Raw genomic sequence first — 54740 nt, 5'->3', positions numbered from 1 at the left:
TCGACCCCTGCGGCCACCGCCACACCTCACCGGCCCCGCCCCTCCTCGCCGTCACCCCGGCCGCCCCCCTCAGGGGCTGAGGAAGCGCGAAGATCCTCGCTATGCTCGGCCGCGGTGGAACCGACCACCGCAGCCTGCCGGAGGACGTGACGTGGCCTGATGCCCATACCTGTTGTGCTGGTCGTCGTCGTCGCGGTCGCCGTGCTCGTCACCGCGTGGCTGCTCCGGAGATCCTCGCGAAGCACCACCACCACCTCGGCAGAGGCCGAAGCCCGGCCCGACTTCCCTCCCGCAGGGCTTCTGGTCCCCGAGGACGTCCTCCGGTCCGCCGGCTCGTCGTCCGCCGCGATCTGGGACGCGCTCGAAGCCGCAGTGGCGCCGGTCGCCGTCGAGTACCACCCGGTCAGCGAGTCGGAGGTCGCGAAGTTCCGGACCGTGCCCGTGAACGCGGCGGCCCAGCAGGCGATGGTCGGGATCGTCGAGGCCCTCGACCCGAAGAGCCCGACGCTGTTCCGGGTGGTACTGCCCAAGGGCGCGGAGCTCGTCAAGGCCGTCGGAACTTCCGGGTTCAGAGGGTTCTCCCGCAGCGGCGGCACGACAGCACACGCCGTTCTGAAGCCCGTCGCAGCCGGAGGAGCGGTCGTGGCGGGCTGGCCGGCGCTGGCCGTCGCCGGAACCGTCCTGGCCATCGACATGGTGACCCAACGCGAACAGCGAGCACACCAGCGCCGGATCGAAGCCGCCCTGGACCGCCAGGAGGAGCGTCACTACGTCGAACGGATCAAGGACCAGCGGTCGGCCGATACCCAGTTGTCCCGCGCGATCAGCCTGATGCTCGACGGCCACAAGCCGGATCTCGAACTCGCGATGAAGAGTGCGTACGACGAGTTCCACCGCTCCCAGCAGTTCCTGGAGAAGCACCGCGGCGTCATCGACGGGTTGGTGGAAGACGACGGCAAGGTCGATTACCGCCGTCTGGAGGAGGCCCTCGGCGGCCGGACGAAGGAGACGGACCACTTCGTCCGGGAGCTCCACCTGGCGCGAGCGGCGATCGCGATACGACGCAAGGCGATGCTCGCCGACGCGGCGGCGGTAGCGCTCGCGGACCCCGCCAATCCCTACGCCGCACTGCGGAAGTTCCTGGAGTCGCAGGTCCATCAGCTGGAGGACGCCGATGCGGCCGCGACCGAACTGACCGAACGCCTCACCCAGATCGAGCTCAAGGGGCGCTGGCACGACTTCGACAACTCGGTGGCGGCGAAACAGGAGCAGCTCCGCGCCCGTATCTCCCCGCCCGAAATCGACGGCGACACCGAGATCCGCTACGTCGTGACGTCTTCCCGCGAGATCCTCCAGATCCTTCCGCCCGACGAGGACGAGCCCGCGCAGGACGACCAGGACGACCAGGACACGCAGGACAACGAGGACCCGCAGGACGAGCAGACGCCCGGCGGGCCGTAGGCGGCCGCCCCTGCCGGGGACCTGTGCCGGGCGAGCCGTCGCCACCTCGTATCTTGTACCTGAGCTCAGTCTTTGAGCCGCACCGACGAGCCGCGACGTGCCAGGCGCCCGCGCGGCGGGAGAGGGAGAACCCTGATGGACGTCCAGCACTTCGAGCGGATCACCGCGTTCATCGAGGCCCGGCTCACCCCGCTGTTCGAGGCGGAGAGCGGCAGCGAGAGCGGCTTCGCGATGGACGACACCTCCCGCGCGCTGCGCGCCCTGCGCAACAGCGTCCTGGAGGCCTCCGCCGTCAAGGGACTCCTCGAACAGCGCGCGACCGCCGAGGCGCGCACCCGCAGCATCATCGACCAGTCCGTCGAGCACCACTGGGACGTGCTGCGGGGGATCGCCCGCCAGTGGGAGGACCACGCCGACTTCCGCCGCGAGTTCAAGCGCCACGCCTGGGAGCTCGACGCAGCGCCCGCCACCGTCTGACGGCCCGGGTCCCCGGGCGGACGTCCGGGGACCCGCGCCCGCTCACCGGCTGGGTGCCCCGCCGATCAGGTAGTCCACGCGGCGGCGCAGCCCGCTCCAGCGCCGGTCGTGCCGGTACGCCCGCTTGATGGTGCGGGCCCGAGTCCTGGGCCGGCCCCGGTAGAACTTCCGCGCCCAGGGCGACACCGGCCGGGCCAGGCGCACCGCCGCGACCAGGGCGATCAGCGGAACGATCGCCCCGAGGACCGCCATCCGGGGTTTGCCCTTGTAGAGCGCCACGACGGCCAGCAGCAGGTTGAACACCACCGTCCCGACGGCCGTCAGCCGGTTCTGCTCCTGATCCGGGGTCAGGCCGTCCACCCCGAGCGGCAGGAACCCGCACAGCAGCAGCGACGCCAGCGCCGAGGTCATGATCACGACCTCCACGCTGAGGGTGCCCTCCTTGCTCCAGTAGACGTCGCTCAGGTGCAGGATCAGCGCGAACTCGTCCAGTACGAGCCCGGTCCCCATCCCGAACAGCACGGCCGCCACCGCGGCCCCCCACCCCGTGCGGCCGCCCGCGATGGCCGTGAACCCGCCTACGGTCATCAGGATCACCCCGGGTACGGCGTGGTGGACGTGCAGACCGCCCGGGGTGACATTGCGGAAGGGGCCCTTCCCGGCCCGGATCATCCGTGTGATCATCCGGGTCACGGCGAAGGTCACGACGAACGCGGACAGTGCCAGCAGCAGCGGGAGTTTGCCCGGCTCCAGGATGTTGCGGTACCACCATGAGCCCATGGCGTCACCCTCCCGGCCGGGGCCCCCGCGCGCACCGTGGAATCCGCCGTTCGGGCGCGCCACGGCGCCCGCCGCCAGGCCGCCGCTCAGCCCGCCGCGACGCCCGCCGTCCGCTCCTCCCGGGCGGCCCGCCGCAGCAGCGCGTCCTCGTCGGTGTCGGAGTCGTACGAGATCAGCTTCGGCAGCAGCGCCGCCAGCAGTGCCACGGACGCCACGCAGGCGAGGCCCCCGCTCCAGAAGGCCGGCCGGGTACCCGTCCAGCCCGCCATGGTGCCCGCCCGGACCTGTCCGAGCTGCGGGCCCACGCTGTACGAGAGCACCTCGATCCCCGCGAGCCGCCCGCGCAGCTGCTCGGGGATCGTCTGGTTCCAGATCGTGGCCCGGCCCAGCCCGCTCAGCATGTCGCCCGCGCCCGCCACCGCCAGGCACAACAGGACCGGCCAGATCCCCGAGAACCAGCCGGCGGCCGCGATCGCCAGCCCCCACACCGCCGCCCCGCACACCACCAGCAGCCCGTGCCTGCGTACGCGCGACACCCATCCGCTGGTCAGGCCCAGCAGCAGCGAACCGACCGCGCCCGCCCCGTACATCAGCCCCAGTGCCCACACGGCGTCCAGCTCGTCGGCGAGGAAGGGGAAGATCGCGTTCGGGAACGCGAAGAACATCGCCGCCAGGTCGACGGCGTACGTGCCCAGCAGCACCGGCCGGCTCCATGCGTACCGCGCGCCCTCGGCTATCGCCCGCAACGAGGGCCGCTCCCCGCCCTTGACCGGCGGCGCCGGGCTGAGCCGCGTGCACAGGGCCACCGAGACGAGGAACCCGACGACGGTGACGCCGTACGCCGGGGCGTAACCGGCGTACGCCACGACCACACCGGCCACCGACGGGCCGGCGATCGCGCCGAACTGGTAGCGCAGCCCGTTGAGCGCGGCGGCCGCGCTCAGCTGGTCGTGCGGCACGATCCGCGCCATCAGGGAGTCCAGGGCCGGCCGCTGGAGCCCGGTCAGCGCCGACACCCCGGCCGCCACCACGTACAGCGGCCACAGCAGCGGAACCGGGAGCAGCGCGTTCACCAGCAGGACCAGCGCGAGTACCCCGAGCCCGGCCTCGGTCAGCAGGATCAGCCGCCGCCGGTCGACGGCGTCCGCGAGGGCGCCCCCGTACAGCCCGCAGACCACCAGCGGGACCAGCTCCACCGCGCCCATGGCTCCGACCGCCAGCGGCGAGCCGGTCAGGTGCTTGATCTGGAGCGGCAGCGCGATCATGGCCATGAACGAGCCGAAGAAGGTGACCGTCCCCTGGAAGAACAGCAGCCGGAAGTCCCGGCTGGAGCGCCAGGGCGCGAGGTCGGGCAGGACGGAGGCGAAACGGGAGGTGCTCACGACCGGCCATCGTGCGTCGGCGGGGCCGTCGTCGGCAAAGGATTTTCTCCCCGGACGGACGAATGCGGGGCCCGGCACGTGGCAGCGGGAGCCGGGCGTGGCACCCATGGGTCATGCCGCCGGTGTCCCCGTTCCTGCGTACGGCAGCCGCCTACGCCTGGCGGCTGCTGGTCGTCGGCGCCGCCGTCTACGCCGTCTTCGCCGTGCTGGGCCGCTTCCACGAGATCGGTGTGGCCCTCTTCCTGGGACTCGTCGTCACCGCCCTGCTCTCGCGGCCCACCCGGCGCCTCGCCCGCGTCGTGCCCCGCTCCCTCGCGGTCGCCGTCAGCCTGGTCACCAGCGTGCTGCTGGTGCTCGGTGTGCTGGCCCTGGTCGGCGAGGCGGTGGCGGGGGAGAGCACCACCTTGGTCCGGGAGTTCCGCGAAGGCCTCGCCAGCATCGAGAGGTGGCTGGCCCGCCCGCCTTTCCGGCTGGACCCCAAGGCGCTGTCCGACATCCAGTCCCGGATCGGCGACTACCTGTCGAGCCACCGCTCCACCCTGCTGAACACGGCCGTCAGCGGGGCCGGGCACGTCGTGCAGGTGCTGACGGTGCTGGCCCTGGCGGTGTTCTCCTCGGTGTTCTTCCTGCACGGCGGCGAACGGCAATGGACGTGGTTCCGCGCGCAGCTGCCCGGGCCGGCCCGCGAGCGGGTGGACGTCGCCGGGCGGGCGGCCTGGCGCACCTTCACCGGCTACACCCACGGGATCGTGATCGTCGCGGCGACCAACGCGGTCCTGGTCGGGGTGGCCCTCTACTTCCTCGGGGTGCCGCTCGCCGTGCCGCTGGCCCTGCTGGAGTTCTTCGCGGCCTTCATCCCGCTCGTCGGCTCGCCCGTCGCGCTCGCCATCGCCGCCGTGGTCGCGCTCGCCGCGAAGGGGCCGGTGATCGCGGGCGTGGTGGTCGCGCTGATCGTGGTGATCGGGCAGATCGAGGGACACCTGCTGCATCCGCTGGTGATGAGCCGGGCGGTCCGGCTGCACCCCCTGGTGGTGGCCGTCTCGGTGATCGCGGGAGCCATCGCCGCCGGGGTGGTGGGCGCGGTGGTCGCCGTCCCCCTCGTCTCGGTGGCCTGGTCGGTCCGCTCGGCGCTGCGCGCCCACGCGGCCGCCGGGCCGGGGGAGGACTGACACCGGGTCGTCGTCCCACCCCGACCCGGTTACCGTGAGACGTGGGGCGCAGCGGTCCCCGGACGCGGAGGTGGTACCCATGGCGGAGCACACGGGCGGACCGGCGGCGAGCGAGCTGGAGGACGGCCGGTTGCTCAAGGAGCTGGAGACCATCCACCGCACCCGCCACGAGACCCTGCTGCACGGCTCGGACGAGGCCCTGGCCACCCACACGCAGCGCCTGCGGGAGCTGGAGGACGAGTACGTACGCCGCCACCCGCAGCGGGCCCAGGCCACCGCCCGGACCCGCTCGGGCGCCCGCGCCCGCACGGCGGGCGAGGACTGACGGCGCGGCTCAGCAGTTCAGCGGTTCAGCGCGAGGCGTACGGCAGCAGGGCCATCTCCCGGGCGTTCTTCACGGCGGCGGCCAGCAGCCGCTGCTGCCGGGCCGAGACCCGGGTGACCCGGCGGGCGCGGATCTTGCCCCGGTCGGAGAGGAACCTCCGCAGCAGCTCGGTGTCCTTGTAGTCGATGTGCGTGATCCCCGCGGCGTCCAGGGGATTGGGACGGTGCCGGTCGGGCTTCACGCGGAGCGGGGTACGGGGGCGGGGCACGAGAACTCCTCGATGGATGTACGGGTCTTGTGGTTCACGGCTGTACGCCGGTCTACGCGACGGGGGACTACGCGACGGGGTCGAGCAGGGCGTCGAAGGCGGCCGGCAGCCGCTTCCACCCCTTGCGCCCCTGCCCGAACTCGGCGTCCGTCAGCAGGCAGGACTCCAGGAGCCCCCGCAGCCCGTCGGCGTCGAGCCCGGGCGAGGTGAACACGAGGTGCTGGCAGCAGTCGCCGTGCTCGGGGTGCCACCCCAGGGCGGCGGCGGCCCGGCGCACCGGGGGCACCAGCTCCCAGGCGGCGTCGGGGAGCGAGGCCAGCCACGGGCCGTTGTCCTCCACCAGCAGCGCGCCGCCCGCCGCCTCCCAGGAGAGCAGGGTGTCGGGCCGGTCGGCGAGCCAGAACCGGCCCCGGCTGCGGGCCGCCGCGCAGGCCAGGTCCTCCAGCGCGGCGTACAGCCGCTCCGGGTGGAAGGGCCGGCACCGGTGCCAGACGAGGGTGGCCACCCCGGCCTCGTCCGCCTCCTGCGGCAGCAGCGCGCACGCCGGATGCTGGGCGGCGGCCGCGGCCTCGGTGTCGAAGCCGGCGAACGCGAGCCGCACCAGCTCCGGGGAGCCGGCGGCCACCCGGCGGGCCGTCGGGTGCAGCTGCGCCAGGAGCGCGAGATCGCTCTCGTCGGCTTCGGGGCTGTCGACCAGCGCGAGGACGGCCGCGTACTCCAGCTGGCGCGCCCAGGTGTCCCCGACGGTCCGCCGGTCGGTGGCGGCCGAGGCCAGTCCGGCCTCCGCGAGGTCGTCCCCGTTGGCGAGGGCGGCCAGCGCCAGCGCGGGGTCGACCGCCGTCACCACGTTGGACAGGTCGAGGAGCTCACCGCCGTGGGCGGCGATCACCTCGGCCATCGCCCGGGGCTCCACGGAGTCCCACAGTTCGACCACGGCCAGCGCGGCCGTCCCGTCGGCGGCCAGCCGCCGCAGCTCCGGGACCAGGTCCTCGCGCAGCGCGCAGCAGGCGCAGTCGTTGACGAGCGGGGTTTCCCCCGACTCCAGGCGGCCCGACGCGTCGCGCACGGTGCGCCGTACCGTGCCGGTGTCCGCCGCCGTGGAGAGGTCGTGGTGGAGGGCGACACTGCCGGGGACGGCGGCGAGCAGCCCCTCCACCACGGTCGCGCGGGCGTCGGCGTGCAGTCCGCCGACGATCAGGACGGGCAGGCTCACGAGGCGCTCCCGTAGCGGCGCTGGAAGCGCTCGACGCGTCCGGCGGTGTCCAGGACCCGCGCCGTGCCCGTGTAGAAGGGGTGGCTCGCGGAGGAGATCTCGACGTCGACGACGGGGTAGGTCCGGCCGTCCTCCCAGACGACGGTCTTGTCGCTGGTGGCCGTCGAGCGGGTCAGGAAGGCGAAGTCGGCGGCCTTGTCGCGGAAGACGACGGGGCCGTAGGCGGGGTGGATTCCGGGCTGCATGGCAGGTCCTTCGGATCGGGGCGGGCGAGCGGGAGCGGGTACGGGCCGGGGGTCTTGCGGGGTCAGCGTTCCTCGCGGAAGTCGACGTGCCGGCGGACCACGGGGTCGTACTTGCGCAGGACCATCCGGTCCGGGTCGCTGCGGCGGTTCTTGCGGGTGACGTAGGTGTAGCCGCTTGCGGCCGTGGAGCGGAGCTTGACGACCGGGCGTACTTCGTTGCGAGCCATGGCCCTAGTATATGACAATGATTTCCATTACCAACAACACTCTCCGAGAGAGGCAGGTCACCCCGTGTCCGCCCACTGCCAGCTGACCGGCGCCAAGCCGGGATTCGGCAACAACATCTCCCACTCGCACCGGCGCACCTCGCGCCGCTTCGACCCCAACATCCAGCGCAAGCGGTACTGGCTGGCGGGCGAGGGGCGCTCCGTACGCCTCACGCTGAGCGCCAGGGCCGTCAAGACCGTGGACGCCATCGGCGTCGAGGCCGCCGTCGCCCGCATCCGGGCGCGCGGAGGGAAGGTCTGATGGCGAAGCGGAGCAAGATCGCCCGCAACGAACGGCGCAAGGAGGTCGTCGCGCGGTACGCCGCCCGGCGCGCGGAGCTCAAGGAAGTGCTCCGCCGGCCCTCCTCGACCCGGGCGGAGCGCGCCCTCGCCCTCGCCGGACTGCGCCGCCAGCCCCGCGACGCCAGCGCCACCCGGGTGCGCAACCGCGACGCTGTGGACGGGCGCCCGCGCGGCCACCTGCGCACGTTCGGGCTCTCCCGGATCCGCGTGCGCGAGCAGGCGCACGCCGGCCTGCTGCCGGGGGTGCGCAAGTCCTCCTGGTGATCGCCCCCTGAGCCCCCGCGCCCTGTCCCGGGTGCGGGGGCTCACCCCTGCGAGGGTGAGTCATCTTTGCGTCGAGTGAGACAGATCTGTATCATTCGAGGCGAAGGAGGCTCATCATGGTGCGCGAAGAAGAACTACTGGACGCCGCAGCACGCGTCCTCGCCGGCGACCACAGCGCCTCGATGGTGCAGATCGCGGCCGGCATCGGGACCAGCCGGGCCACCCTGAGCCGCCGCTACGCCACCCGCGAGGCACTGCTCAAGGCCGTCGCCGCCCGGGCCATCGAGGTGGTCGACGGCTGCCTGGCCCCCGTCGACCTGGACGGGGCGACCGCCGACGGCGCCGCCTTCGACGCCGCGCTCGAGGAGCTCGTCGTCGCCCTGCTGCCCGCCGCCCACCTCTACGGCTTCACCTCGCGCGACGCCACCGTCCTCGCCGACCCCGCGTTCCGCGCCGGGATCGACCGCCAGGACCAGCGGGCCCTCGCCTTCCTCGCCCTCGGCCAGCGGCTGGGGCGGTTGCGCGCCGACCTGCCGCCGTACTGGATCTGGTACTCGCTGTGGGGCCTGCTCGACGCCGCCGCCGAAGGCGTACGCGACGGCCACCTGGCCCCCCGCGAGATCGGCCGGCTCGTCCTCACGTCCTTCCTCGGGGGAGCGCGGCCCCCCTGGCCGCCGCCGGCTCCGGCCCCCGCAGCCTGACATGCCGCCCCGGGCGGCACCCCGTGCACACATCTGAACGGAACCCCATGCACACCCCCACGCTGGACCCGCGTCGCTGGATCGTCCTGGCGATCCTCTCCGGCAGCCTCCTGCTCATCTCGATGGACACCACGATCCTCAACGTGGCCTTCCCCTCGCTCGTCGCCGACCTCCAGCCGGGCGCCGTCCAGCAGCTGTGGATCATCGACGTCTACGCGCTCGCCCTGTCCGGGCTGCTGGTCACCGCCGGCGCCCTCGGCGACCGCTGGGGCCGCAAGCGGCTGCTCATGGCGGGCTTCGGCATCTTCTCCGCCGCGTCCCTGATCGCCGTGCTGTCCACCGAGGCCTGGCACGTCATCGCCGCCCGCGCCCTGCTCGGCATAGGCGGCGCGGCCATCATGCCGTCCACCCTGTCGATCCTGCGCAGCGTCTTCACCGACGCCAAGGAACGCGCCTTCGCCCTCGCCGTCTGGGCCGCCGTCTTCGGCGGCGGCATGGCCTTCGGCCCCGTCGTCGGCGGCCTCCTCGTCCAGGACTACGGCTGGCACTCCGCCTTCCTCCTCAACCTGCCCGTCGCGGCCCTCATCGTCGCCGCCGGACTGCGCTACCTGCCCGAATCGCGCAACCCGCGCAGCGCCGGAGGTCGTTGGGACTGGTGGGGCGTCGGCCAGTCGATCGTCGGCATGCTCGCCCTCGCCGGCGGCATCAAGCAGCTCGGCAAGAGCGGAGCCGCCGACCCGCTGCCCTGGGCCCTGCTCGTCCTGGCCGCCGTCGCGCTCACCGTGTTCGTCCGCCGCCAGCTGCGCGTGGACCACCCGCTGCTCCAGGTACGGCTGTTCGCCAAGCCCGCCTTCAGCGTCGCCGCCACCGCGATCTTCCTGCCGATGGTGGGCATGGGCGCCATCCTCTTCCTCGTCACCCAGTGGTTCCAGTACGGCCAGGGCTACACCCCTCTGGAAGCCGGGCTGCGCCTGCTGCCCGCACCGCTCGCACTGATCTGCGCCTCGATGGTCGCCCCCGCGCTGATGCACCGCTTCCCGATCCGGCACGTGCTGGGCGCCGGACTGGTGGTCCTCGCCGCCGGCATGGCACTGCCCTGGTCCTTCCAGCAGTTCACCGAACTCGGCTACCCGGCCTTCGCGGTGGCGCTGACCGTCATGGGGCTGGGCGTCGGCATCGCCACCACCGTGGCCTCCGTCACCCTGGTCTCCGCCGCGCCCGCCGACGAGGTCTCCAGCGCGGCCGCCATCGAGGAGACCTGCTACGAACTGGGCTCCGCCATGGGCGTCGCCATCCTCGGCAGCACCGCCGCCGCCCTCTACCGGGGCAACCTGCCGGTGCTCGACCTGGACGGCCCCACCGCCAGCTCCGTACAGGACTCCGTGGGCGAGGCGGCGCACGTCGCCGAGCGGCTCGGCGGCTCCGTCGGCCAGGCACTCCTGGACACCGCCTCGCAGGCCTACACCCTGGCGATCACCCCGGCCTTCCTGATGGCCGCCGCCCTGGCGGTCGCCGCCGCGGCCACCACCTGGGCACTGATCCCGCGCGACCTCCAGCCCACCGAGAACCACTGACCCCACACCGCAGGCGGGGCCACCTCAACCAGGCCATGGCCCCGCCTGCGGTGTCGTCGCGGGCAGCTGGAACGCCGGGGCCGTCGGGGCCGGGCCCAGGGTGGTCGTGCCCGGGGCCGAGCGGTGGCCGAGACCCGTGCGGTAGGCGTCGAGCGCCGCCTCGGTGCGGCCCTCGCGGCGCAGCAGGTCGCCCAGCAGCCGGCACAGGTCCGCGAGGTCCCCGCTCGCGCCGCTGCGCTCCAGCAGCGCCAACGCCCGTACGTAGTGCTCCTCGGCCGCCTCGGTCCGCCCGCGCTCCTGCGCGATCAGCCCGAGCAGCCGGTGCGCACCGCCCGCGTGCACCGCGCCCGGCCCGGACCCCGCCCCGGCGCCCGGCTCCAGCAGCCCCGAGACCAGCTCGGCCGCCTCCTCGTACCGGCCCAGCCGGCGCAGCACGTCCGCCAGCTCCACCTCCACCTGCGCCGTGTACAGCACCGCCCGGCGGGCCGCCAGCATCTCCCGCGCGAGCCGCAACTCCCGCTCCGCCGCCACCAGTTCCCCGTGCTGCGCCTGGACGTACCCGCGCATCCAGTGGCAGTGCGCCAGGTCGGTCCGCAGCCGCAGCTGCCGGTACACCGCCTGGGCCTTCGCGAGCGAGGCGTCGGCATCGGCGGCCCGCCCCTCGGCGAGGAAGGTCCGCGCCACCTGCCGGTGCATGCCCGCCACCAGTGCCGGATCCCCGACCTGCGGCGCCAGCGCCAGCGCCAGCTCGGCCGCGTGGGCGGCGCGGGCGTGCGCGCCCATGTCGATGTACGGGCCGATGACCGCCGAGTACAGCAGCACCAGCGCCTCCGGATCGCCGAGCCCGCCCGCGTTCAGGGCGTCGATCGCCGACTCCAGCAGGTAGCAGGCGTACCGCAGTTCCCCGGCGAGCAGGTGCGCGACGGCCCTGCCGCGGATCGGGCGGGCCCGGCGGGGGAGCGGTTCGTCCGCCAGCAGGAGTTCCGCCGCCTCGAAGTGCCCGGCCGCCTCCGCCAGTTCACCGGCCTCCAGGGCGCAGTCGCCCAGTCCGAGCAGCGCCTCGGCCCGCTCCCCGGGCAGCCCCAGCCGCTCCGCCCCGGCCAGCAGGGCGCGGAACTGGACGGCTGCCTCCTCCGCGGAGCCGGTGGCCAGGGTGCGCTGGGCGTCGGTCAGGGCGAGGCGCAGCTCGGTGGCCAGATGGGCCGGACGCCCCGTCGCCAGCTCCTCGTAGGAGGTGCCGAGCCGCCCCGCGAGGAAGCGCAGCGCGGTCTCGGAGGGCCGCACCTTGCCCGCCTCCAGGGTGGAGACGTAGGCCGGGGTGTACGAGGGCTCCGCCAATTGCCGCTGGGTCAGACCGCGTTCGGCACGCAGCCGCTGCACCCGGCGGCCGATCTCGGCCGGTTCGTCCATGAAGTCCCCCCGATGCGGCGCCCGTCGCTCGCGCTCCCCAGTATTCAGCGTGAGCGGGCCATTGCGCACGCCCTCGCACGGCCCCTAATTTAAGCAGCCGGTTCACTCTGTTTACATTCCTGCTTAACTTCCTTTGTCCGTGGAGGACTTCATGAGAGCAGCCGTCCGATCGGCCGTCCGCGCGACGCTCGCGGCAGCCTGCGCGGGCGCCGCGCTGCTGGCCCAGGCCGCGCCCGCCGACGCGGCCGACCCGCCCCGCAGGCCGGGCGTGGAGGTCGAGATACCCGGGCCCGAACAGGGCCAGGACGCCGGATCCGGCCACATCCGGGTACCCGCCGCAGGGCGCGCGAAGCCGGCCCCGCTCCTGTCCGGGGCCGCCCGGGCGGCCGACGGAGCCGTCACCAAGATGATCGACAACGGCCCCACCGCCGACCGGCTGGACGTCGTCGTCATCGGCGACGGCTACACCGCCGACGAACTCGACCGGTTCCACGCCGACGCACGCGCCAAATGGGCCGAAGTGACGGCGGTGGAGCCCTACACGACCTACCGCGACCTCTTCAACGTCTGGACCGTGGACGCCGTCTCCGCCCAGTCCGGGGTCTCCGGCGACCCCGACCCGGGCACCGTCCGCGACACCGCCCTCGGCTCCTACTTCTGGTGCGAGGGCATCGAACGGCTGCTCTGCGTCGACCAGCCGAAGGTCGACGCCTACGTGGCCAAGGCACCCGCCGCCGACCTGGTCCTCGTCCTGGCCAACAGCGCCAAGTACGGCGGCGCCGGATACAACGAACCCAGCGCCACCCTCGGCTACGAGGGCATCTCCACCGCCTCCGCGGGCCACCCCAAGTCCGGCCAGGTCGCCATCCACGAGACCGGGCACTCCCTCGGCAAACTCGCCGACGAGTACTTCTACCCCGGAGTCCCCGACTACGAGAAGTACACCGGCCCCGAGCCCGCCGACCCCAACACCACCACCCTGGACGCCGCCCGGCTGACGGACCGCCGCGCCAAGTGGTACCGCTGGCTCGGCGAGACCTCCCCCGACGGCGGCACCGTAGGCGCGTACGAGGGCGGCGGCTACTACGTCACCGGGCTCCGGCGCCCCACCGACAACTCACTGATGCGGATCCTCGGCAAACCCTTCAACCTGCCCGGCGTCGAGGCGATGATCGCCGGCTTCCACCGGCACGCGAACCTGGTCACCCCCCTCACCCCGGCCGACCGGGTCCTGCGTGCGCGCCACACCGCGAAGGCCGCCGTCCCGCACCTGGCAGGGCCCGACGGCCGCCAGCCCGTGGTCCGCTGGTACCTGGACGGCCGCGAGCTGCGGAGGTTCGAGGGCCGCACCGAGGTGCGCGTGGCCGAACTGTGGCTGTTCGACCTGCGCACCCACCGGCTGTCGGTGACGGCCGAGGACCGCAGCCCCTCCGTCCGGGACCCCGAGATCGCCCGCACCCTGAGCTCCACCGCGAGCTGGGAGGTCCGCCTGTAACGCGGCCTCAGACCGAGGCCGCGTACCGCCAGAAGTCACGCATCACGGCGGGCAGCGGCGACGGCCCGGGCAGCGCGACCTGGGTCAGGAGGACGGTGACGGCCCCCGTCGACGGCACGACGTGCGCGGCCGTCCCCGTCCCGCCCACCCATCCGTAGCGGCCGGGCACGTTCCAGGGCTCCCTGCGCGCCACGTCGACCGATCCGCCGAAACCCCACCCCTGGCCCTCCAGGAACACCTCCGATGCCGCCCGCTGCGCCGGGGTCAGCCGGTCGGTGGTCATCCGCCGGACGGACTCCGGCGAGAGCAGCGCCCGCCCGTCCCGCGTACGGCCCGTGGCGAGCAGCATCCGGGCGAAGGCGTACAGGTCGGAGGCGGTGGAGACCAGTCCGCCCGCCCCCGAGGGGAAGGCCGGCGGGCGGCTCCACTGCCCGTCGGGGGCGTCGACCAGTTCCAGCGGACCGCCGTCCGCCCCCGCCCGGTAGCAGCCCGTGAACCGGCCCAGATCGCCCGCCGGTACCGCGAAACCGGTGTCGGCCATGCCCAGCGGTCCGAAGACCCGCTCCGAGAGGAACTCGGGCAGGGTCCGCCCCGACACCCGGGCGATCAGCACGCCGAGGATGTCGGAGCAGGTGTTGTACAGCCAGGCCTCGCCCGGCTGGTACAGCATCGGGATCCGGGACAGGACCTTGGTCCATGCGTCCGGCGGCGCGACCGCCTGCGGCTGCGGAGGCCCCTGCCGCAGCTCGCTGAAGAGCAGGCCGACCGCCGGGAAGGAGAAGTCCGAAGGGAAGCCCCAGCCCGCCCGGAAGGTCAGCAGGTCCTCCACCGTGACCGGCCGCACCGCCGGAACCACGTCGTCCACCGGCCCGTCCGGCCTGCGGACCACCACCGGCGAGGCCAGCTCGGGCAGCCACCGCGCCACCGGGGCGTCCAGCGCCAGCAGGCCGTCGTCGACCAGCGCCATCGCCGCCGCGGCGACGACGGGCTTCGTCAGCGACGCCACCCGGAAGATGCTGTCGCGGGCCATCGGGGCGCCGCCGCCCGCCTCGGCGCGGCCGACGGCGACGGTCTCGACCCGGTCCCCGCGCGCCACCAGGGCCACCGCCCCCGGCAGCGAACCGTCGTCCACGTACGCGTCCAGGAGCTCGCGCAGGCCGCTCACGGGGTCACCTTTCGGTCGGGGGCGGTCGTCGTCGGCGCGGGCGGCGGCAGCGAGTCCCACAGTGCGCAGTGGTGCGCCGTCGCCGCGTCGACCGGACGGATCCCGCCGTCCCCCGGGCCCAGGCTCAGCACCGAGGCGGGGGAGGAGCCGAACACCGGCCACGCGGGGCTCCCCGGCCCGTTCGGCGAGCCGCCGCGGGCGAAACGCGTCCAATACCCGGTCATCCGGTCCGACAGCGTCCGCTGCGCCGGGGCCAGCGGCGCCGTGGTGAACAGGTAGGGCAGCTCGAACCCGTGCGCGGCCCCGTACGGGAAGCCCGCCGGCTCGGGCAGGCCCGTGAAGTTCGGCGCCCCGCGGTCGCTGAAGAGATAGCCGTACGTCGGCACGTGGCGGGCCAGCGCCCGGCTGTCCCGCAGCGTCGGGCAGGTGAAGGAGGCGTCGGACAGCGCGGTGGCCCAGGCCAGCGCGGCCGTCGGGAACGCCGCCTGCGGGTACTCCGCCTCCACGGCCGGGGCCGACGCGCCGAAGGAGGTCCGCAGCCGGTCCCGGTAGGCCTGGCCGCCGCCCACCGGATACGCGTCCAGGGTCTGGGCGATGAACAGCCGCATCTCGTCCAGCGTGCTGCCCTGCATCACCGGCACCCGGTGGAAGCGCCCGCTCTCCAGGGCCCGCCGCGGCTCCACGGGCAGCACGGAGTTCCCGTACGCGACCCCGGAGAAGCGATCCATCAGCGCGGGCGTCACCAGCCGGCCCGGGGGCAGGGCGCGCAGGCAGTCGAGCACCGTCCCGGCGGGCCGCCCGCCGCAGCCGAGTTCGGCCGCCGCCGCCACCCCGTCCGCGACCGTGCGCGCCTCGGGCACGAAAGGCTCGTAGGTCCCGAGGGTCGGCAGCACCGAGTAGGGCGGCATCGTGGTCGAGCAGGAGCCGCTCTGCACGATCGCCCGGGCGAACAGCCCCGCCGAGGCGGGGGAGACCAGGTGCGCGCAGACGCTGAGCCCGCCCGCCGACTCCCCGAACACGGTGACCCGGTCCGGGTCACCGCCGAACCGGGCCGCGTTGGCGCGGACCCAGCGCAGCGCCGCCTGCTGGTCGGCGATCCCGAAGTCCGGGGCGCCGCCCAGCTCGGGGTGGCCGAAGAAGCCGAGGACGCCGAGCCGGTAGTTGACCGTGACGACCACCGCGTCGCCGCGCACGCTCAGCGGGTCGGGCCGGTAGAGGTCCCCGGAGCCGAGCCGGAAGCCGCCACCGTGGAACCACACCATGACGGGGCGGCCGGCGCCGCGCCCCGCCGGTGCGGTGACGTTCAGGAACAGGCAGTCCTCCGAGCCGCTCGGCCCGCCCGGCCCGATCGCCGGGAGCTGCGGACACCGCGCCCGGGGCGCCCCCGCGTCCAGCACCCCGGCGCGGCGCGGCGCGGGCCGCGGCGGGCGCCAGCGCAGCGGGCCGGTCGGCGCGGCGGCGTAGGGGACGCCGTCGAACGTGTCGTACGCGCCGTGCGCGCGGCCCCGTACGGGCCCCTCGGCGACCTCGACCACCGGCCGCCCGGGGCCCGGGGCCCCGGCGGCGGGCGGTCCCGAGGCGGCGGCGCAGAGCAGGAACAGCGCGGGCAGCAGGACGGCCGTCACCCGGCGCCCGGGGCGCCGGCTGCGGGCGGGACTTGGATCCGGCACGGGCGACACCCCTTCTGGACGAGTGAACCCGCCCACTGTGCAGCGCGCGAGCGGCGGCGCGACGCCTTGGCCCCGGCGTGTCCGGCCCCGGGGGCCCGGCGCGCCCGGGGAGACCCCCGTTTGCCCGCCCCGAATGGCGCAGTGCGGGCGGATGCCGCTGAATGTAACAGAGCGTGCGATTCCCATGACGCACGATGACCGGCGCGCGATGTGTAGACCCGCGCGTCGGCGAACGGAGCTTTCCATGAACGACCCCAGCACCCTGGCGGCGACGCAGCACGACGACCGCGACGGCCCTCCCGCCACCCCGCAGCCGACCGCCGGCCCTCCCCCCGCCCTCCCGCTCCCCGACGTCCCCCGGCCCGAGGTGGTCCCGCACCCCGACGCCGCCTTCTCCGGGGCCGCGCTCCCCGGGCTCCCGGACACGCCACCGGCCGCCGTCCAGGCCGAGGTCGCGCCGGCCGCTCCCGTCGTCATGGCCGAAGCCCCGGCCGGGCCGGGACCCGAGCGGCAGACCGAGCCGCAGCCCGAGCCGCGCATCGAGTGGCAGACCGAGCCGCAGCCCGAGCTGGGCACCGAGCCGCAGGCCGACTCACAGCCCGAGCCGCGTACCGAGCCCCCTACCGACCCGCAGAGCGACCCGCAGGCCGGGCCCCGCACCGAACCCATACGGACCCTGCTGGAGACGGCGGCCACCTGCCGCCCCGTCGAAGAGGTCACCGCACTGGTCAACCTCCTGAAGCAGACCGGCCAACTCCCCGACCGCGGCCACGACGCGCTCCGCGCCGCCGCTGTCGCCCGGCCCGTCCACGAGGTCCGGCACATGGTGGCCCTGCTCGGCGAGCACGGGGACGAGGACGTCGAGGCCGACATCACCCTGCGGGCGGCGGCCGTCGGCCGGTCCATCGAGGACGTCGCCCTGCTGGTCAGCATCCTCGGCCCCGACGGGTCCCCGAGGACCGACCGGCCCGTCCCCCAGGCACCCCCCGCGCCCCCGCAGCCGGACCGGCCCGAGGACCGGCCCGAGGACCGGCCCGAGGACCGGCCCGAAGGCCGGGACCCCGAGGGCGCCGAGCCCCCGCGCGGCGCCGTCCGGGCCGCCGCCCCCGGGACACCCGCCCCCGGCCGGACCCCGCTCGGCCTCCAGAGCGCGCTGCGCCACGTACTGCGCTGGCCCACGGCGGCCGCCCTGCTGCTCTGCGGGGTCCTGCACCTGCCCCGGGACCTGGCCGCGCCGCCCATGTCCGGGCTCGCCGACCTGCTGCCGCCCGCCGCGGCCCTGTTCTGCCTCGGACTCGGGGCCCTGCTGGCGGTCCGGGACACCCCGCTGGTGTGGCGGGCCGCGGCGGTGACGGCCCTCGCGGTGGTCACCCTGCACGTCGTGGGCGGCATCGTGTTCTTCGACCCCCTCACGGGCGCCCTCGGCGGACCCCACGGGTGGGCCGGGATCACGGTGGTCCTCGGCGCCGGAGCCGCGGCGGTCCTGGCGGGCCTGGCCCTGATGTACCGGACACCCCGCGCCCGCACGGACGAGGAGGCCTGACCCCACGCCCCCCGGGGCCACCGACCGGCAGCCCCGGCCGCACCCCAGCGGCCGGGGCCGCCGCCCGTCCGGGCGGCCCCCGGGCTCACCGCGCGACGGGGGAGGCCCGGGCCTAGGCTTGTTCCCCGGGTCCTTCGGACGGCAGGAGAACACTCCGTGAAGCGAACCCACATCCGGCCGCGCCGGACCGGCGCGGCCGTCGCCGCCGCCGCGGTGCTCATGGCCCCGGCGGTCGCGGGCTCCGCGTACGGGGCGACGCCCCCGCCCCCGCCCCCGCCGCCGTCCGCCTCGGCCGCCCCCTCCCCGGACACCGGCTTCGCGCGGCTCACACCGGCCGTCGCGGCCCAACTGGACGCGGCCGTACGCCAGGTCATGCGCGAGACGAAGGTCCCGGGCGTGACCGTGGGCCTGTGGGCCCCCGGCAAGGGGAGCTACGTGAAGACCTTCGGCGTCGCCGACAAGGCGACCGGCGCCCCCATGGGGACGGGCCTCCACGTACGCATCGGCAGCGAGACCAAGACGTTCACCGTCACCGCCCTCCTCCAGCTGGTCGACCAGAAGAAGACCGGCCTGGACGACCCCGTCGGCAAGTACGTCAAGGGCGTTCCGAACGGGGACCGCATCACGCTGCGCCAACTCGCGGGCATGCGCAGCGGACTCTTCAACTACAGCATGGACGGCGACTTCATCGAGAAGTTCGAAGCCGATCCCAACAAGCCGTTCACGCCACAGCAGTTGCTCGACTACTCCTTCCGGCACCCGGTGCAGTTCGAGCCGGGCGCGGAGTTCGACTACTCCAACACCAACCTCGTCCTGCTCGGCCTGGTGGTGGAGAAGGTCACCGGCCGGCCGCTCCACGACGTCATCGCGAAGGACGTCCTGGAGCCGGCCGGACTGCACCGCACGCTCTTCCCCACGAGCGGGGCGATACCGGCCCCGTACGCGCACGGCTACACCGACCAGACGGCCTCGGGCAGGATCGAGGACGCGAGCCACTGGGACCCCTCCTGGGCCTGGGCCGCCGGGGCGATGATCTCCGACATGCAGGACCTGCGCAGTTGGGCCCGCACCCTCGCCACCGGCACCCTCCTGACCCCCGCGACGCAGGCCGAACGCCTGAAGACCACCCCGATGGACATCCCCGGTGACGGCTACGGGCTGGGCATCTTCAACATCCAGGGCTGGATCGGCCACAACGGGTCGCTGCCGGGCTACGAGGTCCTCCCCGTCTACCTTCCCGAGGCACAGGCCACGATGGTCATCCTCCTCAACACCGACGTCCAGACCGACGGCCAGGAACCCAGCACCCTCTTCGGCGAGGCCGTCACCCGCATCGTCACCCCCGACCACGTCTACCCGGGCCACAAACCGTTGCTCCCCAGGAGCGGTTAGCGCCCCAGCAGGTTCACCGCCCCCGTGAACACCCGGGGCAGGCGCGCCGCGAGCGGGACGATGCGGCGGGCCAGCGGGGGCCGGCGGCGGGCCCACAGCAGGGCGCCGGTCAGGGTGCGGTAGTCCCGGGACAGGGCCCGCCAGGCCCGCTCGTACTCCTGCGGCCGGTCCGCGCGCACGCACCGGACGAGCTCCCCGGCCGCCGCGACGGCCAGCGTCAGCCCCTCCCCGGTGAGCGCGTCGACGTACCCGGCGGCGTCGCCCACCAGCAGCACCCGCCCCGCCACCCGGGTACGGGCCCGCTGGCGCAGCGGCCCGGCTCCCCGCACCGCCGCGCCGACGGCGGGCGCCGGCAGCCGGGCGGCCAGCAGCGGGAACCGGGCCAACTGGACGTCGAACGGCGCCTGCTGCGAGGTGAGGACCGCGACGCCGATCCGGTCGGGCCCGAGCGGTGTCACGTACGCCTCGCACCCCGGCGCCCAGTACACCTCGACCAGGTCGCTCCACGGCTCCACCGCGTAGTGCCGGCGCAGCCCGTACCGGGCCGGGCGTCCCGGAGCGGGGGGCAGCGCCAGGCCCAGGCTGCGGCGCAGCGGCGAGTGCAGCCCGTCCGCCGCCGCCAGGTAGCGGGCCGTCAGCCCGGCCGCGGTGACCCGCCGTCCGTCCTGGGTGACCTCGCCGACCCGCCGCTCCAGGACCCGTACGCCGAGCCGTGCGGCCCGCCCGGCCAGCGCCGCCTGGAGGTCGGTACGCCGGGTCCCGCGCCCGGGGCCGGAGCGGAAGAGGGCCTGCGCGCGCTGGCCCGTCGCCCCGTCGACGTAGCCGATCCCGTGGAACGGACGGCCCGTCACCGGGACGCCCAGCTCCTCGAAGCGGCGTACCGCGCCCGGCATCAGCCCCTCGCCGCAGGCCTTGTCGATGGGGGTCGGCCGGGGCTCGACCACCACCGCCTCCAGCCCCGCCAGCGCCGCGTGGATCGCGGTCGCCAGCCCGGCCGGGCCGCCGCCCGCGACGATCAGGTCGATCACCGCGCCGCCCCCACCGGGCGCGGCGCCCCGCCGGCATCGGCCAGCGCCGCGTCCTCGCAGCGGATCCGCGCCCGCAGCAGCAGCGCGTCGGCCACCGTGAACACGGCAGCCGTCAGCCACGCCGAGTGCACCAGCGGCAGCGCCAGCCCCTCCACGACCACGGCCACGTAGTTCGGGTGCCGCAGCCACCGGTACGGCCCCGCCGCCACCAGCGGCAGGCCCGGTACGACGATGACGCGCGTGTTCCAGCGCGGTCCGAGCGTCCGCACGCACCACCAGCGCAGCCCCTGCGCCGCCACCGCCAGGGCCAGCGCCGGCCAGCCGAGCAGCGGCAGGAACGTCCGGTACCCGGCCTCCACCGCGCAGCCCACGAGCAGGGCGGTGTGCAGGGCGACCATGACCGGGTAGTGGCCCCGGCCGTACTCCCGGCCGCCGCGGGCCAGGCTCCAGGCGGCGTTCCGCCGGGCGGTGGCCAGCTCGGCCAGCCGCTCGGCGGCCACCAGGACCAGGATCAGGAGGTAGAGGATCGTCGGCACGGTGCCCTCACCAGCGCAGCAGGACGAGTTCGGAGGCGAAGCCCGGCCCGAAGGCCAGCATCAGAGCGACCGACCCGGGCGGGGGCGGCCCCGCCGACTGGACGGCGCCGAGGATGTGCAGGACGGACGCGGAGGAGAGGTTGCCGACCTCCGCCAGGGACCGGCGGCTCGCCGCGAAGGCGGGCTCCGCCAGCCCCAGGGCCCCGGCCAGCACGTCGAGGATCTTCGGGCCGCCCGGATGGCAGATCCAGACGTCGACGTCGGACGGCTTCAGGTCGTGCCCGGCGAGGAAGGACTCGATCTCCTCCGCCACGTGCAGCCGCACCAGCTCCGGCAGTTCACGGCCCAGCACCATCCGGAAGCCCCAGTGCCCGATGTCCCAGCCGAGGAGGTGCCCGGTGCCCGGGTAGAGACGGCTGCGCGCGTCCACCACCAGCGGTCCCGGCCCGTCCGCGTGCAGGGGATGGTCCTCGCCCACCGCGAGCAGGGCCCCGGCGCCGTCCCCGAAGAGCGCCCCGGCGACCAGGTTCGCCATGGAGGTGTCCGTGGGCTGGAGCGTCAGCGAGCACAGCTCCGTCGACAGCAGCAGTCCCGCGTCCCCGGGGCGGCCGCCGAGCAGGTCGTGCAGCCGCCCGAGCCCGGCGGCGCCCGCCGCGCAGCCCAGCCCGAACAGCGGCAGCCGCCGTACGTCGGCCCGTAGCCCCGTCCGCTCGACGAGCCGGGCTTCCAGGGAGGGCGTGGCCAGCCCCGTCACCGTCGTCGACAGGACGAGGTCCACCTCCGGGGCCGTCAGAGCGGCCCCCGCGAGGACCTCCTCGACCGCCGACGCGCCGAGCTCCAGGGCGGTACGGACGAACAGGGCGTTGCTGGTGCCGAAGTCGGTGCCCGGACCGTAGCGCTCCAGCGGCAGCGCGAGATGCCGGGAGGCGACCCGCACCGAGGCGTGCACCCGGCGCAGCAGGCCGGTGTCCGCACCGGGCGGCAGACAACGGGCGAGAGCCTCCGTGATCCGCGCCTGCGGGTACCGGTGGGGCGGGAACACGCTGCTCACTGCCAGGACACGTGTCATCGCCCCAACATAGGGAAGAACCGCCGCCGCACCAGGAAGGACGCGAGAGGTACGCGGCGGACGTGCCGTCACGGCGTAGCGTGACGCCGTGCCCGCCCCCGTCCTCCCGGCCCCGCCGCCCGCGCCCGCCGCCGCCCGGGCCGGCGGCCTGCTGCGCGCCTGCCACCCCCTCCCGGCCGCCGCCGTGACCGTCTTCGCCGCCGTGCTGGCCGCCGCCGCGGGGCGCGGGCCCGCGGGCACCGCCCTCACCGCGGCGGCCGTCGCGGCGGGCCAGCTCTCGGTCGGCTGGTGCAACGACCACGCCGACCTGCGGCGCGACCTGGCCACCGGCCGCCGCGACAAACCCCTGGTCACGGGCGCCGTCCCGGCCCGCGCCGTGAGCCGCGCCGCGCTGACGGCCCTGCTGCTGTGCGTCCCGCTGTCCCTGGCCGCCGGAGCGGCCGCGGGCGCCGCGCACCTGGTGGGGGTGGCCGCCGCCTGGGCGTACAACCTGCGCCTCAAGGGCACGGCCGCGTCCTGGCTCCCCTACGCCCTGGCCTTCGGGCTGCTCCCGGCCTTCGTCACGCTCGGCCTGCCCGGGGCGCCCTGGCCGCCGCCCTGGCTGACCGCGGCCGCCGCCCTGCTGGGCGCGGGGGCGCACTTCGCCAACGTCCTGCCCGACATCGCCGACGACCTCGCCACCGGTGTACGGGGCCTGCCGCAGCGGCTGGGAGCCCGGCGCTCGGCCGCGCTGGCCGCCCTGCTGGTCCTCGGCTCGACGACCGCCCTGGTCCTGGGCCCCCCGGGCCCGGCCTCCCCGTACGCCTGGACCCTGCTGGCCCTGACCGCCGGCCTGCTCCTGGCCACCGCCCCGGCCCCGGGCCGGACCCCCTTCCTCGCCGTCCTCGCGGTCACGGGCGGCGACGTCCTGCTCCTCCTGGCCCGGGGCGGGGGCCTCTAGCGCTGTGGCCATCCGGGGCGCGGCGGGTGCGGGTCCAGGTGAGGAGGTCGTCCGCCCGCCAGGTGTTGACCACCCGCTCCGGAGGGACCCCGCACTCCACGGCCCGTTCGCAGCCCAGGATCTGCCAGTCCAGCTGGCCCGGGGCGTGCGCGTCCGTGTCGACGGCGAACAGGGCGCCGGCCGACACCGCCAGGCGCAGCAGCCGCCGGGGCGGGTCGAGGCGTTCGGGGCGGCTGTTGATCTCCACGGCCGTCCCGGACTCCGCGCAGGCCGCGAAGACGGCCTCCGTGTCGAAGACGGACTCCGGACGGGTCCGGCCCGTCACGAGCCGGCCCGTGCAGTGGCCGAGCACGTCCATGAGCGGGTTGCGCACCGCCGCGAGCAGCCGGCGCGTCATGGCGGGGGACTCCATGCGCAGCTTGGAGTGGACCGAGCCCACGACCAGGTCGAGCCGGTCCAGCAGCTCCGGCTCCTGGTCGAGGGAGCCGTCGGCGAGGATGTCGCACTCGATGCCGGTCAGCAGCCGGAACGGCGCCCACCGCGCGTTCAGCTCCGCCACCACCTCCAGCTGTTCGCGCAGCCGCTCGGGGGACAGGCCCCGGGCCACCTTCAGGCTCGGCGAATGGTCAGTCAGCACCGCCCACTCGTGCCCCAGCAGCGCGGCGGCCCGGCCCATGGCCTCGACCGGGCTCCCGCCGTCCGACCAGTCCGAGTGCAGGTGGCAGTCCCCGCGCAGGGCCGCCCGCAGCGCGGTGGCCGCGGGCGGGGGCGGCGGCCGCTCCGGCAGCGCCGCGGCCTCCTCCTCCAGTCCGCGCAGGTACTCAGGGACCTCGCCGCGCAGCGCCTCCCGCACGACCCGGGCGGTCTTGGGGCCGATGCCCTTGACGGCCTCCAGGGAACCGGCCGCGGCCCGCGCGGCGGTCTCCCGCGCGCCCAGCGCCGTCAGTGTGGCCGCCGCCGTACGGAAGGCCCGTACCCGGTACGTGGGCGCCTGCGCGCGCTCCAGCAGGAACGCGATCCGGTCCAGCGCGGCCACCGGGTCCACGGCCCACCACCTCCCGGGCCCAGTGTCCCAACGGGCTCGGCGGCGGGCGACTCCGGGCGGCTCAGTCCGCGGCCGGGGCCGGCGTGACGGACGTCGTGAGGGTGAACAGGGCGCCGTCCGGGTCCCGCAGCGCGATCGAACGCTCGGTGGCGTCCTCGGTGATCACCGAGACGGTCCGGCCACCGAGGTCCAGCGCGGCCTCGACGGCCGGTTCCAGCTCGGGCACCCGGAAGTGGACGTGCCAGCGGGGCCGCGTGTGCGGGTTGTAGGAGCCCACCTCGACGGGGCCGCTGTCGATGCGGGCCACCGGTTCCCCCGCGTGCCGCAGCACGACCCGCTCCTCCTCGTACGAGACCTCGCAGCAGCCGGCCCGGCCCGTGGCCCACTCCAGGACCTCCCCGTAGAACAGGGCGGCGTCGAAGGCGTTCCTGGTGCGCAGTTCCAGCCACGCGGGCGCCGGGCCGACGCCGACCCGCCAGCCGGCGGAGACGGGCCCGGCCCAGATCCCGAAGACCGCCCCGTCGAGGTCGGCGACCAGGGCCGCGCGGCCGCCGGTGGGGAAGGAGACCGGGCCCACCGCGACCGTGCCGCTGCGCTCCCGGATCCGGCTCGCCGCCACGTCGATGTCGTCGACGGCGAAGTACGGGGTCCAGGCGACGGGCACTGCCAGGTCCGCTGCCAGGGCCCCGATGCCCGCCACCGGCACCCCGTCCAGCACGGCCAGCGAGAACCCCTCCCCGAGGCGGGTCCGGCGGAACTTCCAGCCCACGACCGCACCGTAGAAGCGCTGGGCCGCCTCCAGGTCGCGGGCCATCAGACTCACCCAGCACGGGGCCCCGAAGACGTCCTTCGTAGAGATTTCCACAGGACAACAACTAGCGCCCGCCTCCCCCCGGCGCGGTGCAGCCACGCCGCAGGTCACCACCAGTAGGCGGGGTACCTCGGCGCCTTGCGGCGGATGCGCGAGCCGGCGTACCCGGTGAGCACCAGCAGCACGGTCGACCCGAACAGCAGCGGGACGAACCGGGCGGGCGCCGGGCTCTGGAGCACGATGACGACGGCGGTGGCCACCGCCGGGGAGTGCGGGGTACGGGCGAGGGTGAGCACGGCCAGGGTGAGCCCGGCCGCCACGGCCGCCGCCCACGCACTGGAGCCCGCCGCGGCCAGTACGCCGAAGCCCACGACGGCCCCCAGCAGGTGCCCGACGACCACCCCGCGCGGCTGCGCCAGCGGCAGGGTGGGCGCGCTGTGCACCAGGGCGGCGCTGGCGGCCAGCGGCGGGATCAGCACGGGCTCGTGGAGCACCGCCCCGATCGCCACGAGGCCCAGCAGCACCGTCGTCGCGGCGCTGACGCTGTGGAAGGCGGCGGCCGCGCTCGGCCGGGCCGGGGCCCGCGTCGGTGCGGGCGGCGCGGTGGTGGGCGGGACCTCGGCGGTGGTGGTGCTGGAGTGCATGCGGGACGGTTTCAGGTGCGGGTGGCGGGCGGACCGCGCGGGGCAGGGCGGGAGGGACGGCCGCGTCGCCGGGGTGATCGACCCTCGGACGGCCCGCGCGTCGGAGCGGTGTGGGGCCGACGCGATCCGGCCACGACCCTATCGGCCGGATGTGCGACACGGGTGACGGGGGTGGCGGCCGAAGACCGTGCGATGGGCGCAATGGGCGCAACGGCTCCGACGGGACCCGTGTGATCGTGTATGACTGCGAGGGCACGCGCAGAAGGCAGGGAAGGACCAGCATGACGACGCACCCCCACCTCGCCGGGTTCCTGACGGACCTCGACGCGGTGATCGCAGACGCCCCCGCCGACGCGACCGGCGCACTGTGGCGGCTGACCGGCGCCGGGCGCGGCCTGGACTCCAACCTCATCCGGCTGCGCCCCGGCGCGGTCATCGCGGAGCACGCCGAGCCCGCCCTCGACGTCCTGCTGGTGGTGATGGCGGGCGCCGGGCGGATCGACACGCAGGACGGCCCGCACCGGCTGCGGCCCCACTCGGTGTTCTGGCTGGCCCGGGGCGCCCGGCGGTCGCTGACCGCCGGGCCGGACGGGATGACGTACCTCACCGTGCACACCCGGCGGCCGGGACTCGGCATCGGCGGCACCCAGGCGCCGGCCCGGACGGCCACGGCCCCCACCCCCGCCCCCGCCTCCACCCCCGACGAGGGCGGCGAGACGGCCTGCCTGCTGCACCGGGTCTGCCCCGACTGCGGCCGGCCCGCCACCGAGGCGGCAGCCCGCTACTGCTCCCGCTGCGGCGGCGCGCTCCCGGACTGAACGCCTCCCGCGGCCCCGGCCCGCGGCGGCTTCGACAGCACCCCCGGATCGTCGCCACCGGCCGCGACCGGGCCCCCGCCGGCGCCCGCGCGTACACCGGGCGCCGCGCCACCTGCGCGCGACGCGCCACGTACCTGCCCGATCCGGGCCACGCCCCGCCGTGCGGCGGACCGGAGCGGGCCGGACGCCCTACCCTCGAAAAAAGCCGCACCCCCGGCCCCCACCCCGGAAGGCAGGCCCCTGATGGCGCGTTCCCAGGTACCCGTGATCGATCTCGGACCGTGGCGGTCCGGCGGCGCCACCGCCCGCTCCCGCATCGCCGCCCAGGTCGACGAAGCCCTCCAGGCGGCCGGATTCCTGCTCGTCACCGGACACGGGGTGGACCCGGAGCTGCCCGCCCGGATCCGAGAGGCCGCCCGCGGCTTCTTCCGGCTCCCGGCCGAGGCGAAGCACCCCTACGCGGTGCGCGTGGGCGGACGCGGCTGGCTCGGCCCCGGCGCCGAGGCCAACAGCTACGCCGAGGGCGAGGCCTCACCGCCCGACCTGAAGGAGTCCTGGTCCTTCGCCGCGGACGACCCCACGGGCACCCCCTCCGTGGACGCCGAGTGGTTCCGGCCCAACACCTGGCCCGCCGAGGCCCCGGAGCTGCGCCCGCTCGTGACCGCGTACCTCGCCGCGATGCGCGCCCTCTCCGACGAACTGCTGGAACTGCTGGCGGCCGCCCTGACCCTGCCCCGGGACCACTTCACCCGGCACACCGGCCACCCCACCTGGGGCTTCAACGTCAACTGGTACCCCGGCACCGAACGCGTCGGCCCGCCCCTGCCCGGCCAGTTCCGCATCGGGGCGCACACCGACTTCGGCACCGTCACCGTCCTCGACCGCGAACCGGGCGCCGGCGGCCTCCAGATCCACACCGACGCCGACGGCTGGCAGGACGCCCCCTACGACCCGTCGGCCCTCACCGTGAACATCGGCGACCTGCTGGCCCGCTGGACCGGCGACCGCTGGCGGGCCGGCCGCCACCGGGTGCTGCCGCCGCCCGCGCACGCCCCCGCCGAGGAACTGGTGTCGCTGGTCTACTTCTACGAGTGCGACCCGCACACCCGCGTCGAGTCCCTGCCCGCCCCCATCGGCCGGGTGGCGCACGAACCGGTCGACTCGCACACCTACCTGCGCGGGAAACTGGACGCGATCACCGTGAACTGAGCCACACGCCGACGGCCCCGCCCGGCCCTCCCGCGCCGCTCCGGGGGACCCGATTACCCCTGGTCGGCCGCGTTCGGCAGGATGTGGGGCATGACCGAGATCCGCACCCCCCGCCTCCTCCTGCGCCGCTGGAGCGACGACGACCTCGTCCCCCTGTCCGAGCTGCACGCCGATTCGGAGGTGATGCGCTGGATCGGCGACGGCTCCGTCCTCGACCTCGACGGGACGGCCGAGGCCATCGAGCGCTGGGAGGAGGAGTGGGACGACGAGGGCTTCGGGGTCTTCGCCGTCGAACTCCTCGCTTCCGGAGAACTGATCGGGGCCGTCGGCCTGACCGTCCCCGAGGGGATGCCCGAACTCGCTCACGAGGTCGGGATCGTCTGGCGGCTCGGCCGCTCCTTCTGGGGCCAGGGCTACGCCTCGGAAGCCGCCCAGGCCACCCTGGAGTTCGCCCTCCAGGACCGCGGGCTCGACCGGGTCGTCTGCGTCAACCGGACCGGGCACGAGGAGTCCGAGAACGTGATCCGCAAGCTCGGTATGGAGCAGGACCGCACCACGACCCACCCCGAGTCCGGCGCCCTCCTCACCCTCTACACCATCGACCTCACCGAGTACGAGGCCTGAGCCTCCCCCTCCCTGCCCTGACCTGCCGCGTTCGCGCATCGACCGATCGGACGACCCCGGGGTCCACCGGAGCGCCCCAGGGCTCCCGCCGCACGGCGCAGGGCCCACCGCGCCCGGCGGGACCACCATGGGACCGGGGAGCGGGCACATGGACGCACCGCCCGCCCCGGAACCGGGAGGGACACCATGAACCCGCACGACCGAGCGCTGCTGGAGGCCGCCGCACGGGGCGACGAACCCGGCGTGAGCGCCGCCCTCGCCGCCGGAGCCGCCGTGGACGCGAGGGACGAGCAGCTGCGCACCGCGCTCCTGCTCGCGGCGCTCGCCGACCACGTCGGGACGGCCGCCCTGCTCGTCGCCGCCGGCGCCGACCCGGACGCCCCCGACGCCCGCGCCGACAGCCCCTGGCTGGTTACCGGCGTCACCGGCAGCGTCCGCATGATGCGCACCCTGCTGCCCGCCGGACCGGACCTGACGCAGCCCAACCGCTTCGGCGGGACCTCCCTCATCCCGGCCTCCGAACGCGGGCACACCGCCTACGTACGGGCCGTGCTGGCCGAGACGGCCATCGCGGTGGACCACGTCAACCGGCTCGGCTGGACGGCCCTGCTGGAGGCGGTGATCCTCGGCGACGGCGGCCCCCGCCACGAGGAGGTCGCCCGGCTGCTCCTCGCCGCCGGCGCCGACCCCGGGCTCGGCGACCTCGAGGGCGTGACCCCGTACGAGCACGCCGTCCGCCGCGGCTTCGACGGCATGGCCCGGCTGCTGCGCACCGCCGCCGGCGGCCCGCTTCCCGGGGACGCCCGGTGAACCGCCGCGCCCGTGGCGCCCGTACGGCACTCACCGCGCTCGCCGCCACCCTGCTGCTCGGCGCCTGCACCGCCCCGCAGGCCGCCCCGCCCGCCGCCCCGCTCGCGTCCCCGGCCGCGCCGCTCCCGGCGGGCGGGCCCACCCCGCCCGGCACCCTGCTGGTGGCCGACTCCGGCGCGGACACCGTCACCTTCGTCGACCCCGTACGCGGCTCCGTGGCCGCCGTCCGGGTCGGCCGGGCCCCGTACGGGCTGGCCGTCGGCGCGGACGGCCGGGCCTGGGTGGCCACCGCCGAGGGCGTGGCCGTCGTCGACACCCGCACCCGGACCCGGCAGGCGCTCGTCCCGTACCGGACCGCGACCGGCCCCGTCGGCGACGGCGAGTACCGGGGCGGCGGCATGGGCATCGCCCTCTCGCCCGACGGGGCCCGCGCCTACGTAGGCGTCAACGTGCCCGGCGCCAAGGGCGTCCTGGAGGTCCTCGACACGGCCACCGCGCGGGTCACCGCGACCGTACCGGTGGGCCGGCGCCCCTTCGACGTGGACGTGGCGCCGGACGGCTCCGAGGTCTACGTGACGGGGCACGACTCCTTCGACGTGACTGCCGTCACCGCCGGGGAGCTGCGGCCCCGGCGCATCGAGGTCGCCCCGTACGGCACCGAGGGCGGCCTCGGCTCCTGGCTGAAACCGCACTACACGGCCGTCCGTCCCGCCGACGGCATGCTGCTGCTCCCCTTCGAAGGCGAACGGCTCGCGGTCGTGGACCCGCGTACCGGTCGTACGACGGTGGAGCCGATGACCGCCGACACCCATCAGCACGGGGTCTCCCTCGCCCCCGACGGCCGTCTCCTGGTCGTCGGCACCGGCGCCGTGGAACCCGGAGCAGGCAAGGGCCCCTCCCTCACGGTCCGCTCCCCGGACGGCGCCGAGCGGGTGTACCCGCTGAGCGGCCCGCACGAGGACGTGACGGTCTCCCGCGACGCCGCCACGGCCTATGTGACCGGCGGCTTCACCCGGGACGGCGGCTGGGACGGGATCACCGTCGTCGACCTGGCCACGGGGGAGTCCCGCAGGCTCGCGGCGGGCAGCAGGCCGCTGGGCATCGCCGTCCTGTGAGCGGGCCAGAAGCAGGGCTTTGAGAAGCCATAAGTTCGGGTTATGGGGTCATAACCAGGGGGCGGGTGCCGGGTTAGGGTGGCCTTAGTTTAGGGTTTCCCTTGATCAGTCTGATTGTCGGTCGAAGGGAACCCAGTCATGCCTCGCCCTCTGCGGGTAGCAATCGTCGGTGCCGGCCCCGCCGGTATCTACGCCGCCGACGCGCTGCTGAAGTCCGAGGCAGCCACCGCCCCCGGCGTCTCCATCGACATCTTCGAGCGGATGCCCGCGCCCTTCGGCCTGATCCGGTACGGGGTCGCCCCCGACCACCCCCGCATCAAGGGCATCATCACGGCCCTGCACCAGGTACTCGACAAGCCGCAGGTCCGCCTGTTCGGCAACGTCGACTACCCGAACGACATCTCGCTCGACGAACTGCGCTCGTTCTACGACGCCGTGATCTTCTCCACCGGCGCCACCGCCGACCGCGCGCTGGACATCAAGGGCGTCGAGCTCGACGGCTCCTACGGCGCCGCCGACTTCGTCTCCTGGTACGACGGCCACCCCGACGTACCGCGCACCTGGCCCCTGGGGGCCGAGAAGGTCGCCGTCCTCGGCGTCGGCAACGTCGCCCTCGACGTGGCCCGCATCCTCGCGAAGACGGCCGACGAGCTGCTGCCGACCGAGATCCCGGCCAACGTCCACGACGGCCTGAAGGCGAACAAGGCCCTGGAGGTCCACGTCTTCGGCCGCCGCGGCCCGGCCCAGGCCAAGTTCAGCCCGATGGAGCTCCGCGAGCTCGACCACTCGCCCAACATCGAGGTCATCGTCAACCCCGAGGACATCGACTACGACGAGGGTTCGATCACCACCCGCCGCTCCAACAAGCAGGCGGACATGGTCGCCAAGACCCTGGAGAACTGGGCGATCCGCGACATCGGCGACCGCCCGCACAAGCTGTTCCTGCACTTCTTCGAGTCCCCGGCGGAGATCGTCGGCGAGGACGGCAAGGTCGTCGGCCTGCGCACCGAGCGCACCGAGCTGGACGGCACCGGCAACGTCAAGGGCACCGGCGAGTTCACCACCTGGGACGTCCAGTCCGTCTACCGGGCCGTCGGCTACCTCTCCGACGAACTGCCCAAGCTCCCCTGGGACGTCGAGTCCGGCACCGTGCCCGACGAGGGCGGCCGCGTCATGGAGAACGGCACGCACCTCGCGTCCACGTACGTCACCGGCTGGATCCGGCGCGGCCCGATCGGTCTGATCGGCCACACCAAGGGCGACGCCAACGAAACCGTCGCCAACCTGCTCGCCGACCACGCCGACGGCCGGCTGCTCACCCCGGCCGCGCCCGAGCCGGAGGCCGTCGAGTCCTTCCTCGCCGAGCGCCAGGTCCGCTTCACCAGCTGGGGCGGCTGGTACAAGCTGGACGCCGCCGAGAAGGCGCTGGGCCAGGCGCAGGGCCGCGAGCGCGTGAAGCTCGTGGAGCGCGAGGAGATGCTGGAGGCGAGCGGGGCGTAACGGCCCGCCGCGTACGAGGACAACGGGAGGGGCCCGCCGCCGGCGGGCCCCTCCCGCGTGCGCGGGGACGGATCAGTCCGTGATGGAGGTGATCTTCTTCGTCCTCAGGTCGGCCTGCACGTGCAGCTGGGTCGTGTCGCTGCCCCAGGTCAGGGTGATCGTGGCGTTGGTCTTGCCCGTGCCGCTGCCCGTGGAGGTCACCTTCCACTTCGCGGGCACGTTCTGCGCGCGCAGCACGCCGTTCGCGTGGTTCGCCTCCTCCCACACCGCCAGCTCGCGCTGGAGGGCGTCGGAGAGGTAGAAGGAGCGCAGCTTCTCGGCCGTGGCCCCGTCGCCGTCGTAGACCGCGTCGATGTAGGAGCCGTAGAAGTCGGCGATACGGGTGAACGCGCCCTCGGGGCTGCCGGAGACCGACTGCGGGGCGGCGGCGGTGGCGGAGGTGCCCGTGACGAGGGCGAAGGAGAGGGCCGCGGCGCCGGCGGTGGCGGCGAGGGCGGTCGTCGTGAGGCGCTTGGCCGTGAACGTGGACATGGGTGAGTACCTTTCCCCGTGCTGGTGCGTGCCCCTGCGGTCCCTGGCACTGCCCTTGATGACGGGACCGTCCTCAATCCGGTTCTTGACGCACGGGAAATGGCCGAAATTCGCTCGTACGGAGGATCCGTGGAATTGCCGGGCCGTCCGAGCGGAATGCCGCGGGCCCGTCGGTGGTTCGGACAGACGCGATATCCGAACTCCGCACGCACTGGAGAGCTCATGAAGATCGGCATCATCGGCGCCGGCAACATCGGCGGCAACCTCACCCGTCGGCTCACCTCCCTCGGGCACCAGGTCTCCGTCGCCAACTCCCGCGGCCCCGAGACCCTGACCGCCCTCGTCGAGGAGACCGGCGCGACCGCCGTGACCGTCGCCGAGGCGGCCCGCGGCGCCGAGATCGTCGTGGTCACCATCCCCTTCAAGAACGTCCCCGACCTGCCCGCCGAGGTCTTCGACGGGGCCGCCGAGGGCTTCGCCGTCATCGACACCGGCAACTACTACCCGCGCGTGCGCGACGGCCGCATCGCCGCCATCGAGGACGAGGGCCTGACCGAGAGCCGCTGGACGCAGCAGCAGCTCGGCCACCCGGTCGTCAAGGCCTTCAACGGCACCTACGCCGCCGACATCGTGGACCGCGCCCTCCCCGCCGGGCACCCGGACCGCATCGCCGTCCCCGTCGCGGGCGACGACGAGGCGGCCAAGAAGGCCGTCCGCGCCCTCATCGACGAGATCGGCTTCGACACCGTGGACGCCGGAGGCCTCGACGACTCCTGGCGCCAGCAGCCCGCCACCCCCGTCTACGGACTGCGCGCGGGCACCGAAGCCGTCACCCGGGCCCTCACCGAGGCCTCGCCCGTGCGCACGGAGGAATTCCGGGGCTGAAGTCCCCGGGGCGTACCGCCGGACGTGGTAACTCTCCGCGTTCGCGCCTGCTCCCTGTGCTACGGTGAAGCCCAGTTGCGGGTGTGGTTCCCAAATATTTCAAGTGCTCCCGCCGGATTGACCGGCGGGTGCACTTTTTATTTCCGGATGCTTTTCGGACGGGTAGAACATCACGGCGACTCCGGCTTCCGCACAGTGCGGCGCCGGGTACAGCCCCGAAGGAGAATCGATATGGCATCCGGCACCGTGAAGTGGTTCAACGCGGAAAAGGGTTTCGGTTTCATCGAGCAGGACGGCGGCGGTGCCGACGTTTTCGCGCACTACTCGAACATCGCCACCCAGGGCTACCGCGAGCTTCAGGAAGGCCAGAAGGTCAACTTCGACGTCACGCAGGGCCAGAAGGGCCCGCAGGCCGAGAACATCACGCCCGCCTGACGTTCCGGCGCAGCCGCGCGAACAGGGCCGGGGCCCGCACCGTCGGTGCGGGCCCCGGCTCGTGCGCAACCGTGACCCAAGCGTCACGGATCCGTACCCCGCCGGCCGGCGGGCCTCCTGTTACCTTCCTCCAGCACCCGGGAGCCGCAGGAGGGCCGCCATGCACGTCAGACCCCGTCTCCGTCCGGTTCCCCTCGCCGCCGCGCTCGTCCTGACGGCCGCGCTGAGCGCCTGCGCCGCGAAGCCCGGGACCCCGGCCGAGCCCCCGGCCCCCTCCGCCGCACCGACGCCCGCCGGGTCTCCCTCGGCAGCCGCTTCGCCCGGCACACCGCCCGGAGCGAGCCCGTCCGCATCGGCCTCCCCGGCCGTGGAGCCGACGCCGCCCCCGACCACCGCACCCCCGGCGCCCGCCACCCGGCTGACGATGACCGTCGCCACCGTGACGGGCCGGCTGAGCCTCGTACGGGGCGGACCCGCGCAGGAGTTCACCGTCACCCTGCGCAACGGCAACTCCCGGCCGTACGAACACCTGCTGCTCGCCTTCCAGATGGAGCCCCTCCTCCCCGAACCCGGTGACACCCCCGGCCCCGCCGCCTCCGTCCTCCTCGAACGCCAGGACCCGGCCACCGGCCGGTGGAGCCCGGCCGCGCTGCGCGTCGCCGGGGACCTCAAGCCGTACTCCCTCTACGAGGGCGGCCCGGCCCTCGCCCGGGACGCCGTACGCACCGAGCGCTACCGGCTGCGCGCCACCGCCACCGGCCCCACCGGCAGTTCCCCGCTGGAGGTCCGCGCCGTCGACACGGACGCCCCCGAAGGCGCCCCCGAGGAGCGGGCGCGCCCCGGCTACATGTCCCTGCCGCACAGCGTCCGCCGGGCCTCCTGACCTGTACCGCTACTCCGCCGGGGCCCCAGCGGGCAGACTGTCGGGCGTGACGACACTGAGCAAAGGCGCCAACCTGCCCGTCGCGGCAGCCTCCGTCAGAGCGGTGCTCGGCTGGTCGGCCGGACCCGGAGTACCGGACGTGGACGCGTCCGCGCTGCTGCTGGCCGGCGGCGGACGGGTGCGCTCCGACGGGGACTTCGTCTTCTACAACCAGCCCCGGCACCCCTCCGGCGCCGTACGCCACCTCGGCAAGCGGCCCGGAGCCGACTCCCTCGACGTCGATCTGGCCGCCCTGGAGCCGGACATCGAGCGGGTCGTGCTGTGCGCCTCCGCCGACGGCGGGACCTTCGGGCAGGTTCCCGGACTGCACCTGCGGCTGCTCGACGCCGTGTCCGGGGCGGAGCTGGTCCGCTTCGACATGGAGGCGGGATCCGAGACCGCCTTCCTGAGCGGCGAGCTGTACCGGCGGGCCGGGGCGTGGAAGTTCCGGGCCGTGGGGCAGGGGTACGCGAGCGGACTGGCCGGTCTGGCGACGGACTTCGGCATCACCGTGGACGACGAACCCCCCGCTCCCGCTCCCGCTCCCGCTCCCGCCCCCGCTCCCGTGCACCGGGCCGTGTCCGCGCCCGCACCCGTGTCCTGGCCCGCACCCGCCGCACCCGCTCCTGCCGCGCCCGCCCCGGCCCCCGCCGTACGGCTGGTCAAGGGGGAGGCCGAACTCCCCATGGACATGCGGATCCGGCTCTCCCTGCGCAAGCAGCAGGTGGCCGTCAGCCTCAGCAAGCAGGGCGCCGGCGGGGTGAGCGCCCGCGTGGTCCTCGTCCTCGACGCCTCCGGCTCCATGAGCGCCCTCTACTCCCGGGGCACGGTCGCGGGCGTCGTGGAGCGGATGGCGGCCGTCGCCGCGCAGCTCGACGACGACGGCGAGATGCAGGCCTGGACCTTCGCCACCAACCCCGCCCGGCTGCCGGACCTCGTCATCGGCGACCTCCCGGAGTGGCTGCGCCTGCACGTGCGCGTCGGGCAGATGAGCGTCTTCGGCCGCAAGAAGCCCCCCAAGGGCCTGCTCCCCGGCCAGGTCGACATGCGGGCGGTCGGCTTCCAGAACGAGGAGCAGAAGGTCATCGCCGAGGTGCGGAACTTCGTACGCTCCCACCCGGTGCCCGTCCCGACGCTGGTCCTCTTCTTCTCCGACGGCGGGGTCTACCGCAACGCGGAGATCGAGCGGGAGCTCCGGGAGGCCGTCGAGGAGCCGGTGTTCTGGCAGTTCGTCGGGCTCGGCCGGGCCGGCTTCGGGGTCCTGGAGCGCTTCGACACGATGCCGGGGCGCCGCGTCGACAACGTCGGCTTCTTCGCCGTCGACGACATCGACCAGATCTCCGACCCCGAGCTGTACGACCGGCTCCTGTCGGAGTTCCCCTCCTGGCTGCGGGCCGCCCGGCAGGCGGGGATCCTGCGCTGAACGGCCGTGACGGCCGTATGCCTCAAGGGGATCGGGGGTCCCGGACGGGCAGCCGGAAGGGGACGCCGGTGAGTTCCTCGGACAGCTCCCACAGTCGGCGGGCGGTGACGGTGTCACGCACGGCGCGCTCCCGGTCGCGCAGGACGGGCTCCCCGCGCAGTTGCAGCGGCCCGTCGGGCACGACGTACGATCCGCCCGGCAGGTCCGGGACGGTCGCCGCGTACAGCGAGGTCCTGGCGCCCGCGGGGGTCGGGCGGAAGGCGATGCGGAGCAGCAGCCGGGTCAGCGTGCCGTGGAGCCGGCCGCGGTCGCCGTTGGCGCCGCCGGTGAGGACGTTGGTGCGGGTGAGTCCGGGGGCCACCGCCATGCTGCGCAGGCCCAGGCCGGCGGCGTCGGCGCGGCGTTGGAGCTCGGTGGCGAAGTAGAGGTTGGCGCGCTTGGACTGCAGGTAGGCGAACACGGTGCGGTAGCGGCGTTCGGCGTTGAGGTTGTCCAGGTCGAAGCGGGCGAACCGCTGGCCTTCGCTGCTGACGGCGACCACCCGTGGATCGGGCGAGGCGAGCAGGTGGGGGAGCATCAGCCCGGTCAGCGCGAAGGCGCCCAGGTGGTTGATCCCGAACTGCGACTCGAATCCGTCGGCGGTCCGGGCGAACGGCACCATCGCCACACCGGCGTTGTTGACCAGCAGGTCGAGCCGGCCGTGGTCCCAGCCGTCGGCGAAGGCCCGTACGGAGGCCAGATCGCCCAGGTCGAGGAGGCGCAGCTCGGCGCGGGCGCCGGGTGCCCGGGCGAGCAGCCGGTCCAGGGCTTCCTGCCCCCGTCGGGGACTGCGGCAGGCCAGTACGACATGCGCGCCCCGGCGGGCGAGCACCTCTGCCGTGACCTGGCCGATGCCGCTGTTGGCTCCGGTGACCACCGCCAGGCGGCCGGACTGGTCGGGGACGGAGTCGAGCGTCCATGTACGGGAGGCGCTGGGCATGGCCTTCCCTTTCTCCTAGGTCCACCAGAATGCAACTTATAGTTGCGATATGCTGGATCCTGACATGCGCGTACCGCTAACGCAACTAGGAGTTGCAATGGAATCGGGTTCCACCGAACCCGCCCGCCCCGTCGGGCGCGGGCGCAAGGCTCAGGCGGCGGTGCGTGCCGCCACCCTCGCCGAGCTGCTGGACCGGGGGTACGCCGAGCTGACCGTCGAGGGCGTGGCCCAGCGGGCCGGGGTGCACAAGACCACGCTCTACCGGCGCTGGAAGGACCGCGAGAGCCTCGTCGTCGACGCGCTCTCCGAGCACTTCGCCACCGACATCCCCATGCCGGACACCGGCTCCGTCGAGAGCGACCTGCGGGAGCTCGCGCGGATGCTCGTGCAGAGCATGACGGGGCCGGTGGGCAGGGCGGTGCAGACCGCGATGTTCTCCGACGCCGGGCGGCTGCCGGAGATCGCCGAGGCGCGGCGGCGGGTGTTCGCCGACCGGTTCCGGCGGGCCGAGCCCGTGGTCGCCCGCGCCGTCGAGCGGGGCGAACTCCCGGCAGGCACCGATCCGGCCGAGCTCATCAAGGCGATGGCCGCTCCGATCTACTTCCGGTTGCTCGTCAGCGCCGACCCGGTCGACGAGGGCGCCGCCGACCGGGCCGTGCGGATCGCGCTCGCCGCCGCCCGCGCCGGAGCCCTGACGCTCGACTCCGACGGAGCCGCGGGGGAGGCCGGAGCGGACGCCGGTCAGGGTCCGGCCGGCCTGTGACGCCCTTCGGGCAGCGGCCCGGGCCGGAGGGCCTGTCGGTAGGCTCGGGCTGCGCCGCGCGGGTCCGTACCGCCCGCCGGGCGGCGCGGACCCCCAGGGAAGGAACCACCCCATGACCAGCCCCGCCGGCATCCGGATCCTGCGTGCGGCCGACCGCGCGGCGGTCCCGTGGAAGAACGGCGGGGGAGTGACCCGCGAGATCGCCGCGCGGCCCGAGGATGCCGGGACCGCCGACTTCGCCTGGCGGGTCAGCCTCGCCGAGGTCGCGGCCGACGGGCCCTTCTCGGAGTTCCCCGGCGTCGACCGGACGCTCACCCTCGCCGAGGGCGCGGGCATGGACCTCACGGTCGGGGAGGAACACCGGCGCGTCGACGAGCGCTACGCACCCCGCCACTTCCCCGGGGACCTGCCGACCGGCTGCCGGCTGCTGGGCGGGCCCGTCGTGAACTTCAACGTGATGTGGCGGCGCGAGCGCGCCGGGGCGCGGACGGCCGTCGTGCGCGGGGAACTCGGCCTGGACGTCCGGCCGGACGAGACCCTGCTCCTCGTCGCGCTCGACGGGCCGGCGCTCCTGACCGGCCCGGGCGGGGAGGGTGCCCCCGTCGAGCTCTCGCCGTACGACGCCGCCCTGGTCACGGAGCCCCTGAGCTGCGCGGTCCGTACCGGAGGACGGGTGGCCGTTGTCCGCCTGACGGACCGGTAACACCCGGATCGCGCCGGTTGAAGAATCGTTTCCGCCAAATGCTTCCCGGGGTCTTGGTCAAGAGACGGTAAAGCTGGTTACTTTCGCGCATGCTTACGACCAGTCGTCGCAGCCTGCTGCGCACCGCCGTGGCCGGTACGGCCGCCGCCGGATCCGTCCTCGCCCTCGGATCCGCCTTCCCCGCCTCCGCCGCCCCGCCCGGGCCCGCCACCGGTACGCGACCGAGGACACCCGAGGAGTCCCTGCGCGAGCTGACGGCCGGAAACCGCCGCTGGCGGACGTACCGTCAGGAGCACCCGCACGAGTCGCCGTCGACCCGTCTGCGGCTCACCAAGGCCCAGCACCCCTTCGCGATCGTGCTCGGCTGCGTCGACTCCCGGGTCCCCCCGGAACTCGTCTTCGACCAGGGCCTCGGCGACCTCCTGACCGTCCGCTCGGCGGGCGAGGTACTGGACGAGGCCGTACTCGGCAGCATCGCCTACGGGGTGCTGGAACTGGCCGTCCCCCTGGTCCTGGTCCTCGGCCACCAGTCCTGCGGAGCCGTCGGCGCGGCCGTCCACGCCGACGAGACCGGGGAGAAGCTGCCCGCGCACATCCAGTACCTCGCCGACCAGATACGCCCAGCGATCGACCGGGGCCAGCACGGCGAGGCCCGTGTCGACGCCACCATCGACGCCCACGCCCGCCGCACCCGCGACCGGCTCGCCGCCGAACCGGACCTGGCCCGCGCCGTGTCCGCCGGGAAACTGGCCGTCGTCGCGGCCCGCTACGAACTGAACGACCAGCGGGTGCGCACCCTGAACTGACCCCCGCTCACACGGCCCGGCCCAGCGGCAGCAGGTACTGGAGGGGCTGGTCGAGGTCGTCCAGCCCGAACAGCTCCTGGGCCAGGTCGTCACGGAACCCGCCCAGCGGCGTCGTGGCCAGGCCCAGCGCGGACGCGGTCAGCAACAGGGACTGCGCCAGGTGCCCGGCCTCCAGCAGCCCCAGCCGCAGGGCCCGCAGGCCGTAGCGCTGCCGGAGCCGGCCGAGGTCCACGAACAGGCCGAGCACCGCCGGGACCCCGTCCACCGCGATGGAGAGGGGGTCCTCCCGCGGCAGCGTCAGGTACGCGGAGAGCGCCCGGACCTCGTCGAGGGAGGGGGCGTCCGCGACCCGCCGCAGCGAACGCCGCTCGGGTACCGCCTGGTAGGTGCCCGGCGCCAGCCCCTCCACCTCCAGGGCGAACAGCCGCAGCCCCGCCGTGTAGAGGGAGCCCGCGCTCGGGTAGGGGCGGTGCCGGACCGGGGCGGCGTCGGAACCCGTCGTGTGGCTGGCGGCGTGGGCACCCCACAGCAGCGTGCCCAGCCCGGCGGCCGTCAGCGGGCCCCCCAGCCGGCGGGTGCTCGTCCGGCCGGTGACGGCCGCACGCAGCGACACCTCCGGCAGCGAACCGCCCGGCAGCGACACCTCCGGCGCCTGCGCGAGCCGCTCGGGCGGTGCGTGACGGGCGAGGCTGTCCCGGTCCAGACCGATCTGGAACTTGCTCCGCTCCAGGTACTGCCGGTCGGCGTCCAGATGGCCGTCGGGGAAGTAGGAGAGCGGCTCCCCGGAGTCCAGCAGGGCCTTCGCGGCCAGCCGGTACACCGCCAGCTCCTCCTCCGGGGCCACCCCGAGCCCGTTCAGCAGCGCGTGCAGCAGGGCGGCCCACTGCGCCCGGGGTTCGCGCGCGTCGGACGGCAGCGTGGACTCGGCCGCCCGTACGGCCGCCGCCCAGCGGGCCACCGGGCCCCCGGCGGTGCCGTCCGCCAGTGCCCTGAGCAGGGCGCCCGCCCGGCTGGCGAGGCCCTCGCGCTGGGCCGCGTAGACCGTGTTGACCTGGGCGTGCACCAGCCGCGCGGGCAGCAGCGGGACACCCCGCGCCCAGGGCCGGCGGGCGGCCTGCCCGCGCAGCCAGCGCGCCGCCCCGTAGCGGTCCAGCCCGAGGGCCCAGGCCGTCGCGTGCGCCAGGTCCGCCGCGACGGCCAGCCTCGGCCCACCGCGGGAGGCCCCCGCGACGCAGTCCACCGCGACCCGGGTGGCCAGCGCACGGAGCCCCTCGGCGACGGACACCGGGAACGGCCCGCCCGGCCCGGGCGCGTACGGCACCTCGCGCACCTCCGCGCCCTGCGCGAGCCGCGCCCCGGCCAGCCGGCGCAGGGCCGGGCCCAGTTCGGCCCGCGCGGCCGGCCGCGGACCGCGCACCCGCACGCGCAGGTGCGCACCGCCCTCCTCGTGCCGGGCGAAGGACCAGGCGGCGGCCTCCCGCCCGGCGACGAGCCCGTCCAGCAGCGGGGCCAGGTCCTCCACCAGGAAGGCGTCGGTGTCCTCGGGCGTGGCCCGCAGGAAGCAGTGCAGGCCCAGCCAGGGTTCTCGGGGGACGGCGGCCACGGTCGGCTCCTCGGGCTCTCGGATCCCGGGATCGCCGGGTGTGCGGGCTGTCACGGGAAGGGGTGCGGGTGCAGGGCGAGTTCGTCGTGACGCAGCGGCCCGGCCGCGCGGCCCAGCCGGTACGGGACCTCCAGCAGCCGGGACAGGCCCCGCGTGCGGCGGTTGACGTGCCCGAAGGTCATCGGCAGCGCGCCCGGCACCACCGCCTTCGCCGTGTACAGCCCGAGGCGTTCGCGGACCCCGGCCTCGTCCTGCCCGACCACCACCACCTCCAGGCCCGCCCCCGCCAGCCGCCGCACCGTCGAGTCCAGCAGCGCGGCCAGGTCCGTGACGGGCTCCGGCGCACCGGGCCACACCTGGCGCCAGGGCAGCGGGCGGTCGTCGCCGTCCAGCAGGAAGTCCAGCCGGGGCCGGGCCTCCGCGAGGGCGTACAGGGCGGTGTGGTCGGCGAGGGAGACGACCAGCTCCGGCCGCTCCAGCATCGGGCGCAGCCGGGCCGGGTCGTGGACGGCCGGCTCCGCCCGCAGCCGCTGGGCGGCGTTGAAGACGTTCGTCACCGTCTCCACCACGGCCGAACGGATCGCCGCACGCGGATCGTGATGGGCCCCGGCCGCCAGGAACACCTGCGGCGCCGCCGAGCGGACGTCACCGTGGTGGGCGACGGCGACCACCGCCGGGACACCGAAGTCGTTCGTGGCGTCGAGCAGGGTGAGCCGGTAGCCGGCCAGGGCCGCCCGGTCGGCCAGGTGCAGCACTTCGGGGTCGTCGGCGGGCAGCGCGATCCGGCGCAGCGGGGTCCTCGCGTACCAGGCCATCAGGAACGCGTCGCGCTCGGCTACCTCGAACAGCCCGTACAGCGCGGCCTCTTCGGGGCTGTTGCCCAGACCGCAGCCGCTGGAGGTCTCGTAGACCACGCGCGGCCTGCCCGGGCTCGGGTCCCAGTACGCGACGTGCTCGGGCACGGCCGTCGGCCGGTCGCGGGTCAGGGACCAGCCGTGCACCCAGTCGAGTTCCAGATCCGGGGCGTAGGGGACCGTCGGCGAGGCGGGATGGCCGTGGTGGGCGGGGTCGGGCAGCCCGAGCCGCTCCGGGTCCACGGCCCGCCCGGGCCCCAACTCGGCGTAGGAGGACCGCAGTACGCTGCGGCGGCCCTGTGGGCTCATCCCGGAGAGCCGCTCGACCCCCTCGAACAGGGCCACCCGCTCGCTGCTGTCGAAGTCGGCCGACCGGCCGTAGCCGCCGTCGCGCAGGTCCCGGCCCAGCGTGACGTACGCGCTCGTGAGGCTGAGCGCCGAGTCCTCGGTGCGCACCACCCGGTGGACCGGGCCGAACCGCTCGTCGAACAGTTCCGCCCGCAGACCGGCCGTGCTCGTACGGTCGTTGGGGCCGCGCAGCACCGCCGGGTCCGGCAGTGGACGCGGTGCGCGGTCCGGGCGGGCCGCCCCGGCCTCGTCCTCGGGCAGCGGCAGGCACACCGGACAGCCGCCGACCGGCCGGAAGGTGTGGCCGGACCAGGTGGCCCGGCCGCTGTGCACGATCCGTACGGCCGCGCCCTCGCCCGGGGCGGGAGCGGGCAGCGCCAGCAGCTCGGCCGCCAGCGCGGCCACGGCGTCCGCCAGCGCGGGGGAGGGGCGGCCGGCCAGTCGCAGGCCCGGACTGTGCCAGGGGACACGGCCCCCGATGGTGGCGAGCCGGCGGTACTCCGTGCAGGAGACGCAGCCCACCGCGCCCGGCCGGAGTACGGGGCCGACCACCGTGAGAGCGCCGTCGGCGCGCACCGGCACCAGGGTGACGGGGTGGGCGAGCGCGTGCCGCGACAGGGCGGCGGCGGTCTCCAGGTCCCAGTCGTCCAGGACGACCACGGCCCGGCCCGCCGTGGCGCCGAGCGCGCCCCGGGCGTCGAGGACGGGCAGTCCGAGCTCTGCGAGGGCCTCGGTGAGGGGGGTGCCGGTGGCGGTCGCGGGGGTCACCGTGACTCTCCTTCCGTGTCGGGGGCGTCGGTCGCGGGGGCGCCGGTTTCGAGGGCCGTGAACCCGCATGCGCGCAGCGCCGTCAGGACCGCGCGGGTGTCGGGCCCGTCCGGCGCCCACGGCCGGGCGGACAGGCCGGTCAGCCGTCGCAGGGAGTCCTGCAGGGCCGCCTCACGCCCGGCCACCCGGGCCCACCAGCCGGCGGACCAGTTCTCGTCCTCCCAGGGCGCCGCGGCGATCCCGGCGACGGCCAGTGCACACAACTCCCCGCCTGCCGATGTGAAGTGACGGTCCGTCGGGTCTGGGGTCCCTGCCTGTACGCGGGCCAGTGCGGCCAGCGTCGCGAAGGCCGCCGCGTCCCCCGCCGTGGCCTCCACCGCCTGCCCGAGCAGCCGCCCGTCCCGACCCCCGCGCACCTCGGCGCGGAAGGCCGCTTCGGCCGTGTCGAGCGGGGTCAGGGTCAGCTCCGCCCGCACGCCGAGGCGCCCGGTCAGGGCGGTCCACCAGTGGCGGGCCTGCGCGTGCCCGGCGCCGTACGGGTTCCAGGGCGCGGCCGCGCCCACCGGCAGCGGCCGCGCCAGCGCGGCGCGGCGCAGCGCCCGCCCCAGCGCGTGGCCGGGCCCGGCCCCCACCACCACGCCGGAGCGGCCCGCGCCGAGCCGCAGCTCCGCCGCGCGGCACAGGGCGTCGAGCCGGGCCAGGTCGGCCCGGGCCCCGCCGGCCGTCAACCGCCCGCCGCCCGGCGCCGCGCACTCCACCAGCGCCACCGGCAGCTGGGGCAGCGACCCCGTCCCGGGCGCCGGCAGCGGCCCGAGGTGCTCGTCGCCCAGCGCCTCCACCCCGGCCAGCGCCTCGGCGAGCGTGCCGGGCGGCGGCTGCGGGGCGGGCGGGCCCCCGAGCCAGGGGTGGTAGGCGGCGTGCGGCGGGTCCTCGGCGGCGACGAGGGCGGTGCGCAGCCGCGGCGAGGCCCCCGCCCCGGCTTCCTCCGCCGTGTCCTCGGAATCCGGGTCGGGCAGTCCCGCCACCGCGCACAGCAGCCGCTGCACGGCGCCGCCCGCGACCAGGGCGGTCAGTGCGGGCCCGGAGGGCGCTTCCGCCGCGCGGGGCCCGTCGAGGCCGTCTCTCCCGAGCCGTGCGCGCAGCGCCGCCGCGTCGGCCCCGGCCCCTGCCGGACTGCCGACCGGGGTGACGAACGCACCGCCGGGGCGGGCCAGGGCTGCGACCGCCAGCTCGGTGCCGTCGGGGCGGGCCGCCGTGAGCAGCACCCCGCTCCCGGCCGGCTCGCGGGACCCGGCCAGGGTGGCGGTGACCCCGGCGCGCGCGAGGGCCCGTAGAGCCGCAGGGGCCAGGGGGTCGTCCCGGTCCGCCGTACGGACCTCCACGCGGGTGGCGGCGAGGGCGGCCGCCGCCTCGGCGGGACGCGCGGCGACCGTGGCCAGCCACTCGGCGGCCGGGCCGTCGGCGGGCGCGGTCGAGGCCCCGACCAGCATTCCCTGCGTGTGGAGTTGGCCGATCAGCGTGCACAGCGCCGCCCGGAGCGGGGTGCCCGCCGGGGCGCGGGCGGCGAGGTCCGCCGCCCCGTCGGCCCGCAGGGCCTCCTCCACCATCCGCCACAGCGCGGGCAGCGCCGGGCTGCCCTCCATGCTGACGGCCGAGCTCCAGCCGCGCACGTGCAGGCCCTGGGCGAGCGCGCTGGCGGTGACACCGGGACGCAGTCGCCAACTCCCCAAGGAATCCAGGGCGTCGGGTGCGGCGGTGGTGGCGGGTGCGGTGGTCATGAGCTGCTCCCCGGCCGGTAGGTCTCCACGACGAGTTCGACGGCGCGCGCAGGCCGCGGCCGGCCGCCGGGTGCGGGCAGGGCCTCCTCCAGCACCGCGCCGTCCGGGTGGCGGGAGAGCCACTTGTCGAGGCAGCGCAGGTGCAGGGGGTTGCCGAGGTCCACGAACTGCGGCTTGGGGCGCGTGGGTTCGTTCACCGACACCTCGGCCGTCCCGGTGCCGTCCCAGCCGGGGACCGGGAGCGGGTGCAGGAACAGCTGGTCCGGGACGCCGAGCAGGACCCGCCAGCGGGCCGCCGCCTCGAAGGGGACCTCGCCGTCGGCGGCCAGCGCGGTGCGCAGGGCCGCCACCGTGCCGCCGGCCAGCCGCCAGCGGCGCCGGCGCAGGACGATGTGCCGGTACCGCAGCCGGGGGGTGCGCACCAGCGGCCCGCCCGGGACCTCGGTGACGTGCTGGGGCACCAGTGAGGCGAAGGAGGTGACCCCCTCCGGGTGGTCGTGGACCAGGGGAGCGCTGCGGGTGGTGAGGAGGGTGGGGACGAGCAGCCCCGGGTAGAAGACGTCCAGCAGCTCGCCGGTGTCCCGCAGGCGCAGCCGGACCTGGTCGGTGGCCTCGTCGTGGACGAGTTCCACGTCGGCCTCGCCGATCGGCCGGCGGTCGCGGCCGGCCCCGCCGTCGCCGCCGATGTCGCCGGTGTCCGCAGTACCTGACTCCTCCGGACCGAACTCCTCCGCGACGATCTCGTCCGGCATGAACAGCGGTTGCAGGTTGGCGTTGAAGCCGCGCACCGGGCGGAACTGCGCCGCCCTCGCCCCGGGTTCCCGGTGGCGGTCGACCTCCCGCGCGACGGTCTCGGCGGCCCCGGGGCCGAGGAGGTCCAGGAAGCGGCTCCCGATCCGGCCCCAGCCCCCGTAGACGTGGTTGAGGCACAACAGTCCGCTGGGGGCGTCCTGTTGGAGGAAGTGCGCGTACGACAGCGGACGCCTCGCCGCCCAGTGCGGCAGCCGCCTGCCGAAGTCCGCGACCAGCGTCGGCGGCAGCACCACATCGGCGTCCGGGTCCTGGCCGGAGGCGGTACGGGCGAGTACCTCGGCGGTGAACGCGGCCCGCAGCCGGACGAGTTCGGCGGCCCCGCTGGGCAGGGCGGTCAGGTCGTCGCCGGGGGTGAGGGAGGCGGTCCGGGCGGTGTCCTCCCAGGCGGCGAGGGTCTCGGCGGCGAACTCCCAGACGGGACGGCAGACGCCGCCCGGGCCGTAGCGGGCGACGAACCGGTCGCGCAGGGCCCGTCGCATCACATGGGCGAAGTCGAACACCTCGGCCAGGGCGCCGATTTCGTGCAGGGCCTCGTGGTCCTCGCCGCCGAGGAGGCGCTCCGCAGCCACGGGCCGGGCGGCCACCACGTCCTCCGCCAGCGGGGCGGGCACCGGGCCGCCCTCGGGCAGCGGCCGGCCGGCCGCGCTCAGCAGGGCCGTCCAGCGCCCGCGCAGCAGCGCGAGCAGCGCCGCCCGTTCGCGCGGGTCGGCGGAGGCGAACTTCCCCGTGGCGTCGGCTATCTCGTCGACCGAGGCGGCCAGCGCCGCGTCCTCGGGGTGGTGCTCGTCGGCCCCGGCGCGCAGCCAGTCGGCCAGCCGGGCCAGCGGCTCGGGCTCGTGCGGGCCGACGGGCGGGACGGGGACGAGCAGCCCCGCCGTGGCGAGCTGCTCCAGGTACGCGCGGGCGGCGGCCCGGTCCTCGGGCCCGGCCAGCGCGGTGGCCAGCCGGTCCGGTGTCGCGGGCGTCCGGCACAGGGCGGCCACGCGCTCCAGCGGGCCGCTCGCCGCGACCTCGACCTCGTCCTCCTCGGTGACGACGAAGCGGCCGACCGAGGAGACGGTGTGCGTACGGGCGAAGACGGCGCGCTCCCCGGACGCCCGGGCGGGGCTCGCCATCCGGTGCGGGAGCCGGGCCCGCCGGCGCGGATCGGCCAGCAGGGCGTCGCAGAGGGCGGCCACCAGGGTCCGGCTGGTCCTGACCCGGCTGCCGGGGTCGGGCAGCAGGTCCGCCTCGCCCCACGGCGCCGCCGCCGCTCCCGGGGCGGCGGGCCGGGCGGGCAGCGGACCCCAGCCGACGGCCGTGAACCAGGACAGGGGGCTGGTACGGGTACTCGCGCGCACGGCGTGCCGCAGGACCCCGGGCTCTTCCTTCCGCGTCCGGCGGCCGGTCGCCCCGGTGCCCGCCCGCTCCACGGCGGCCAGCAGGTCGGCGCTCGTACAGGAGACGGCGAGCGCGAACGCGGGTTCGCGGCACTGGACGGCGAGGGCCTGGCGTTCCGCCGCCAGCGCGTCGGGCAGTGCCCCGGCGACCCTGGCGCGCTGGCAGTGCAGCCGGCGCCGCAGGTCCAGCCAGCTACGGAGCTCCGGCAGCCGGTCGGGCAGGTCCCCGAGGTGGTCGAGGAGCGCGGGCCGGGGTTCGCGCCCGTTGTGCAGGGCCCGGCGCAGGGGCAGCACCACGTCCCGGTGGAACGGCGCGGGATGGCCGTCCCGGCTCGCGTACAGGCCGTCCGTCAGCCGGGGGACGAGGTCGGCCAGGGCGCCCTCCAGTTCCGTCAGCCGCTCCAGCTCGGCGCGGAAGACGGCCGCGTCGGTCGACTGCGCGGGGTGGCTGAGCACCGTCGAGCGCACCAGCGCGTACGGGGCGCTGCGTACGGCGGGCACGGGGGGCGTCATGGCGTCCCGGTCCTTTCGGAGGCAAGGGAAAGGGGAGGGAGGGGGGAAGGGGCGGGGTGGTCCGTTCCGGCGCCCCGGGCGGGGCGCCGGAACGGGCGCGGGTGCGTCAGACCCCGGCGACGCCGGGCTGCGGCGGCTGGGTGCTGCACGCGCAGGAACAGGCGGTGGGGAAGCCGCAGCCGGAGGTGGACGTGTTGGCCGCGAAGGCCGAGACGCCCGCCGTGTCACGCATCGTCGTGACGGTGATGCCGCCGAGGTCCAGGTCGTGGGCCTCGAAGGTGGTGCTCGCGTCGATGTCTGCCATGAGAACTCCCGAGGTTGTGGGACGGCTTGAGCTGGTTCGTTCCGTGGTACGGGCGAACGAACGCCACGCTAGGCCGCCGGGCGATCGGGGCACATCGGAGGTTTTTCGACATGTGGGCACAACTCCAGCCGGTATCCAGGCAATTGACTCGATGTCATGGGTGGGACCGGCCGCTGGAAGGGAATCCGGCACCGCTCCACGCGGACACCCGGGCCCGGTCCGGCCGGACTCGGCCACCGCACCGCAGCCGCCCCGGGGCCGCACCGGGACCGTCTGCGCCGGCGCTTTCCGGCCGGGCGCGGGGGCGGGCCCGCCGCCCCGCCGTGGCCGATTGCCTTGCCCGTCGTGGTCCCCGGGAGCCAGAATCGGCCAGTGATCACGAAAGAAACCGGGACGGACCCGTTCCACGAGCACCGCAGGCTCCTGTTCGCCACCGCCTACCGGATGCTGGGCTCCGTCACCGACGCCGAGGACATCGTCCAGGACGCCTGGCTGACGTGGCACAAGGCCGACCGGTCCGAGGTGCGCCATCCGAAGGCGTACCTCGTGCGCACGGTGACGAACCTGTCCCTGAACCGCCTCACCTCCGCCCGCGCCACCAGGGAGGAGTACGTCGGCCCCTGGCTCCCCGAGCCCCTGCTCACCGCGCCCGACGCGGCGCAGGAGCAGGAGCTCGCCGAGAGCGTCTCGACCGCGATGCTGGTGGTCCTGGAGACCCTCACGCCCGTGGAGCGAGCCGTGTTCGTCCTGCGTGAGGTGTTCGGCTACTCGCACGCCGAGATCGCCGACGTCCTGGACCGGCCGGAGCCGACGGTCCGGCAGATCTCGCACCGCGCGCGCCGCCACGTACAGGACCGCCGGACGCTCTACGACAGCGACGCCGCGCAGCGGGAACAGGTCACGGCCCGCTTCATGAAGGCCTGCGCCGGCGGCGACCTGAACGCCGTCCTGGAGCTGCTGGCCCCCGACGTCACGGCCTGGTCCGACGGCGGAGGCAAGGTCAGCGCCGCGATCCGCCCGCTGTACGGCCCCGACCACGTCGGCCGCTGGCTGGTGGGCATCGTCAAGAAGCCCGCGATGACCGACGTCAGGATGACCCCCGCCGTCATCAACGGCGAACTCGGCCTCCTCGCCCTGGCGGGCGACATCCCGATCGCGTCGGTCACCTACGACCTGGAGGGCGGACTGCTGCGCAACATCCGCTTCCAGATCAACCCGGACAAGCTGGCGGGCCTGCGCCGCTGATCAGCCGACCGGCAGGGCGGCGGCCTCCAGCAGGTCCGCGTGGGCCTCGGCGTAGTGCCGGGCGGTGAGGAGGTACAGGCAGCGGTCCGTCAGGGCCGTCGCCAGCTTCCCGCCGCCCCGGCCGGGTTCGTCGCCGAGGCGACGGGCGAGCGCGACGCCCTCGTCGAACAGCGGCCGCAGCTCCGGCGGCGGCAGGAGGTGGTGGCTCCCGTGCAGGAGCGTCTTGCGGATCGTCAGCCGGCGGTGGACGGTGACCCGTTCGGCGGGGCCGAGGCTCCCGGCCCTCGCTTCGAGGGCGGGTACCGCCTCGAGGTAGGCGCGTCGTACGTGCCGCGACCAGGCGCCCGACTCCGTGCCGAAGGCCGGGGCGGGCGCGCCCGGGGCTGCCGCCGGCTCCAGCACCCGGCCTGACAGCGCGAACAGCACCGCCCACAGCGGGACGGAGCTGCCCCAGCCCCGGCGCTCGCCGCTCCGGGCCAGTTCCGCGAGCAGGCCGAGGGCCTCCGCCCGGGCGGCGCCGGCCTCACCACCGCGGCCCGCGGCGTCCAGCATCCGGGAGTGCTGGAGCAGCTTCATGGCCACGGAGGCCAGCGGCGTCCCGTCGTCAGCCAGCGCCCGGCGGCCCGTCCCGACGACTTCCGCGAAGGCTTCGAGGGCCTGGTCCCGCAGTCCGGCGGCGTCCAGGGCCGCCGCCCGCTCGATGGCGCTCCAGGAGGACGAGGTCTCCCGCGCGGCCTCCTCCAGGACCAGGGCCGCCTCCCGGTGCCGGCCCTCCTCGGCCAGCACGGTGGCCAGCCCCCGGTACGGCTCCTGTCCCCGCTCGAAGCCGCGCAAGCCGACCTCGGTCAACTCCTCGCGCGTCGCCTGTCCTTCGGCTGGGCGGTCGGCGTCGAACAGCTCGCGCTGGTAGAAGTACAGGGCCTCGCCCAGCAGTTGGGTCCCCTTCGGTTCCTGTGCGCCGATGCCCCGAGCGACGGCCACCGCCTCGGCGAACAGCGCCAGCCGTACGTCGGGCCGGTCGCGGAACTCCGCCGCGAAGCCTCGCAGGACCAGCGCGTACGTCAGCTTCGGCCGGTAGGTCAGGGGGCTCACGTCCGCCAGCACCCGGTAGGCCTCGATCTTCTGGCAGAGGGTCAGCTCGCCCGAGCCGAGGAGAGTCGTCCGTGCCCGCAGCACCGCGTCATGATCTACGTGTCCGGATGAGTTCATGACGGAGATTCTGGGATCCGGGCACCCCCCTGGACAAGGTTTCACAACTGTGCTGTCCGTCCTACGAAAACGGCCCCTGACCTGTCATGATGGAAACGTCTTCACCCCTCTTCCCCCTCCCCGGCGGCTTCCCGCAGCGCAGCGAGGGCCTTGTCGAGACGGGTCCGGCGGGCCTCGGGGGTACGGGCCTGGAGCAGCGGCAGGAGCAGCTGGTAGCGCCCGGTCCGGTCCAGCGCCTCGAAGGCCCGGTGGGCACGCGGGTCGGCGGCCAGTGCCGCAGCCAGCTCCTCCGGTACCGTCGCCGCCCGGTGGGAGGCGTACGCCGCGTCCCAGCGGCCGTCCGCCCGGGCCCTGCGCACCTCCGCGAGACCGGGCTCGCGCATCCGCCCCGCCGCCGTCAGCTCCGCGACCTTCTCGACGTTGACCTGCGACCACAGGCTCCTGGGGCGGCGCGGCACGTACTTCTGGAGGTAGTGCCGCTCGTCGTGGGACCGGCGCTGCCCGGAGATCCAGCCGTAGCAGAGCCCGATGTCGACCAGCTCGTCGGCGGTGACGCTCGGGATGCCCGAGCCCTTCTTCGCGAGCTTGACCCACACCCCCTCGGGGCGCGCGTGGTGGCGGGCCAGCCAGCCTTCGAAGGCCTCGCCGTCCGCGAAGGCGATGATCTCCACACCGTTCAGTTCGTCCATGCGGTGCAGGCTATCGACGACCCCCGGCGCGGGCCCGGGTCTCGATCGCGGTGATCAGGGCCTCGACCCGCAGCTCGAAGATCTCCTCCTCGGTGACCTCGGCGAGCTCGGCGCCCAGGTGGGTGATGTGCGGGAAGTCCCCGGTGTCGAGGAGGCGGTACTCGCGGCTCCAGGAGGCCTCGTCGGCCGCCCGGACGTCCGGGGCGAACAGCAGGTAGGCGGCGCGCTGGCCGACGTAGGCGAGGAGGGAGTCCCCGACCATCCGGTAGTGGACGGCGGCCTCGGCCCCGTCGAGGCCGGCCTCGCGGACGGCGCCGAGGATGAGCTCGACGACGCGGAACTCGTTGGGCCGGCGCGTGGTGCGGCTGGCCATGGTCGAGCCGACCACCGGGTACTTGAGCGCCACCTCCAGCGAGCCGGCGGCGAGGGCGCGCAGCCGGTCCTTCCAGTCGAGGCCCTCGGGGATGCTGTCGAGGACCTCGCCGAGGGTGCGGTCGGCCACCGACAGCAGGAGCTCGTCCTTGTCGCGGAAGTGCCGGTAGATCGCGGTCGGATCGGCTCCCAGCTCCTCGCCGAGGCGGCGCACGGTGAACGCGTCCTCGCTGCCGCGCGCCGCGATGCGCAGGCTCGCTTCGATGATCGCGTCGGGCGTGAGCTGGCTGCCGGCGCGCTTGGACCGGGTGGGTGTGTCGGGTGACTTCGGCATGGTGCGGCCCAGTGTAACGATGTGGAACACCGTGAGCGCAACACCGTTGACAACAATGTTGCGCTCCCGTTCACTCCTCCTCAACGAACACGCCGTGCGGGTCTGCCCGCCGAGCCGGAGGAAGCGTCGATGGCCGAGAACATGCAGCGGACCGGACAGCGGGCCGACACCCTCTTCGTCGGGGGGAAGGTGTTCACGGGGACGGCCGAGGCCCCCGTCCGGGCCGCCGTCGCCGTCGGGGGAGGGCGCATCCTCGCCGTCGCCGAGGAGAGCGCCGTACGCGAACTCGCGGACGCCGCCACCGAGATCGTCGACCTCGCGGGCGGCCTGCTGGTCCCCGGCTTCCAGGACGCCCACGTCCACCCCGTGGTCGCCGGCGTCCAGATGCTGGGCTGCGACCTCAGTGCCGAGCACACCGTCGACGGCTACCTCGCCGTCGTCACCGCCTACGCCGAGGAACACCCCGACACGGGCTGGATCCGCGGCGGCGGCTGGTCCATGGACGTCTTCCCCGGCGGCACCCCCACCCGGGCCATGCTCGACGCGGTCGTCCCGGACCGGCCCGTCCTGCTCACCAACCGCGACGGACACGGGGCCTGGGTCAACACCCTCGCCCTGCGCCTCGCCGAGGTGGACGCCACCACCCCCGACCCGGTCGACGGCCGGATCGAGCGCGAGGCCGACGGCACCCCGGCCGGCACCCTCCAGGAGGGGGCCGTCGAACTCGTCGCCCGGCACGTCCCCATCGCCACCGAGGACGAGGCGCTCGCCGGACTGCTCGCCGCGCAGGAGCACCTCTTCTCCCTCGGCGTGACCAGCTGGCAGGACGCCATGATCGGCGCCTTCCCCGGCAACCCCGACAATTTCGGCGTCTACCTGAGGGCCGCCCGCGAAGGCTCCCTGCGGGCCCGCGTCGTCGGCGCCCTGTGGTGGGACCGCGAACGCGGCCTGGAACAGATCCCCGAACTGGAGGAGCGCCGCCGCACCGGGCGCGCCGGCCGCTTCGAAGCCACCAGCGTCAAGATCATGCAGGACGGCATCGCCGAGAACTTCACGGCCGGCCTGCTGGAGCCCTACCTCGACGGCTGCGGCTGCCCCACCGCCAACTCCGGGCTCAGCTTCATCGACCCGAAGCTGCTCACCGACGCGGTACGCCTCCTCGACGCCTCGGGCTTCCAACTGCACTTCCACGCCCTCGGGGACCGCGCCGTCCGCGAGGTGCTCGACGCCCTTGAGGCGGCCCGCGAGGCGAACGGCGCCAACGACAACCGCCACCACCTCGCCCACCTCCAGATCGTCCACCCGGACGACATCGCACGCTTCGCCCGGGTGGGGGCGGCAGCCAACATCCAGGCCCTGTGGGCCGCCCACGAGCCGCAGATGGACGAGCTGACCATCCCCTTCCTCGGCCCCGAACGCGCCGCCCTCCAGTACCCGTTCGGTGATCTCCAGCGCGCCGGTACCCGCCTGGTGGCCGGCAGCGACTGGTCGGTGAGCAGCCCCAACCCCCTGTGGGGCATCCACGTCGCCGTCAACCGCGCGGTACCCGACGAGACCCCCGACCCCTCCGGGCCCCGCCCGCCCGCGGCCCCCTTCTTCCCCGAACAGGCCCTCACCCTCGCCCAGGCCCTCACCGCCTACACCGCCGGCAGCGCCTGGGCCAACCACCTCGACGCGGTCACCGGCACCGTCGAGCCCGGCAAGCACGCCGACCTGGCCGTCCTCGACCGCGACCCCTTCGAGCTGCCGCAGGAGCAGATCGCCGACGTCCGGGTCCTGCGCACCTACGTCGACGGCGAACTGGTCTTCGCCACGACCGACTGACGGCCGTACCCCCCCGGACTGACGGCCGTACCCCCCGGACACCCGCCGCCCCACCACCCGCGGAGCACCCCGCCCCCTCCCGCCCAGCTCACCCCTCACGGAGGCAGACGATGCCAACAGCCCGATCGAGAGCGACCCGGTTCCCCCGGGCCCCGCGCCTACGGCATGCCCTCGCGGCCGGCCTCGCGGCCCTCGCACTGCTCGCCACGAGCGCGTGCAGCGGCACCGCCCAACCGCAGAAGGACTCCGCCGCCGCCTTCCGGACCACCGACCGGACCCCCGCGGCCACCGGCGACGTCGACTCCTTCACCTGGTCGACCTTCGCCGAGCCCGCCACCATCGACTACGCCTACGCCTTCGACTACCCGCCCAACCAGATCCTCGCCAACGTCTGCGAGAGCCTGCTCCGCTGGAACCCGGACCTGACGACCTCCCCGAACCTCGCGGCCTCGTACACCAACCCCACCCCCACCACCTGGGTCTACAAGATCCGCCCCGGCGTCCGCTTCCACGACGGGACCCCCCTCACCGCCGACGACGTCGTCGCCTCGCTGCGCCGCAACCTCGACCCGGCCACCGCCAGCGTCTGGGCCTACCCCTTCCGCAACGTGACCTCCGTCGAACGCACCGCGGACCTGGAGGTCACCGTCACCCTGGCGAAGCCGGACGCCACCTTCAACAAGTACCTCGCCGCAGGCCCCGGCACCGTCGAGTCCGCCGCCACCCTCGCCAAGGCCGGCAAGGACTACGGCAACCCGCAGACCGGGGTGAACTGCACCGGCCCCTTCTCCTTCGGCTCCTGGACCTCCGGCCAGTCCCTCACCCTCAAGCGGTTCGACGGCTACTGGAACCCCGAGCTCAAGGCCAAGTCCGGCGAGGTCAAGTTCGTCTTCCTCGCGGACCCGACGACCCGCGTCAACGCCTTCCAGAGCGGAGAGGTCGACGGCGGCTGGATGGTCCCGCCGAACGCCTACGCCCAACTGGGCTCCAGCCAGGCCGGAACCCTCTACTTCGGCCGCAACACCACCGTCGCCGACGAGGTCGTCGCCAACCTCAAGGGCCCCCTCGGCGACGCCCGTGTCCGCCGGGCCCTGCTCATGGCCATCGACCGCAAGGGCATCGTCAAGGCCGGCGCGGGCGGGGCCGGCGAGGTCGCCGACTCGCTCGTCACCGACAACCTGTGGAGCGAGGCGCCCGCCGAGAGCCGCGAAGCCCTCCTGAAGGACCTGCCGAAGTACCCGTACGACCCGGCCAAGGCCAAGGCGCTCGCCGCCGAAGCCGGAGTGAACGGCCAGAAGATCGTGATCGCGACGAGCCCGCTGGACTCCCAGACCACCATCATCACCCAGGCCGTCGCCCAGGCCGCCACCGCCATCGGTCTCAAGCCGGAGATCGACAGCATCTCCGCCGAGAAGTACACGGCCCTGTTCACCGACCCCGCCGCCCGCGAGGGCATCGACCTCTTCCTGACCTTCTGGTACACCTCCATCACCGACCCGCTGGACATGTACGGCTCCCTGCAGACCGGCGCGTTCAGCAACTACGGCGGCTGGTCCGACCCCGCCTTCGACGCCGCAGTCGACAAGGCCATCGACACCTACGACCCCGCCGGGCACGCCGCCGCCAACGCCGAGGCCCAGCGCATCGCCCTGCGCGAACTGCCCTGGCTGCCCCTGTACACCCAGCCCGTCAGCGTCTTCATGAGCAAGCGGATCACCGGCGTCCAGCCCTCGATCGCCTACCTCTACTACCCGTGGGCCGCCGAGATCGGAGCCAGGGGATGACGAAGAAGTCCGCGGGCCCGGGCGCGCTCGCCCGGGCCGGCCGGATCCTGCGCAGACTGGCCGGGATGGCCGCGACCCTGCTGGTCACCTCCTTCCTGGTGTTCTCCTCCCTCTACCTCGCCCCCGGGGACCCGGCCGCCTTCCTCGTCCGGGGCCGCAGCCCCGGCCCCGAACAGCTCGCCGAGATCCGTCGGCAGTACGGCTTCGACGAGCCCTTCCTCCTC

The 54740-nt window shown here is 74.9% G+C and carries 55 protein-coding genes (2 of these 55 only partly in view); 30 read left to right on the top strand and 25 right to left on the bottom strand.

Features of this window, described 5'->3' with window-relative positions; all coding sequences use genetic code 11:
- From OOK31_RS01870 to OOK31_RS01860, 3 genes are all read left to right on the top strand, one after another.
- Nucleotides 1-80, top strand: the 3' end of a protein-coding gene (locus OOK31_RS01870; RefSeq protein ID WP_267010536.1) for a hypothetical protein. 166 nt of this gene lie to the left of the window's left edge; 80 of the gene's 246 nt are visible here — the last part of the coding sequence; the start codon falls outside the window, past its left edge; its stop codon occupies nt 78-80.
- A 79-nt stretch (nt 81-159) separates the two neighbouring features.
- Nucleotides 160-1461, top strand: a complete 1302-nt coding sequence (locus tag OOK31_RS01865; protein ID WP_267010535.1) for a hypothetical protein — start codon at nt 160-162, stop codon at nt 1459-1461.
- Nucleotides 1462-1596: 135 nt separating this feature from the next.
- Complete coding sequence (locus tag OOK31_RS01860) at nt 1597-1938, top strand: hypothetical protein (protein ID WP_267010534.1); 342 nt, start codon at nt 1597-1599, stop codon at nt 1936-1938.
- A gap of 42 nt (nt 1939-1980) precedes the next feature.
- Here OOK31_RS01860 and OOK31_RS01855 read toward each other — a convergent pair whose 3' ends face one another.
- Nucleotides 1981-2718, bottom strand: coding sequence for a hypothetical protein (locus OOK31_RS01855; protein WP_267010533.1), 738 nt, complete (start codon nt 2716-2718; stop codon nt 1981-1983).
- Nucleotides 2719-2804: 86 nt separating this feature from the next.
- Complete coding sequence (locus tag OOK31_RS01850; RefSeq protein WP_267010532.1) at nt 2805-4100, bottom strand: MFS transporter; 1296 nt, start codon at nt 4098-4100, stop codon at nt 2805-2807.
- 113 nt (nt 4101-4213) lie between these two features.
- On the opposite strand from OOK31_RS01850, the gene OOK31_RS01845 reads away from it, so the two are divergent.
- Both OOK31_RS01845 and OOK31_RS01840 read left to right on the top strand, forming a co-directional pair.
- On the top strand, nt 4214-5269 hold the full coding sequence (locus tag OOK31_RS01845; protein ID WP_267010531.1) for an AI-2E family transporter: 1056 nt from the start codon (nt 4214-4216) through the stop codon (nt 5267-5269).
- Nucleotides 5270-5348: 79 nt separating this feature from the next.
- A complete protein-coding gene (locus tag OOK31_RS01840; protein ID WP_267010530.1) occupies nt 5349-5594 on the top strand; it encodes a DUF6158 family protein in 246 nt (81 codons plus the stop codon).
- 25 nt (nt 5595-5619) lie between these two features.
- On the opposite strand, the gene rpsR is transcribed toward OOK31_RS01840, so the two are convergent.
- The 4 genes from rpsR to rpmG all read right to left on the bottom strand — a co-directional run bounded on the left by rpsR (nt 5620) and on the right by rpmG (nt 7547).
- Complete coding sequence (gene rpsR, locus OOK31_RS01835) at nt 5620-5862, bottom strand: 30S ribosomal protein S18 (protein WP_267010529.1); 243 nt, start codon at nt 5860-5862, stop codon at nt 5620-5622.
- Between the two features lie 67 nt (nt 5863-5929).
- Nucleotides 5930-7075, bottom strand: a complete 1146-nt coding sequence (locus tag OOK31_RS01830) for a GTP-binding protein (protein WP_267010528.1) — start codon at nt 7073-7075, stop codon at nt 5930-5932.
- Nucleotides 7072-7320 (bottom strand): type B 50S ribosomal protein L31, encoded by a 249-nt coding sequence (locus OOK31_RS01825; RefSeq protein ID WP_267010527.1) that lies wholly within the window; start codon nt 7318-7320, stop codon nt 7072-7074. Before OOK31_RS01825 ends, OOK31_RS01830 begins: the two co-directional genes overlap by 4 nt.
- A 62-nt stretch (nt 7321-7382) precedes the next feature.
- Nucleotides 7383-7547: a 50S ribosomal protein L33 gene (gene rpmG, locus OOK31_RS01820; RefSeq protein ID WP_267010526.1), complete on the bottom strand. Its 165-nt coding sequence runs from the start codon at nt 7545-7547 to the stop codon at nt 7383-7385.
- A 64-nt stretch (nt 7548-7611) separates the two neighbouring features.
- Between rpmG and rpmB the strand changes: the two genes are divergently transcribed.
- The 4 genes from rpmB (at nt 7612) to OOK31_RS01800 (ending at nt 10428) form a co-directional block, all read left to right on the top strand.
- The gene (gene rpmB, locus OOK31_RS01815; RefSeq protein WP_267010525.1) at nt 7612-7848 is read left to right on the top strand and encodes a 50S ribosomal protein L28; all 237 of its coding nucleotides are present in this window, start codon (nt 7612-7614) and stop codon (nt 7846-7848) included.
- Nucleotides 7848-8153, top strand: a complete 306-nt coding sequence (gene rpsN, locus OOK31_RS01810; RefSeq protein WP_267010524.1) for a 30S ribosomal protein S14 — start codon at nt 7848-7850, stop codon at nt 8151-8153. The genes rpmB and rpsN overlap by 1 nt, the downstream gene beginning before the upstream one ends.
- Before the next feature lie 116 nt (nt 8154-8269).
- Nucleotides 8270-8854 carry a TetR/AcrR family transcriptional regulator gene (locus OOK31_RS01805; protein ID WP_267010523.1) on the top strand — a complete coding sequence of 195 codons (585 nt, stop codon included), beginning with the start codon at nt 8270-8272 and terminating at the stop codon, nt 8852-8854.
- Between the two features lie 47 nt (nt 8855-8901).
- Nucleotides 8902-10428: an MFS transporter gene (locus OOK31_RS01800; RefSeq protein WP_267010522.1), complete on the top strand. Its 1527-nt coding sequence runs from the start codon at nt 8902-8904 to the stop codon at nt 10426-10428.
- 24 nt (nt 10429-10452) lie between these two features.
- On the opposite strand, the gene OOK31_RS01795 is transcribed toward OOK31_RS01800, so the two are convergent.
- The gene (locus OOK31_RS01795) at nt 10453-11838 is read right to left on the bottom strand and encodes a tetratricopeptide repeat protein (protein ID WP_267010521.1); all 1386 of its coding nucleotides are present in this window, start codon (nt 11836-11838) and stop codon (nt 10453-10455) included.
- A gap of 151 nt (nt 11839-11989) precedes the next feature.
- Here OOK31_RS01795 and OOK31_RS01790 point away from each other — a divergent pair, with 151 nt between their 5' ends.
- Nucleotides 11990-13333 (top strand): M64 family metallopeptidase, encoded by a 1344-nt coding sequence (locus OOK31_RS01790; RefSeq protein WP_267010520.1) that lies wholly within the window; start codon nt 11990-11992, stop codon nt 13331-13333.
- Nucleotides 13334-13340: 7 nt separating this feature from the next.
- Here OOK31_RS01790 and OOK31_RS01785 read toward each other — a convergent pair whose 3' ends face one another.
- Nucleotides 13341-14498, bottom strand: coding sequence for a serine hydrolase (locus OOK31_RS01785; RefSeq protein ID WP_267010519.1), 1158 nt, complete (start codon nt 14496-14498; stop codon nt 13341-13343).
- The gene (locus OOK31_RS01780; protein ID WP_267010518.1) at nt 14495-16168 is read right to left on the bottom strand and encodes a carboxylesterase/lipase family protein; all 1674 of its coding nucleotides are present in this window, start codon (nt 16166-16168) and stop codon (nt 14495-14497) included. Before OOK31_RS01780 ends, OOK31_RS01785 begins: the two co-directional genes overlap by 4 nt.
- 244 nt (nt 16169-16412) lie before the next feature.
- Here OOK31_RS01780 and OOK31_RS01775 point away from each other — a divergent pair, with 244 nt between their 5' ends.
- Both OOK31_RS01775 and OOK31_RS01770 read left to right on the top strand, forming a co-directional pair.
- A complete protein-coding gene (locus tag OOK31_RS01775) occupies nt 16413-17711 on the top strand; it encodes a hypothetical protein (RefSeq protein ID WP_267010517.1) in 1299 nt (432 codons plus the stop codon).
- Between the two features lie 219 nt (nt 17712-17930).
- The gene (locus tag OOK31_RS01770) at nt 17931-19103 is read left to right on the top strand and encodes a serine hydrolase (RefSeq protein ID WP_267011798.1); all 1173 of its coding nucleotides are present in this window, start codon (nt 17931-17933) and stop codon (nt 19101-19103) included.
- On the opposite strand, the gene OOK31_RS01765 is transcribed toward OOK31_RS01770, so the two are convergent.
- Genes OOK31_RS01765 through OOK31_RS01755 form a run of 3 tightly spaced genes read right to left on the bottom strand, consistent with a single transcriptional unit; the run spans nt 19100 to nt 21736 of the window.
- Complete coding sequence (locus OOK31_RS01765) at nt 19100-20131, bottom strand: NAD(P)/FAD-dependent oxidoreductase (protein ID WP_267010516.1); 1032 nt, start codon at nt 20129-20131, stop codon at nt 19100-19102. The genes OOK31_RS01770 and OOK31_RS01765 overlap by 4 nt on opposite strands.
- On the bottom strand, nt 20128-20667 hold the full coding sequence (locus OOK31_RS01760) for an isoprenylcysteine carboxyl methyltransferase family protein (RefSeq protein ID WP_267010515.1): 540 nt from the start codon (nt 20665-20667) through the stop codon (nt 20128-20130). Before OOK31_RS01760 ends, OOK31_RS01765 begins: the two co-directional genes overlap by 4 nt.
- Before the next feature lie 7 nt (nt 20668-20674).
- Entirely contained in the window at nt 20675-21736 is a 1062-nt protein-coding gene (locus OOK31_RS01755) for a type III polyketide synthase (protein WP_267010514.1), read from the bottom strand.
- A gap of 88 nt (nt 21737-21824) precedes the next feature.
- Here OOK31_RS01755 and OOK31_RS01750 point away from each other — a divergent pair, with 88 nt between their 5' ends.
- Nucleotides 21825-22676, top strand: a complete 852-nt coding sequence (locus OOK31_RS01750; RefSeq protein WP_267010513.1) for a UbiA family prenyltransferase — start codon at nt 21825-21827, stop codon at nt 22674-22676.
- Here OOK31_RS01750 and OOK31_RS01745 read toward each other — a convergent pair.
- The 3 genes from OOK31_RS01745 to OOK31_RS01735 all read right to left on the bottom strand — a co-directional run bounded on the left by OOK31_RS01745 (nt 22627) and on the right by OOK31_RS01735 (nt 25176).
- Nucleotides 22627-23721 carry a PHP domain-containing protein gene (locus OOK31_RS01745; RefSeq protein WP_267010512.1) on the bottom strand — a complete coding sequence of 365 codons (1095 nt, stop codon included), beginning with the start codon at nt 23719-23721 and terminating at the stop codon, nt 22627-22629. The two genes, OOK31_RS01750 and OOK31_RS01745, sit on opposite strands and share 50 nt — an antisense overlap.
- Nucleotides 23722-23782: 61 nt before the next feature.
- Nucleotides 23783-24535 carry a VOC family protein gene (locus tag OOK31_RS01740; protein WP_267010511.1) on the bottom strand — a complete coding sequence of 251 codons (753 nt, stop codon included), beginning with the start codon at nt 24533-24535 and terminating at the stop codon, nt 23783-23785.
- 104 nt (nt 24536-24639) lie between these two features.
- Entirely contained in the window at nt 24640-25176 is a 537-nt protein-coding gene (locus tag OOK31_RS01735; RefSeq protein ID WP_267010510.1) for an HPP family protein, read from the bottom strand.
- A gap of 281 nt (nt 25177-25457) precedes the next feature.
- Between OOK31_RS01735 and OOK31_RS01730 the strand changes: the two genes are divergently transcribed.
- The 6 genes from OOK31_RS01730 to OOK31_RS01705 all read left to right on the top strand — a co-directional run bounded on the left by OOK31_RS01730 (nt 25458) and on the right by OOK31_RS01705 (nt 31252).
- Complete coding sequence (locus OOK31_RS01730; RefSeq protein WP_267010509.1) at nt 25458-25994, top strand: hypothetical protein; 537 nt, start codon at nt 25458-25460, stop codon at nt 25992-25994.
- Between the two features lie 243 nt (nt 25995-26237).
- Nucleotides 26238-27203, top strand: coding sequence for an isopenicillin N synthase family oxygenase (locus OOK31_RS01725; RefSeq protein ID WP_267010508.1), 966 nt, complete (start codon nt 26238-26240; stop codon nt 27201-27203).
- Nucleotides 27204-27293: 90 nt separating this feature from the next.
- The gene (locus OOK31_RS01720; protein WP_267010507.1) at nt 27294-27827 is read left to right on the top strand and encodes a GNAT family N-acetyltransferase; all 534 of its coding nucleotides are present in this window, start codon (nt 27294-27296) and stop codon (nt 27825-27827) included.
- 186 nt (nt 27828-28013) lie between these two features.
- On the top strand, nt 28014-28637 hold the full coding sequence (locus tag OOK31_RS01715; protein ID WP_267010506.1) for an ankyrin repeat domain-containing protein: 624 nt from the start codon (nt 28014-28016) through the stop codon (nt 28635-28637).
- Nucleotides 28634-29752, top strand: coding sequence for a hypothetical protein (locus OOK31_RS01710; protein ID WP_267010505.1), 1119 nt, complete (start codon nt 28634-28636; stop codon nt 29750-29752). Before OOK31_RS01715 ends, OOK31_RS01710 begins: the two co-directional genes overlap by 4 nt.
- Nucleotides 29753-29890: 138 nt before the next feature.
- Nucleotides 29891-31252 (top strand): FAD-dependent oxidoreductase, encoded by a 1362-nt coding sequence (locus OOK31_RS01705; protein ID WP_267010504.1) that lies wholly within the window; start codon nt 29891-29893, stop codon nt 31250-31252.
- Nucleotides 31253-31324: 72 nt separating this feature from the next.
- Here OOK31_RS01705 and OOK31_RS01700 read toward each other — a convergent pair whose 3' ends face one another.
- Nucleotides 31325-31783, bottom strand: coding sequence for a hypothetical protein (locus tag OOK31_RS01700; RefSeq protein WP_267010503.1), 459 nt, complete (start codon nt 31781-31783; stop codon nt 31325-31327).
- 99 nt (nt 31784-31882) lie between these two features.
- Between OOK31_RS01700 and OOK31_RS01695 the strand changes: the two genes are divergently transcribed.
- The 4 genes from OOK31_RS01695 (at nt 31883) to OOK31_RS01680 (ending at nt 35448) form a co-directional block, all read left to right on the top strand.
- On the top strand, nt 31883-32668 hold the full coding sequence (locus tag OOK31_RS01695; protein WP_323188169.1) for an NAD(P)-binding domain-containing protein: 786 nt from the start codon (nt 31883-31885) through the stop codon (nt 32666-32668).
- Nucleotides 32669-32899: 231 nt separating this feature from the next.
- The gene (locus OOK31_RS01690) at nt 32900-33103 is read left to right on the top strand and encodes a cold-shock protein (RefSeq protein WP_267010502.1); all 204 of its coding nucleotides are present in this window, start codon (nt 32900-32902) and stop codon (nt 33101-33103) included.
- 160 nt (nt 33104-33263) lie between these two features.
- Entirely contained in the window at nt 33264-33986 is a 723-nt protein-coding gene (locus OOK31_RS01685; RefSeq protein ID WP_267010501.1) for a hypothetical protein, read from the top strand.
- Nucleotides 33987-34032: 46 nt separating this feature from the next.
- On the top strand, nt 34033-35448 hold the full coding sequence (locus tag OOK31_RS01680; protein WP_267010500.1) for a VWA domain-containing protein: 1416 nt from the start codon (nt 34033-34035) through the stop codon (nt 35446-35448).
- A gap of 22 nt (nt 35449-35470) precedes the next feature.
- On the opposite strand, the gene OOK31_RS01675 is transcribed toward OOK31_RS01680, so the two are convergent.
- A complete protein-coding gene (locus OOK31_RS01675) occupies nt 35471-36427 on the bottom strand; it encodes an oxidoreductase (protein WP_267010499.1) in 957 nt (318 codons plus the stop codon).
- Between the two features lie 97 nt (nt 36428-36524).
- Here OOK31_RS01675 and OOK31_RS01670 point away from each other — a divergent pair, with 97 nt between their 5' ends.
- From OOK31_RS01670 to OOK31_RS01660, 3 genes are all read left to right on the top strand, one after another.
- Entirely contained in the window at nt 36525-37190 is a 666-nt protein-coding gene (locus tag OOK31_RS01670) for a TetR/AcrR family transcriptional regulator (RefSeq protein WP_267010498.1), read from the top strand.
- A gap of 112 nt (nt 37191-37302) precedes the next feature.
- A complete protein-coding gene (locus OOK31_RS01665) occupies nt 37303-37893 on the top strand; it encodes a HutD family protein (protein WP_267010497.1) in 591 nt (196 codons plus the stop codon).
- Nucleotides 37894-37982: 89 nt separating this feature from the next.
- Nucleotides 37983-38699 (top strand): carbonic anhydrase, encoded by a 717-nt coding sequence (locus OOK31_RS01660; protein WP_267010496.1) that lies wholly within the window; start codon nt 37983-37985, stop codon nt 38697-38699.
- A 7-nt stretch (nt 38700-38706) separates the two neighbouring features.
- On the opposite strand, the gene OOK31_RS01655 is transcribed toward OOK31_RS01660, so the two are convergent.
- The 5 genes from OOK31_RS01655 to OOK31_RS01635 form a co-directional block, all read right to left on the bottom strand.
- A complete protein-coding gene (locus OOK31_RS01655; protein WP_267010495.1) occupies nt 38707-40302 on the bottom strand; it encodes a thiopeptide-type bacteriocin biosynthesis protein in 1596 nt (531 codons plus the stop codon).
- Nucleotides 40303-40352: 50 nt separating this feature from the next.
- On the bottom strand, nt 40353-42272 hold the full coding sequence (locus tag OOK31_RS01650; protein WP_267010494.1) for a TOMM precursor leader peptide-binding protein: 1920 nt from the start codon (nt 42270-42272) through the stop codon (nt 40353-40355).
- Entirely contained in the window at nt 42269-44050 is a 1782-nt protein-coding gene (locus OOK31_RS01645) for a hypothetical protein (protein ID WP_267010493.1), read from the bottom strand. Before OOK31_RS01645 ends, OOK31_RS01650 begins: the two co-directional genes overlap by 4 nt.
- Entirely contained in the window at nt 44047-46755 is a 2709-nt protein-coding gene (locus OOK31_RS01640) for a lantibiotic dehydratase (RefSeq protein WP_267010492.1), read from the bottom strand. The genes OOK31_RS01645 and OOK31_RS01640 overlap by 4 nt, the downstream gene beginning before the upstream one ends.
- A 106-nt stretch (nt 46756-46861) precedes the next feature.
- Nucleotides 46862-47059 carry a thiazolylpeptide-type bacteriocin gene (locus OOK31_RS01635; protein WP_267010491.1) on the bottom strand — a complete coding sequence of 66 codons (198 nt, stop codon included), beginning with the start codon at nt 47057-47059 and terminating at the stop codon, nt 46862-46864.
- A 372-nt stretch (nt 47060-47431) separates the two neighbouring features.
- Between OOK31_RS01635 and OOK31_RS01630 the strand changes: the two genes are divergently transcribed.
- The gene (locus OOK31_RS01630) at nt 47432-48304 is read left to right on the top strand and encodes an RNA polymerase sigma-70 factor (RefSeq protein WP_267010490.1); all 873 of its coding nucleotides are present in this window, start codon (nt 47432-47434) and stop codon (nt 48302-48304) included.
- Here the strand turns inward: OOK31_RS01630 and OOK31_RS01625 are convergent, their stop codons facing one another.
- The 3 genes from OOK31_RS01625 to OOK31_RS01615 all read right to left on the bottom strand — a co-directional run bounded on the left by OOK31_RS01625 (nt 48305) and on the right by OOK31_RS01615 (nt 50908).
- Nucleotides 48305-49513: a hypothetical protein gene (locus OOK31_RS01625; RefSeq protein WP_267010489.1), complete on the bottom strand. Its 1209-nt coding sequence runs from the start codon at nt 49511-49513 to the stop codon at nt 48305-48307. It lies immediately after the preceding gene.
- A gap of 101 nt (nt 49514-49614) precedes the next feature.
- Nucleotides 49615-50202 carry a YdeI family protein gene (locus OOK31_RS01620; protein WP_267010488.1) on the bottom strand — a complete coding sequence of 196 codons (588 nt, stop codon included), beginning with the start codon at nt 50200-50202 and terminating at the stop codon, nt 49615-49617.
- Between the two features lie 10 nt (nt 50203-50212).
- Nucleotides 50213-50908, bottom strand: a complete 696-nt coding sequence (locus OOK31_RS01615) for a TetR/AcrR family transcriptional regulator (protein ID WP_267010487.1) — start codon at nt 50906-50908, stop codon at nt 50213-50215.
- Nucleotides 50909-51037: 129 nt separating this feature from the next.
- Here OOK31_RS01615 and OOK31_RS01610 point away from each other — a divergent pair, with 129 nt between their 5' ends.
- From OOK31_RS01610 to OOK31_RS01600, 3 genes are all read left to right on the top strand, one after another.
- Nucleotides 51038-52732, top strand: coding sequence for an amidohydrolase (locus OOK31_RS01610; protein ID WP_267010486.1), 1695 nt, complete (start codon nt 51038-51040; stop codon nt 52730-52732).
- A 110-nt stretch (nt 52733-52842) separates the two neighbouring features.
- Nucleotides 52843-54516 carry an ABC transporter substrate-binding protein gene (locus tag OOK31_RS01605; protein ID WP_267010485.1) on the top strand — a complete coding sequence of 558 codons (1674 nt, stop codon included), beginning with the start codon at nt 52843-52845 and terminating at the stop codon, nt 54514-54516.
- A protein-coding gene (locus OOK31_RS01600) for an ABC transporter permease (RefSeq protein ID WP_267010484.1) crosses the window boundary here: on the top strand, nt 54513-54740 show its start. It continues 759 nt past the right edge of the window; 228 of the gene's 987 nt are visible here — the first part of the coding sequence; the start codon lies at nt 54513-54515; the stop codon falls past the right edge of the window. The genes OOK31_RS01605 and OOK31_RS01600 overlap by 4 nt, the downstream gene beginning before the upstream one ends.

Source organism: Streptomyces sp. NBC_00249 (genome assembly GCF_026342355.1).
Taxonomy (GTDB): domain Bacteria; phylum Actinomycetota; class Actinomycetes; order Streptomycetales; family Streptomycetaceae; genus Streptomyces.
The sequence above is the reverse complement of the archived record's forward strand: the minus strand, read 5'-3'. Positions and strand labels throughout refer to the sequence as shown.

What these genes read in the sequence shown, in the direction of transcription:
- OOK31_RS01865 (WP_267010535.1), top strand. Translation starts at nt 160, where the DNA reads ATGCCCATACCTGTTGTGCTGGTCGTCGTCGTCGCGGTCGCCGTGCTC.
- OOK31_RS01860 (WP_267010534.1), top strand. Translation starts at nt 1,597, where the DNA reads ATGGACGTCCAGCACTTCGAGCGGATCACCGCGTTCATCGAGGCCCGG.
- OOK31_RS01855 (WP_267010533.1), bottom strand. Translation starts at nt 2,718, where the DNA reads ATGGGCTCATGGTGGTACCGCAACATCCTGGAGCCGGGCAAACTCCCG.
- OOK31_RS01845 (WP_267010531.1), top strand. Translation starts at nt 4,214, where the DNA reads ATGCCGCCGGTGTCCCCGTTCCTGCGTACGGCAGCCGCCTACGCCTGG.
- OOK31_RS01840 (WP_267010530.1), top strand. Translation starts at nt 5,349, where the DNA reads ATGGCGGAGCACACGGGCGGACCGGCGGCGAGCGAGCTGGAGGACGGC.
- OOK31_RS01825 (WP_267010527.1), bottom strand. Translation starts at nt 7,320, where the DNA reads ATGCAGCCCGGAATCCACCCCGCCTACGGCCCCGTCGTCTTCCGCGAC.
- rpmG (WP_267010526.1), bottom strand. Translation starts at nt 7,547, where the DNA reads ATGGCTCGCAACGAAGTACGCCCGGTCGTCAAGCTCCGCTCCACGGCC.
- rpsN (WP_267010524.1), top strand. Translation starts at nt 7,848, where the DNA reads ATGGCGAAGCGGAGCAAGATCGCCCGCAACGAACGGCGCAAGGAGGTC.
- OOK31_RS01805 (WP_267010523.1), top strand. Translation starts at nt 8,270, where the DNA reads ATGGTGCGCGAAGAAGAACTACTGGACGCCGCAGCACGCGTCCTCGCC.
- OOK31_RS01800 (WP_267010522.1), top strand. Translation starts at nt 8,902, where the DNA reads ATGCACACCCCCACGCTGGACCCGCGTCGCTGGATCGTCCTGGCGATC.
- OOK31_RS01795 (WP_267010521.1), bottom strand. Translation starts at nt 11,838, where the DNA reads ATGGACGAACCGGCCGAGATCGGCCGCCGGGTGCAGCGGCTGCGTGCC.
- OOK31_RS01790 (WP_267010520.1), top strand. Translation starts at nt 11,990, where the DNA reads ATGAGAGCAGCCGTCCGATCGGCCGTCCGCGCGACGCTCGCGGCAGCC.
- OOK31_RS01775 (WP_267010517.1), top strand. Translation starts at nt 16,413, where the DNA reads ATGAACGACCCCAGCACCCTGGCGGCGACGCAGCACGACGACCGCGAC.
- OOK31_RS01770 (WP_267011798.1), top strand. Translation starts at nt 17,931, where the DNA reads ATGGCCCCGGCGGTCGCGGGCTCCGCGTACGGGGCGACGCCCCCGCCC.
- OOK31_RS01755 (WP_267010514.1), bottom strand. Translation starts at nt 21,736, where the DNA reads ATGACACGTGTCCTGGCAGTGAGCAGCGTGTTCCCGCCCCACCGGTAC.
- OOK31_RS01740 (WP_267010511.1), bottom strand. Translation starts at nt 24,535, where the DNA reads ATGGCCCGCGACCTGGAGGCGGCCCAGCGCTTCTACGGTGCGGTCGTG.
- OOK31_RS01735 (WP_267010510.1), bottom strand. Translation starts at nt 25,176, where the DNA reads ATGCACTCCAGCACCACCACCGCCGAGGTCCCGCCCACCACCGCGCCG.
- OOK31_RS01730 (WP_267010509.1), top strand. Translation starts at nt 25,458, where the DNA reads ATGACGACGCACCCCCACCTCGCCGGGTTCCTGACGGACCTCGACGCG.
- OOK31_RS01725 (WP_267010508.1), top strand. Translation starts at nt 26,238, where the DNA reads ATGGCGCGTTCCCAGGTACCCGTGATCGATCTCGGACCGTGGCGGTCC.
- OOK31_RS01720 (WP_267010507.1), top strand. Translation starts at nt 27,294, where the DNA reads ATGACCGAGATCCGCACCCCCCGCCTCCTCCTGCGCCGCTGGAGCGAC.
- OOK31_RS01715 (WP_267010506.1), top strand. Translation starts at nt 28,014, where the DNA reads ATGAACCCGCACGACCGAGCGCTGCTGGAGGCCGCCGCACGGGGCGAC.
- OOK31_RS01705 (WP_267010504.1), top strand. Translation starts at nt 29,891, where the DNA reads ATGCCTCGCCCTCTGCGGGTAGCAATCGTCGGTGCCGGCCCCGCCGGT.
- OOK31_RS01700 (WP_267010503.1), bottom strand. Translation starts at nt 31,783, where the DNA reads ATGTCCACGTTCACGGCCAAGCGCCTCACGACGACCGCCCTCGCCGCC.
- OOK31_RS01695 (WP_323188169.1), top strand. Translation starts at nt 31,883, where the DNA reads ATGGCCGAAATTCGCTCGTACGGAGGATCCGTGGAATTGCCGGGCCGT.
- OOK31_RS01690 (WP_267010502.1), top strand. Translation starts at nt 32,900, where the DNA reads ATGGCATCCGGCACCGTGAAGTGGTTCAACGCGGAAAAGGGTTTCGGT.
- OOK31_RS01685 (WP_267010501.1), top strand. Translation starts at nt 33,264, where the DNA reads ATGCACGTCAGACCCCGTCTCCGTCCGGTTCCCCTCGCCGCCGCGCTC.
- OOK31_RS01675 (WP_267010499.1), bottom strand. Translation starts at nt 36,427, where the DNA reads ATGCCCAGCGCCTCCCGTACATGGACGCTCGACTCCGTCCCCGACCAG.
- OOK31_RS01670 (WP_267010498.1), top strand. Translation starts at nt 36,525, where the DNA reads ATGGAATCGGGTTCCACCGAACCCGCCCGCCCCGTCGGGCGCGGGCGC.
- OOK31_RS01665 (WP_267010497.1), top strand. Translation starts at nt 37,303, where the DNA reads ATGACCAGCCCCGCCGGCATCCGGATCCTGCGTGCGGCCGACCGCGCG.
- OOK31_RS01660 (WP_267010496.1), top strand. Translation starts at nt 37,983, where the DNA reads ATGCTTACGACCAGTCGTCGCAGCCTGCTGCGCACCGCCGTGGCCGGT.
- OOK31_RS01645 (WP_267010493.1), bottom strand. Translation starts at nt 44,050, where the DNA reads ATGACCACCGCACCCGCCACCACCGCCGCACCCGACGCCCTGGATTCC.
- OOK31_RS01640 (WP_267010492.1), bottom strand. Translation starts at nt 46,755, where the DNA reads ATGACGCCCCCCGTGCCCGCCGTACGCAGCGCCCCGTACGCGCTGGTG.
- OOK31_RS01635 (WP_267010491.1), bottom strand. Translation starts at nt 47,059, where the DNA reads ATGGCAGACATCGACGCGAGCACCACCTTCGAGGCCCACGACCTGGAC.
- OOK31_RS01625 (WP_267010489.1), bottom strand. Translation starts at nt 49,513, where the DNA reads ATGAACTCATCCGGACACGTAGATCATGACGCGGTGCTGCGGGCACGG.
- OOK31_RS01620 (WP_267010488.1), bottom strand. Translation starts at nt 50,202, where the DNA reads ATGGACGAACTGAACGGTGTGGAGATCATCGCCTTCGCGGACGGCGAG.
- OOK31_RS01615 (WP_267010487.1), bottom strand. Translation starts at nt 50,908, where the DNA reads ATGCCGAAGTCACCCGACACACCCACCCGGTCCAAGCGCGCCGGCAGC.
- OOK31_RS01610 (WP_267010486.1), top strand. Translation starts at nt 51,038, where the DNA reads ATGGCCGAGAACATGCAGCGGACCGGACAGCGGGCCGACACCCTCTTC.
- OOK31_RS01605 (WP_267010485.1), top strand. Translation starts at nt 52,843, where the DNA reads ATGCCAACAGCCCGATCGAGAGCGACCCGGTTCCCCCGGGCCCCGCGC.